This window comes from Amnibacterium sp., assembly GCF_036559085.1.
Taxonomy (GTDB): domain Bacteria; phylum Actinomycetota; class Actinomycetes; order Actinomycetales; family Microbacteriaceae; genus Amnibacterium.
The window spans coordinates 112,321-163,955 of sequence record NZ_DATBTU010000075.1; the positions used below are offsets into that span (position 1 = coordinate 112,321).

Sequence of the window (51,635 nt, forward strand, 5' to 3'; positions counted from 1 at the left end):
GCCACCGACCACCCCGCCGATCGCGCCCGCCCCGATGACGACGTACCGCATCCATCACTCCCGTCCCGGCTCGGCCGCTAGACTCGCGGGCCAAATGGACGAGCACCATACGCCGCCCGCCCTGATCCAGTCGGCCGCATGATCATCGACGTCGTCCTTCTCGCCGTCGGCCTGGTGCTCACCCTGCTCACCGGGTTCTTCGTCGCGGCCGAGTTCTCGCTCGTCAACCTCGACCGTTCGGACCTCGAGGCGCAGGCGCGCAACGGCGCCAAGGGGCTGGCGCCGATCATCGGCGCCCTCAAGATCACCTCGACGCACCTTTCGAGCGCCCAGCTCGGCATCACGATGACGACGCTGCTGGCGGGCTACACGTTCGAGCCGGCGCTGTCCGCGTTCCTCGCGGTGCCGCTCGCCGCGCTGCACGTGCCGTCGGCGGCGGTCCTGCCGATCGCGGCGGTGCTCGGCCTGCTCTGCGCGACGGTCATCAGCATGGTCGTCGGCGAGCTGCTGCCGAAGAACCTCACCCTCGCGCTGCCGCTGCGGATCGCCCGGGTGGTCGTGCCGTTCCAGGTCGGCTTCACCGCCGTCTTCCGCCCCGCCGTCACGCTGCTGAACCGCACCGCGAACGCCGTGCTGCGCCTGATCGGCATCGAGCCGAAGGAGGAGCTGTCCGGCGCCCGGAGCGCCCAGGAGCTCTCCTCGCTGGTGCGCCGCAGCGCCATGGAGGGCGTCCTCGACCGCGAGACCGCCACGCTGCTCACGCGCTCGCTCAGCTTCTCCGGCCACACCGCGGCCGATGTGATGACGCCGCGCCCTCGGCTGTCCGTCATCCCCCGGTCGGCATCCGCGGCGGATGTGCTCGAGCTCGCGCGGCGAACCGGCTTCTCGCGCTTCCCGGTCACCGGCGACGACGGCGTCGACGACGTGGTCGGCCTCGTGCACGTGAAGCAGGCCATGGCCGTGCCGCGCGACCGGCGGGCCGAGGTGCCGGTCGGCGCCATCGAGACGAAAGCGCTCCGCGTGCCGGAGACCGTCACCCTCGACTCGCTGCTCGGCGAGCTGCGCGGCCGCGGCTACCAGATGGCCGTCGTGATCGACGAGTACGGCGGCACCGCGGGCGTCGCCACCCTCGAGGACCTCGTCGAGGAGCTCGTCGGCGACCTCGTCGACGAGCACGACCGCACCCGCGCGGGCGTCGTCCGCGGACGCGACTCCCTGACGTTCCCCGGCATCATGCGGCCCGACGAGCTCGAGGACCAGGCCGGCGTGCGGGTGCCCGAGAGCGGCCTCTACGAGACGGTCGCCGGGTTCGTCGTCAGCGAGCTCGGCCGGCTGCCGAAGGTCGGCGACCGGGTCCGCACCGAGCAGGGCGAGCTCGAGGTGCTGCGGCTCGACGGCAAGCGGATCGACCGGCTGCGGTTCCGCGCGGATCCGTCGGCCCAGGTCGAGCCCTCACCCGTGAGCGCGGAGGCGCCGTGAACGACTGGGCAGGACTCTTCTGGCTCGTGCTGCTGCTCGCGGTCAACGCGTTCTTCGTGGCCGCCGAGTTCGCTGTCATCTCCGCGCGCCGCTCCCAGGTGGAGCCGCTCGCGGAGGAGGGCCGCCGCTCGGCGCGCACCGCGATCAGCGCGATGGAGCACGCCACCCTGATGCTCTCGACGACGCAGCTCGGCATCACCGCCGCCTCGCTGCTCATCCTGGAGGTGTCCGAGCCGGCCATCCACCACCTGCTGGAGGCGCCGCTCGGCCTCACCGGGCTGCCCGACGAGGTCATCGGCGGGATCGGGTTCGTGATCGCGCTGGTCGTCGTCACGTTCCTGCACGTCGTGTTCGGCGAGCTCGTCCCGAAGAACATCGCGTTCTCGGCGCCCGACCGCGCCGTGCTGCTGCTCGCGACGCCGCTCGTGTTCGTCGCCCGGGTGTTCCGGCCGATCATCTCCGTGCTGAACGGCGTGACGAACGGGCTCGTGCGCCTGTTCGGTGTGCAGCCGAGGAGCGAGGCGAACAGCACCTTCACGCTCGACGAGGTCGCAACGATCGTCGACACCTCCCGCCGCGAGGGCACGCTGCAGGACGTCTCCGGCACGCTGACGGCCACGTTCGAGTTCACGGAGAAGCTCGTCTCCGAGGTGACCGTGCCCATGGACCGGATCGTCACCCTCACCGCCGACGCGACGCCGGCCGACCTCGAACGGGCCGTGGCCCAGTCCGGCTTCTCCCGCTACGTGCTGGTGGACGAGAACGGCGAGCCGGTCGGCTACCTGCACCTGAAGGACGTGCTCGACCTCGACCCCGGCGAGGTCGACCGGCCCGTGCCGAAGAAGTTCGTACGGCAGCTCACCTCGGTGTTCGCCGAGGCCGAGCTCGAGGACGCCCTCGCCGCGATGCGCCGCGGCGGCCACCACCTCGCGCGGGTGCTCGACAAGGACGGCCTCACCCGCGGCATCCTCTTCCTCGAGGACGTCATCGAGGAGCTCGTCGGCGAGGTCCGGGACGCCACCCGCCGCTGACCGGCGACGGCCCCGACGGGCCACTTCGGGCACGGATGGGCGTCATCGGACGCCCGTTCCGCCCGAAACCGCCCGTCGCGATGCGGGAGCGGGCGGCGGGAGTCCGGGCGAGGATCAGCGCTGGCCGGCGGCCCTCGAGCGGCGGCGGGCGGCGCGCACATATTGCGGCGGCCACGGGGCGTCGGCGCCGAGGTCCTCGGCGGCCGCGAGCGGGAAGTGCGGGTTGCGCAGGGACGCGCGGGCGATCATGACCGCATCCGCACGGCCGGATGCCACGATCTCCTCGGCCTGCTCGGCCTCGGTGATCAGGCCGACGGCGCTGACGGGCACGCCCGCGAGCCGCTTGACCTCCTCCGCCAGCGGCACCTGGTAGCCGGGACCCACGGGGATCTCGGCGGGGCCGTTGCCGCCGGAGGAGATGTCGAAGAAGTCGGCGCCCGCATCCCGTGCCCAGCCGGCGACCGTCGCGGTCTCCTCGACGGTCCAGCCGTCCTCGCGCCAGTCGGTGGCGGAGAAGCGGACGTAGAGCGGCGTGCTCGGCGCGGCCGCGCGCACCGCGGCGACGACCTCGAGCAGCAGCCGGGCGCGGTTCTCGAGCGAGCCGCCGTACGCATCCGTGCGCTGGTTGCTGAGCGGCGAGAGGAACTGGTGCAGCAGGTAGCCGTGCGCGGCGTGCAGCTCGAGCACGTCGAAGCCGGCCTCGACCGCCCGGCGCGCCGCGGCGGCGAAGTCCTCGACGACCTTCGCGAGCCCGTCGGCGTCGAGCGCGTCCGGCTCGTCGTAGCCCGGGAACGCGACGGCGGACGGGGCGACGGTCCGCCATCCGCCCTCGCCGACGGGGACGGTGCCGGAGGCGCCGGCGAACGGCGAGTAGGTCGACGCCTTGCGGCCGGCGTGCGCGAGCTGCACGCCGGTGGCGGTGCCGAGGCCGTGGGCGAAGTCGATGATGCGGGACCAGGCGGCGGCCTGCTGCTCGTTCCAGATGCCGGTGTCCTGCGGGGAGATGCGCCCCTCGGGGCTCACCGCGGTGGCCTCCGTGAAGACGAGGCCGGCTCCCCCGCGGGCGAGCGAGCCGAGGTGCACGAGGTGCCACTCGGTGGGCACGCCGTCCTCGTCCTCGACGGAGTACTGGCACATGGGGGCGATCCACAGCCGGTTGGGCAGGGTCAGGCCGCCCACCTCGATCGGGGAGAACAGCGTGGATGTCATTCGGGCTCCTGGGTGTCGTCGGCGAGGGCGGTGAGGAAGGCGCGGAGCGCCGCGGCCGTCGTGAACACGTGCGCTGTCGCGCCGATCGATTCGGCGCCGCGGACGTTCTCCGCCCTGTTGTCCACGAAGACGAGCGCGGCCGGTGCTATTCCGAGCTCGCGGCAGACGTGCAGGTAGACCGCGGGATCCGGCTTCGACATCCGCAGCTCGCCTGACACGAACGCCTGCTCGAACCAGCGGCTGATCGGGGCGAACCGGAAGATCCCGCCGTACTCCTCGGCGGCGTTCGAGAGGAGCGCGAGGCGCGTGCCTCCCGCGGCGAGCTCGCCGATCAGGGCGACGACATCGGGCTCGGCGGTCAGCCAGCCGCGCATGTCCGCGTTCCAGAGCGACTGCCGGCGGGCCGCGTCCCAGTCCCCGCCGCAGTCCGCCGCGATCCGCCGCCAGTACTCGTCGGAGGTGATCGTGCCGCCGTCGAGGTCGGCGCGGTAGGCGGCGTAGCCGGCCCAGAACGCGTCGGCGGGCACATCCGCGATCGCCAGGAGCTCCTCGCGGTCGGCCTCGGTCGGGGTCAGGGAGATCACCTCGCCGTAGTCGAAGACGACGACGCGGTCCCGGATGTGCAGAGCCATCCTGGGACGGTACCGAGTCGCCGGCCGAGCGCCCGCCGTACGCTGCCCGGATGGCAGGGGAGTGGGCGCCCTTCGGCGCCGCGGAGGCGAGGCGCTGGATCGCGGTCCCGGAGTCGGGCGACGACAAGTACTCGCGGGGCGTGCTCGGGGTGCTGACGGGGTCCGACCGGTTCCCGGGCGCCGCGGTGCTCGGCGTCGAAGGCGCGAGCCGGGCCGGGCTCGGCATGATCCGCTACGTCGGTCCCGCGCGGGCGGCCGACCTCGTGCTGCAGCGGCGTCCGGAGATCGTCACGGTCGACGGCAGGGTGCAGGCGTGGCTGATCGGCTCGGGGATGCCGCCGGAGCGCGACGACGCCCTCGAGCGGCAGGTGCGCGGGATGCTCGGCCAGGGCGTGCCGGTGGTGCTCGACGCCGGCGCCCTCGACCTCGCGACGTCGGGCAGCGGGCCGGTCGTCGTCACGCCGCACTACGGCGAGCTCGTGCCCGTGCTCGCCGCCGCGGGTGTGACGACCGACCGGGCGACCGTGCAGGCGGATCCGCGCACCTGGGCCGTGCGCGCCGCGCACGAGACCGGCACGACGGTGCTGCTGAAGGGCGCCGTCACCCACCTCGCCGACGTCTCCGGGCCGCGCTTCGCCGTGCAGGCCGGGCCGCCGTGGGTCGCCACGGCCGGCGCGGGCGACGTGCTCGGCGGCGTGCTCGGTGCGCTCGTCGCCACCCACGCCGATGAGATCGCCGCGGACCCGGCCGTGCTCGCCGAGATCGCGGCGGCCGCCGCGTGGCTGCACGGGGAGGCCGGGCGGCGCGCGTCCTCCGGTGGCCCGATCGCGGCCCTGGACATCGCCGAGGCGCTGCCCGCGGTGATCGCGCAGCTGCTCGCCGCCTGAGCCCGCGATCCTGAGGCGCTTCCAAGGCCCGTGGCGCAGCGACGCCCCGAGCGCCGTCTACGGTCGGATCGTGCGAAGAATCGGAGCCGCGGCCGCACTCGGGATCACCGTGGGAGGGCTGCTCGCGGGCTGCACGGCAGCCGGGGCCGCCGTCCCGGCGCAGTCCGCGGCGCCGGCCGGGCCGGCGAAGGACGGCACCTACTCCGCGACCGGCGACTACGACACCCCGGGCGGCCCCGAGTCCGTCCACGTCACCCTGTCCGTCGCGTCCGGGATCGTGCGGTCCGTGCAGGTCACCGGGTCCGGCGGCACGCCGAACGCGCAGCACTACGAGGCGGCGTTCGAGTCCGGCATCGCGGGCGTCGTGGTCGGCAAGAAGCTCGCGGGACTGACCGTCGGCGCCGTCTCCGGCTCGTCGCTCACCGGCGCGGGCTTCGATGCGGCGCTGAACGCCATCCGCAGCGAAGCGGCCAAGTGATCGCGACGACCTCGGTCACGGCGTTCGAGGCCATCGGCACCACCTGGCGGATCACGACGGAGCGGCCTCTCGAGCCCGCGGTGCGCGCCCGGGTCGACGCGCTCGTCGCCGAGTACGACCGGACGTTCTCGCGGTTCCGCTCCGACTCGGCCGTCGCCCGGCTGGCCGCGACCGGCGGCCCCGTCGACCTCGGCCGCTGGGCGCCGCCACTGATCGACCTGCTGCTCGCCTTCGCCCGCATCACGGACGGCGGGGTGACGCCCCTGGCCGGCGGCGCCCTCGAGCACCTCGGCTACGACGCCGGCTACTCGTTCGCCGCCGGTCCCGGCTACCGGTCCGCGCCGGCGTGGACGGCCCTCCACCTCGACGGCACGGTCGCGACCCTGGACGAGCCGGCCGTGCTCGACGTCGGCGCGGCCGGCAAGGGCCAGCTCGTCGACCTCGTCACCGAGCTGCTCGTCGCCGCCGGCCATCCGGCCTGCACGGTCGACGCCGGCGGGGACATCCGCGTCGTCGGCCCCGCGGTGCGCGTCGCCCTGGAGCACCCCTTCGACCCCGAGGCCGCCGTGGCGGTGGTCACGCTGGCCGATGCGGCCATCGCGGGATCCGCGCTGGGCCGCCGAGCCTGGACCGCCCCCGACGGCCGCCGCCTGCATCACGTGCTCGACGGCCGCACCGGCCGGCCCGTCGACACGGTCGCCGCCACCTGGGCCGTCGCCGGCAGCGCCATGCTCGCCGACGCGCTCGCGACCGCGCTGTTCCTCGTGGGGCCGGAGCCGCTCGAGGCCGACTTCGCCTTCGACTGGTTCCGGATGGCGGCCGACGGCCGCGCCCACTGGTCCCCGTCGCTGCAACCGGAGGTCTTCCGGTGATCGTGGTCGACCGCATCCGCGGGCCGCTCGGGCGCATCCCGATGGCGCGGCTCGTGCTGATCTGCCTCGCGGCGATCGCCCTCGTCGCCGTGATCGCCTCGATCCCGCACTGGATCGGCTACCCGACGGCGGGCCTCGTGAGCAGCCTCGTCGTCGCGCTCGTCGCAGCCCGGCTCGCGGCAGCGCTGATGGGCGCGATCTCCCGCGCGCCGGTGCACGGCACCTCGTCCCTGATCACCGGGCTGATCCTCTTCCTGCTGCTCTACCCCTCGACCAAGCCCGTGGACCTCCTGCTGCTCGCGGCCGCCGCGATCGTCGCCGCCGCGTCGAAGTACCTCGTGACCGTCGGCGGCCGGCACGTGCTGAACCCGGCCGCGGCAGGGGCCTTCGTCGTCGGGCTGACCGGCCTGTCGGGCGGGGTCTGGTGGGTCGCGAACCCGGTGCTGCTGCCGCTCGTGGCCGTCACCGGGCTGCTCGTCGCCGTGCGGGTCGGCGCCGTGCTGCCGGCCCTCGTGCTCGTGGCCGCCGGGGCGCTGCTCGAGTCCACGGCCTCCGTCGCGCAGGGCGCGGAGCCGCTGGCGGCGGTCACGGTCGCGCTGACGAGCACCCCGCTGGTGTTCCTCGCCGGCTTCATGTTCACCGAGCCCGTCACCCTGCCGCCCCGCACCGGCCAGCGGATGCTCGAGGCCGGCCTCATCGCCGTGCTGCTCGCGGTGCCCTACGTGCTGCCGTTCCGGGTGGCCACGTTCGGCCCGAGCCCGGAGCTCACGCTGCTGCTCGGCAACGTGCTCGCCGTGCTGCTCGCCCGTCCCGTCGCGGCGCAGCTGCGCTTCGCCGGCCGCCGCCCGCTGACCGCGAGCGCCACCGAGTACGCGTTCACGCCGGACAGCCCGGTGCTGCACCGCGCCGGCCAGTACCTCGAGCTGCAGCTGCCGCACCGCGGCGCGGACCGGCGCGGCATCCGGCGCACCCTCACGATCGTGTCGCCGCCAGGCGATCCGGCGCTGCGCGTCGCGGTGCGCACCCGGGAGCCGATGTCGAGCTTCAAGCAGGCGCTCGACGTGCTGCCGCTCGGCAGCCCGGTCCGTGCCGTCACGGTGTCGGGGGCGTTCACCCTGCCGGACGACCGGTCGACGCCCCTGCTGCTCGTGGCGAGCGGGATCGGCATCACTCCGTTCGTGAGCCAGCTGGAGGCGGAGCGGGCGGCGATCGCGGCCGGCGAGGCGCCGCGCGACGTGCTCCTCGTCGACCGGGTGGCCACCGGCGAGGACCTGCCGTACCGGGACGTGCTCGTGGCGAGCGGCGTCCGCGTGCTCGTCGTCTGTCCCGACCCCGGCACGCTCGGCGGCTTGCCCGAGCACTGGCACGTGGCGCAGCGGTTCGATGCCGCGGCGCTCGCCGCGGTGCTCCCGGAGCCGCGGCGGCGGATCGCGTACGTCTCCGGATCGCCGGCGTTCATCGCCCGCGCCCGCTCCGTGCTCCGCGCCGCGGGGGTGCGCCGCATCCGGACCGACGCCTTCGCCGGGTACTGAGTACGCTCGCCCCGTGAGCGGGAGCGGCGGCCGGCGGAGTCGCCCCCTCGGGCTCGTGGTCCTCATCGCCGCATTCGTGCTGCTGCACGGGCTGCTCGGCGTCGCCGGGCTCGTGCCTGGCCTCGGGGGCCCCTGGGCCGACCCGACTCCGTTCGGCGACGTGATCAGCGTCTACCGCTTCTGGATCGACTACTGGCACCAGAACGGGCAGCTCGTCGGCATCGACACCCCGTGGGTCTACCCGCTGCTCGCGCTCGTGCCGATGCTCGCGGTGTCGGTCGCGGGCGACGCCGCCTACGGGCCCGTCTGGGTCGTGCTCGTGACGCTGCTCGACGTCGGCGCGCTGGTGCTCGTCGCCCGGCGCAGCCGCCGGCTCGCGTGGTGGTGGGTGCTGTTCACCGCCTGCCTCGGCCCGGTCGCGATCGGGCGGATCGACGCGGTCGCGCTGCCGATCGCGATCGCCGGCGTGCTCGTGATCGGATCGCGACCCCTGCTCGCCACGGTGCTGCTGTCGGTCGCCACCTGGGTGAAGGTCTGGCCGGCCGCGGTCATCGCCGCGCTGCTCGTCGCGGGCAAGCGGACCGCCGCCGTGATCACCGGCGTCGCGTTCACCTCCGCCGTCGTGATCGGCGGAGCCGTCGCGCTCGGCGCCGGGCGCAACGTGTTCTCGTTCGTGGCCGCGCAGACCGGCCGCGGGCTGCAGGTCGAGGCGCCGGTGACCGGCCTCTGGCTGATCGACGTGCTGCTGCGGGTGCCCGGCGCATCCGTCTACTACGACCGGGACATCCTCACCTTCCAGGTGGCGGGCGTCGGCGTCACGCAGACCGCGGCGGTGATGACGGCGGTGCTCGCGGTCGGGGCGCTGATCGTGCTCGGGCTGGCCCTGCTCGCCCGGCTCCGCGGCGGTCGGGACGAGGACGTCGTCGCGCTCACCGCGTTCGGCCTCGTCTCCGCGTTCCTCGCCCTGAACAAGGTCGGCTCGCCGCAGTACCTCACCTGGTTCGTCGCGCCGATCCTGCTCGGCCTCCTCACGACCCGCCGGTTCCGCTTCCCGGCGATCGTCGTGCCGATCATGGCCGTGCTCACCCAGCTGGTGTACCCGTGGGGCTACTCGCTCGTCGTGAACGCGGCGCCGATCGGCATCATCGTGCTCGAGCTGCGCAACCTGCTCGAGGTCGTGCTGCTCGCCTGGACGATCGGCGCGCTGCTGCGCACGCGCGCCGAGACGACGCCGGGCACGCGGCCGCAGCCCGAGCGCCTGCCGGACCGCGCGCTGTCCTGAACGACGGATCGCGCGGAAGCCGAGGCCTCCGCGCGATCGCGTGCTGGTTCCGGATGCGACCGGTCAGTCGGTCTGGAGCAGGATCCCGTCCTGGATCGCGCGCTTCCGCAGCGCGACCTTGGTGCCGACGTCGAAGCCCGCGACCCGGTACTTCTCGCGGATGCGCTTGAGGTAGGACTTCGCCGTCTCCTCGGAGATGCCGAGCTCGTAGGCGACGGTCTTCACCGGCTCGCCGCCGCCGTAGAGGGCCATGACGCGGCGCTCCTGCGCGGACAGCTTCGGGGATCCGCCGACGTCGCCGGAGTTGATCGCGAGGTCGAGCTCGGCGGAGATGTAGGCCTCGCCGCGGTGGGCGGCGCGGATCGCGTTGACGATCATCGACACGTCTTCGCTCTTCGGCACGTAGCCGAGCGCGCCGGAGGCGAGCGCCTCGCGCACGATGTTCGGCTCCGTGTAGCTCGACATGAGCACCGTCGAGACGCCGGTCTGCTTCAGCTGCGCGAGGCGCAGGGAGACGGGCGTGTTGTCCTTCAGGTCGACGTCGAGCAGGACCACGTCGACGGGGAAGCCGGGGTGCGCGAGCAGCTCGGGGAAGGTGGTCACGGCGGCGACCAGCTGGATGTCGGAGGCGGCCCCGCGGATCCACTCGGTGAGGGCGCCGAGGAGCATCTTGTGGTCGTCGACGAGGGCGAGGCGGATGGTGCCGGAGTCGGTCACGGGGGGTCCTTTGCTTGCGCCGTGGGGGGGCGGACGGGCGGGGTCAGCGCTCGGCGGGCTTCTCGACCACGCAGTCGATCTCCACGCAGAGGCTGCCACCGCGCTGGGAGTCGATGTGGCGTCCGACCTTGCGCATAGCGTCCCACGTGGCCGGGTCGACGCGGCTGCGCGCCACGCCGGTGGTCTGGATGACGATCGGCACCCGCATCGTCTTCGCCTTGCCCTCGACGGGCTTCGCCGGGCCGACCGTGATCTCGATCGCGACGCGGGTCGCGCTGCGGCGGGACCGCTCGGGGGTGTCGCCGAGCATGAGCCAGACCGCCTGCAGCAGGGCGTCGCGCTGCTTCGGGTCGAGCAGGCCGGCGAGCGACTCCGGGTCGGACAGCGTGACGGCGCGGCCGAGCAGCTCGGACTCGCTGATCGCGTGGTAGAGCCAGGTCTGCCTGCGCCCCTCGATGAGGTGCAGGCGCAGCTCGGTCGCGAGCTCGGCCGCCGCCTGCGCCGAGGCGGGGTTCAGGGGGAGCCGGGTGCGGCCCGTGGCGACGGAGTCGAGCAGCTGCTCGGCGGCGAGGTCGAGGCGGGCGAGCTCCTCGGAGGCGAGCATCCCGACCGCGAACCTGGGCGCGGAGACGGTGGACTGCACGAGCACGCGCTCGAGCTCGCGGCCGACGATCCGCCGGAACGAGTGCACGATCAGGGCCGCGATCACCGGCGGCAGCACCGCGCGGCCGATCATCGCGACGGCGGACTCGAGGCCGCCCTCGGGCACGGGGGAGCCGGCCCACGACGCGAGCACGAGGACGGCGAGCACGAGGCCCAGGCCGCCGGCGGCGAGGATGACGCTCCGGCTGGACCGCACGCCGACCATCGCCAGCAGCACGAGCGCCGTCGCAGGTGCAGCGGTGAGATCACGGGCGAGGTCACCGCCGCCCCAGACCGCGAGTGCGTCGAGCGCCACGACACCGCCGAGGCCGCCGACCAGGGCGCCGCCGATCCAGGGGCTGAGGGTGTCGCCGGCGGAGCGCGAGGCGAAGGCGAGGCCGACGAGCAGGCCCGCGAGCAGCAGCCAGGCCAGCGCGGCGAGCCCCGGCGCCGGATAGCTGCGCCACTCGAAGGCGAACCGCCCGATGTCGAAGCACAGCAGCAGCACCGCCATGATCGTGGCGGCGATGCCGAGGAAGCCGGTCCCGAGGCTCGTGCGCGCCGGGCGGGGGCCCGCCTCCGCCCGCGGCAGCCGGAGCGCGGGAAGGCGCCGGACGACGTCGTCGCGGTCCGCGGTGGCGGTGCGGTGGGCGCGCCGAGGGGCGAGGATCGACGCGACGGCGACGTCCTGCTCGGGGGCGACGGTCATCGGGGAACCTCCAGGACCACGGTCGTCCCGGAGCCCTGGGCCGAGAAGACGCGGGCGTTGCCGCCCATCTCGGTCAGGCGGGCGACGATCGACTCCCGGTAGCCGAGCTTGCCGGCCGGGACGGCTGCGGGTTCGAATCCGACCCCGTTGTCGGTGACCAGCGCGCGGACCGTGGTCTCGTCGTCGGTGATCGTGACGTGCGCCTCCTTGACGCCGGAGTGTCGGCGCACGTTCTCGAGGCACTCACCGAGCGCCAGCAGGAAGCGGTCGAGCTTCTGCGGCGGCAGCGACACGGACGTCGCGCCGTGCCAGCTGACCTCGAGGCCGAGGCGCTCGAACCGCTGGCGGACGCTCTCCAGCGAGTCACCCGGGTCCGCAGTCGCGCCGTCGCTGGTGCCCTCGTCGTCAGCGGAGGGGCCCGAGACGACGCTGAGCGGCGAGGCCGAGAGGCGCAGCTGGCGCAGCAGGCGCGCGTCGTCGCCGGCCTGGCGCCGCAGCGCGTCGCGGCTGACGCCGACGCCGGAGTGGGCGAGCAGGGTGAGGGTGGCGAGCACGGTGTCGTGCAGCAGGCGCGCGCCCTGGCGGCGCTGCGCCTCGGTCTCGCTCGCCTGCCGCTCGCTGCGGTGCGCGCGGCCGATCGAGGAGACGCGGCGGGCGGCTCGCAGCAGGCCGGCGGACAGCACCGCGCCGGCGGCGACGAGGCCGCTCCATCCGGCGATCGTGGAGAGGGCGGCGAGGCCGAGCAGCGTCTGGCCGGCGAAGACGACGACCACGACGATCATGGTCACCGCGAACGCGCCGACCAGCACGAGCATGCGGCCGAGGCTGATCGTGAGCAGCACCGCGGCGGCGGCGATCGCACCGGAGGTGAGCACCCGCATCGCGTCGGCGAGGGGCAGCGGCAGCTCGGCGGTGCCGGCGAGCCCCGTCCAGCCGGTGAAGGCGCCCGCGGCCTCGCAGCGCAGCAGGATGACGGCGGCGAGGCCGAGCACGATGGTGGCGATCGGCCACTCGACGGCCTTCGTCTGCCCCATCCGCACCTGCGCGCCCGCCAGCAGCGCGAAGAACGGCAGCGCGAGCAGCAGCGCCGGGAGCGTCATGCCGCCCAGCACGAGCAGCAGGAACGCGACGACGGTGGAGGTGAGCCCGATCAGCCGGGCGCTCTCGGCGAGGAGCCGGTCGCGTTGCTTGAGGATGCGTTCCATGACTTCCGCTGCGGGTGTCGACGCGCGGCCGCGGGGGTGCGGGGCGCGAGTCGTCATGGAAACACACACCGTGCCCCGGACAGGGGGTGCCGCGCCGGTTGAAGGTTTTGCGTTTCCCATCCGGTACCCGAGCGCGTCGGCGGATGCAGGCACCCATCGCGCGGATCCGGAGTTCCTGCGCGACACGCCGTCCGCGGCGCTCGAACTGCGGCGTGTCGTCCGGTTTCTCCGGAACGGCGCGATCAGCGCGGCGCGATCACTCGGGCGGGATCCAGCCCTCACGGATGGCGTGGCGGCGCAGCAGCAGCTTCGTGCCGAGGTCGACGCCGGCCGCCCGGTACTTGCGACGGCCGCGCTTGATGTAGCTCTTCGCGGTCTGGTCGGTCGTCGCCATGTGCAGGGCCACCTCGTGCACGCTGCGGCCGCCCGCGTACAGCTGCAGCGCCATGAGCTCCTGCTTGCCGAGGCTCGGATCCGCGCGGTTCGCGTACTCCTCGAGCGCCGCGGCGACCGCGGGGGAGCGGTGCTGCCGCCCGTGCGCCACGTCGTGCACCGCAGCGACCAGCTCGTCGGCCGACTCGGTCTTCGCGACGAACGCCGCCGCACCCGCGGACAGGGCCGCGTGCACGGTGGCCGGGTCGCCGGAGCGGGCGAGCACGACGACGGGGACATGCGCCTCCTCGAGCGACTTCAGCTTCTGGTCGAACGGCACGCCGTCCTCGAGGTTGTACTCGACCACGACGACGTCGACGGGGAAGGCCGGATGCGTGAGCAGGTCGTCCCAGCGGGTGAGCGCTGCCGTCACATCGATGCGGCTGCGGGCCGCGCCGAGCCGCGCGGCGAGCCCCTCGACGAGGAGGCGGTGGTCGTCGACGATCGCGATCCGCACCCGGTGGGTGCCGGCACCGTTGCCGTCGAGCGGGCGCCGATGCGCGGACAGCGGATGCGTGTCGGCCGTCATCGTGCCGATCCGCTGCTCCTCGATCGTCATGCGGTCCCTCCCGGCGCCCATCGTAGGGCGAAGGACGCCCCCGGGGGCGCGCCGTTCAGAGGCTCAGCAGGCGGGCGATCGAGCGCCCCACGGCCTCGCGCTCGATGAGGAACGCGTCGTGCCCGAAGGGGGACTCCAGCACGATCGGGCGCGGTCCGTCGACCGTCGTCGGGACCGCCCGCGCGATCCGCTCCTGGTCCGCGACGGGGTAGAGCCGGTCCGAGTCGATGCCGAGCACGAGCGTCGGGGCGCTGATCGTCGCGAGGGCGGCCTCGACGCCGCCGCGGCCCCGGCCGACGTCGTGGGAGCTCATGGCGTCGACGAGGCGGATGTAGCTGTTCGCGTCGAAGCGGCGCGGGAACCGGTTGCCGTGGAAGTCGAGGTACGACTCGACCGCGAAGCGGCCGTGCGCGCCGAGGGGGGAGACGTCGCTCTGCCACGAGCGGCCGAACCGCTCGTTCAGCTCACCCGCGCTGCGGTAGTTGAGCAGGGCCATCCGTCGGGCGAGCGCGAGGCCGCGGTGCGGCCCCTCGCCGTCGGGGGCGTCGTAGTAGTCGCCGCCCCGGAAGCGCGGGTCCGAGCGCACGGCCTCGGTCTGCACCGAGTTGAGGGCGATCTGGTCCGCGGTCGACGCGGGCGGCGCGGCGAGCACGGCGACCCGCCCCACCCGATCGGGCAGCCCGATGGCCCACTCGAGGGCGTGCATCCCGCCCATCGAGCCGCCGAGCACCGCGGCGAAACGGTCGATGCCGAGCGCGTCGGCGAACGCGGCCTGCGCGGCGACCTGGTCGCGGATGGTGAGGAAGGGGAACCGGCCGCCCCACTCGACGAGGTCGGGGCCGAGTGACGCCGGGCCGGTCGTGCCCTGGCAGCCGCCGAGGATGTTCGGGGCGACGACGAACCAGCGATCGGTGTCGATCGGGAGGCCGGGCCCCACCATCCCGGCCCACCACCCCGCCGTCGGCTGGCCGGGTGCCGCCGGGCCGACGACGTGCGCGTCGCCGGTGAGCGCGTGCAGGACGAGCACGGCGTTGTCGCGCGCCGCGTTCAGGGTGCCCCACTGCTCGTACGCGATCCGCACGTGCGGCAGCGAACCGCCGACCTCGAGGGGGAGGTCGCCGATCGGGACGAAGCGGCGGTCGGCGACCGGATCACCCTCCCGCCAGGCGCCGCTCGCGGGCGGCTTGCCGATCAGCTGGCGCGCATCCGCGTCCGTGATCGGCCGCGCCGCCTCGGAGTCCTCCGACGTCTGCCAGTCCATGTCCCGCCCAGTATGGATGCGCTGGAAGGGGCGCCCCAGCTGTGTGACAGCGAGGGCGCCCCTTCCGGATCGGATGGTCCTAGACCGTGGTCTCCTGGAAGGAGCGGGCGGCCTTCAGGCCGGCCTCGAGGTCCGCCTTCAGGTCGTCGATGTGCTCGAGCCCGATCGAGAGGCGCACGAGGCCCGGCGTGACACCGGTCGTCAGCTGCTGCTCGGGCGTGAGCTGCGAGTGCGTCGTCGAGGCGGGGTGGATGACGAGCGAGCGCACGTCGCCGATGTTCGCGAGGTGGCTGAACAGGTGCAGGCTCTCGACGAAGCGCCGGCCGGCGTCGACGCCGCCCTTCAGCTCGAACGACACGACCGCGCCGACGCCCTTCGGGGCGTAGCGGTTCGCCGCGGCGTACCAGGGGCTCGACGGCAGGCCCGCGTAGTTCACGCTGGCGACGTCCTCGTGGTTCTCGAGCCACTCGGCGATCTCCTGCGTGTTCTGCACGTGCCGCTCGATCCGCAGCGACAGCGTCTCGATGCCCTGGATGAGCGAGAAGGCGGTGTCGGGGGAGACGGCGGCGCCGATGTCCCGGAGCAGCTGGACGCGCGCCTTGATGATGTACGCGATGCCGTCGCCGACGGCGGTCGTGTACGAGGCGCCGTGGTACGAGGGGTCCGGCTCGGTGAGGCCCGGGAACTTGTCGACGTGCTCGCTCCACTTGAAGCGGCCGCCGTCGACGATCGCGCCCGCGACCACGGTGCCGTGGCCGCCGAGGAACTTCGTCGCCGAGTGCACGACGATGTCGGCCCCGTGCTCGAACGGGCGGATGAGGTACGGGGTCGCGATCGTGTTGTCGACGATCAGGGGGATGTCGTTCTCGTGCGCCACGTCGGCGACGGTGCGGATGTCGAGGACGTTGATCCTCGGGTTGCCGATCGTCTCCGCGAAGAACAGCTTCGTGTTCGGCCGCACGGCCGCGCGCCACGCCTCGGGGTCGTCCTGGTCCTCGACGAAGGTCGTCTCGATGCCGAGCTTCGCGAGCGTGTACTTGAAGAGGTTGTAGGTGCCGCCGTAGATCGAGCTCGACGAGACGATGTGGTCGCCCGCCTGCGCGATGTTCAGCACGGCGAAGGTCTCCGCCGCCTGCCCGGAGGCCAGCAGCAGGGCCGCGGTGCCGCCCTCGAGGGCCGCGATCCGCTCCTCCACGACCGCCTGGGTCGGGTTCTGGATGCGGTTGTAGATGTTGCCGAACTCGGCGAGGGCGAAGAGGTTCTTCGCGTGGTCGGCGGAGTTGAAGACGTACGACGTCGTCTTGTAGATGGGGGTCGCCCGCGCGTTGGTCACGGGGTCGGGGGCTGCACCGGCGTGGATCTGCTCGGTCTCGAAGTGCCAGGAGTGCTCGGTCATGCGGGCAACGCTAGGAAGGTGGGCCGCGGGGCGGTAGCGGCGGCGACACATGCCGTAACGAAGGCCCAGCGCGCGTGCTCTTGAATGGCCCTATGACGCGCAGAGCAGTGGTGACCGGGGCCAGCACGGGGATCGGGGCGGCCGCCGTCCGCCTTCTGCGCGAGCACGGCTGGGACGTCGTGGCCGTCGCGCGGCGCCAGGAGCGGCTCGCGGCGCTCGCCGCGGAGACCGGCTGCGACTTCGTCGTCGCGGACCTCACCGTCGCCGAGGACGTCGACCGCCTCGCCGCCGAGGTCGCCGCAGGGGGCCCGCTCACGACGCTCGTCAACAACGCCGGCGGCGCCCGCGGGCTCGCGACCGTGGAGGCCGGCAGCGTGGAGGACTGGCGGTGGATGTTCGAGGCGAACGTGATCGCCACGAAACGGGTGACGTCCGCCCTGCTGCCGCTGCTGCGGGACGGCGCCGAGGCGACCGGATCCGCCGACATCGTCACGGTCACCTCGATCGCCGGGCACATCGCCTACGAGGGCGGCAGCGGGTACAACGCGGCGAAGTTCGCCGAGCACGCCCTCGTCGCGGTGCTGCGCCTCGAGCTCGCCGGCGAGCCGATCCGCGTGATCGAGGTCGCGCCGGGACTCGTGAAGACGGAGGAGTTCTCCCTCAACCGCTTCGGCGGCGACCAGGCCAGGGCGGATGCCGTCTACGCGGACGTCCCCGAGCCGCTGACCGCCGAGGACATCGCCGAGAGCATCGTCGGCGCGGTGGAGCTGCCGGCGCACGTGAACCTCGACCTGATCACCATCAAGCCGGTCGCGCAGGCCGCCCCGTCGAAGCTCGTGAAGGGGAAGATCGCCGTCAAGCGCTGACGCCGGCGGCCCGGCACCGCACCTCGACGCAGATCGCAGGTGCGCGCCGGCGCCGGCAGGCGGAGGATTCCGGCGTGACCGGTGGGCGCAGCTCCGACACCCTCTCGCCGCGTGAGCGGGAGGTGCTCGGTGCTGTCGCCGAGCACCGTACGAACGCCGAGATCGCAGCCGAGCTGTTCATCTCGGTGCGGACGGTGGAGAGTCACGTCGCCGCGCTGCTGCGCAAGACGTCCGCCGGCGACCGGCGAGCGCTGATCGCCGCGGCACCAGGCCTGCTGCGAGCGGGATCCGGATCGGGGCGCTCCACGCGCTCCTCCGTCACGTCCTTCGTGGGCCGCGTGGCCGAGCGGGAGGCGCTCGGGGCGGCGCTGGACGAGCACCCGCTCGTCACCGCGCTCGGTCCCGGCGGGGTGGGGAAGACCCGCCTCGCGCAGGCGGTGATGGCCGAGCGGGGCGACCGGTACGCGGACGGCGCGTGGTACGTGGATCTCGTCCCGGTGACCGACCCGGAACGGGTCGCGCCCGCGATCGCCGCGGTGCTCGGCATCCCGGAGCGGCAGGACCGATCGCTCGCCGAGGGACTCGCGGCCTGGCTCGCCGGCCGCGATCTGCTGCTCGTGCTCGACAACTGCGAGCACCTGCTCGACGGCGTCGCCGCGCTCCTCGAGCACCTGCTGCTCGCGAGCGGCGGCCTCGTCGTGCTCGCGACGAGCCGCACGCGGCTCGCGGTCCCGTTCGAATCGGTCTTCCCGGTGCCCGGGCTGTCCTCGGACCGGGACGGCGCCCCCGGCGACGCCGTGCGGCTGTTCGAGGCGCGGGCGGCTGCGGCCGGCGTGGTGCTCGGCCCGGAGCTGCGGCCGCGCGTCGCCCACGTCTGCGACGCGCTCGACGGCATGGCCCTCGCGATCGAGCTCGCCGCCGCGCGCCTGCCGGCGATGGGGCTCGACGGCCTGGAGGCGGGGCTCGCCGACCGGCTCCCGATGCTCACCGGAGGCCGCCGGGCCGACGACCGCCATCGCTCGCTGCGCGCCACGCTGGACTGGAGCTACGCCCTGCTGCCGGCCGCGGACAAGGCGGTGCTGCGCGGCGTCGCCGTGTTCGCGGCGCCCTTCTCCGCCTCCGCTGCCGCGAGCGTCCTCCAGGACGACCGGAGCACCGGGGCGGAGGTCGAGGTGCTGGCGGAGCTGGCCGACAGCAGTCTCGTGATCGCCGAGCTCGGCCCACGAGGAACCCGCTACCGGCTGCTCGAGACGATCCGCCAGTACGGCGCCGAGCGGCTCGCGGAGCATGGCGAGGACCTCGCCACCCGCTCCGCGCATCTCGCCTGGTGCGCCGGGGAGGCGGAGGAGCTCCGCTCGCGGACGGATGCGGGAGGCGAGCTCTGGCGGGAGGACTTCGACGCCGTCGCCGACGACCTCCGCGCGGCGCTGGCCTGGGCGCGAGGGCGCCCCGACTGCCGCGCCGTCGCGTACCGGCTCGCGGAACGGTTCGGGTCGGCCCTGTTCACCCGCGGCCGGCCCGCGGAGTCGCAGCGACGGCTGGAGGAGGCGGCGGCGCTCGCCGCAGATCCCGCCACCGCTGCGTCCTGCCTCCGAGCCGCGGCGGGTGCGGCGGAGGCGCGACAAGCCGGCAACGAGTCGTTCCGCCTGCGGCGCGACGCTGCGGCCGCGTTCGTCCGGGCCGGCGATCCCGCCGGGGGCGCCGAGGAGCTGACCAAGGCGGCGTTGCTGGTCATCCGCTTCAACATGCTGTCCCCGCCTCCGGGACCCGAGGAGGTCCGGTCGCTGCTCACGGACGCCCGCCGCCTCGCCGGCGACGACCCGGTCGCACAGGGCCGTGTGCTCGCATCCGAGGCGTGCCTCGCGCCCCAGGACGACGCGACCAGCGCGGAGCTCGCGCGCCGGGCCATCGAGCTCACGCACCGCGCGGGCGACGCCGTCGGGGAGAGCGTGGCGCTCGACGCCCTCTGCGCGGTGCAGCTCACGCTGGGTGATCTCCAGGCCGGGGCGGCGAGCGCGTTCCGGCGCGTCGAGCTCCTCGACCCGCTGGTGATCACCCCGGAGCTCGGCTTCGAGCTCTTCGACGCGCTCGGCATGTCGACCGGCTGCGCCGTCGGTGTGGGGGACCTCACGCTCGCCGCGCGCTTCGCGGGTCGGATCCTCGCCCTGCCCTACTACGCGGAGGAGCAGCACCTCGCGACCACACGCTTGCTGATCGTCGACGCGCTCGCCGGGAACCTCGAGCGGTGCGCCCTGATGGCCGAGCGCTTCCGCGAGGACTGGGACCGTGCGGGCCGTCCCCTGGCGTCGAACCTCAGCGCCCCGGCGCTGTCCGCCTCGGTGGCCTTCGCGCTGCTCGGGGACGACGCGGCCGCTGCCGAGTGGCGAGCGGTGACGGATCTGCTGCTCACCGGCCCCGAGCGCGACGAGGAGTTCGACCTGAGCAGCCTGGAGGTCCTGGTGCTGCTCCACCGCTGCCGCTTCGACGAGGCGGTGCGGCGACTCACCCGCGATCCCCTGCGACCGGACGACTGGTACAACGCCGCCTGGCGCCCCTGGTACGCCGCGCTCTGGGCCGAGGCCGCCGTGCTCGCCGACCTCCCGGATGCGGCCGAACGGGTGGCCCGCGCGCGCCGCGTCGGGGCGCCGAACCCGATCGCGGTCGCCCTGCTCGACCGGGCGGCGGCGCTGCTCGATGGGGACGAAGCAGCGCTGCCGGCGATCGCCGAGCGCCTTCGCGCGGCAGGCTGCCCCTACCAGGCGGCGCGGACGGGCCTCCTCGCCGCACCCGGGGACCTGCGGGAGCAGGGGGCGGCCGACATGGCCCGGCTCGGCGCCACCGTCCGGAAGTAGGTCAGACCCGCCCGATCACGCCGCCGAGGATCAGGCGGGCGCCGGCCACGACCGCGAGCAGCACGGCGGCCGCCGTCGCGCCGACGAACGCCAGGCCGGCCACAGCGACGGCGAACAGCACCGCCTCCGTGAGCAGCCGGCCCCGTGGATCGAGGCGGCGGGCCGCCCGTGGTGCGAGGAAGGCGCCCCACACGACGACGACCACGACCGGCAGCAGCACGGCCGCCACGACGCGCACGGGCAGCGGGGCGGGGAGCGCGAGCCCGATGCCGACCGCGGCGACGAGCAGCGCCGCCTCGCAGGCGAGGGCGAGCACGGCGTTGAGGAGGATCGCGAAGCGCACCCGATCATGCTGCCGGTCCCGGCGGGAGCCGACGGACATCGCGGTCCGACGACAGCGGCCAGGCCCGATCCGGGAGCACCCCCGATCGCCTCCAGGACCTCGGCGAGCGCCGAGAATCCGTGATTCCCGACCGCGAGGTCGGCAGTGGGTTTCGGGAACCGGCACGGATCTCGTATCACGCGGCCCTGCCGAGCCTCCTGTCTATCGACAACCGAAGGAGTCGATCATGATCCACACCACCACCTCCCGCTCCGCCGACCTGCGGCACGTCCGTCGCGGCGTCCTGGCCGTCGCAGCGGCCGCCACCCTCCTCCTGGCCGTCGGCGCCACGCCCGCGACCGCCGCCCCCCGCATGCTCCCCGACGTCGGCGCCGGCATCGCCGTCGCACCCGCCCCCTCGACCCTCGACGCCCTCCGGTCGGCGCTGGAGGCGCTGCCGAACAGCGCCGAGGTCCACATCAGCCAGATCGACAAGAACTTCGAGGAGGGCGTCCTCGGCTGACCTGGGACGGCCGGTCACGCTGCCGCCCGCAGCGGGAGCGCCGTGACGTCATCGTCCCAGGACAGGAAGGACGCGCGAACCGGCAGGTCGGCACGGATCGCCGTGACGGTCGCGTCGACAGCCGCCGCCTCCCGGGGCGTGAGCCGCTGCGGACCGGGCCGCTCCCACAGCAGCCCGACCGAGCCGGCGTCCGCCGACCGGCAGATCTCGAGCACCGCCTCGGCCAGCCGGGGCACGACGTCGGGCGTGAACGGCACGCCCTCGATCGGGACCACGAGCTGCATCGGCACGCCGTCCTCGTCGTAGGGGAACAGCCAGAGCTGGTTCCGGATCGCGGGGCCGACGAGGCAGCGCACGGACTCGAGCAGATCGGCGTCGGTGGGGACGCCCGGTTCTTCGTTCATGGCCGGGATCGTGCTGCCGATGCGGCGCTCGGCGGGGAGCGGCGTGCATCCGGATCCGAGGAGCTCGCTCTCGGCGGCCTGTGGAGGAGCGGAGGCCGCGACGTCTTCGAAAGAATGGCGACGTGACGATCGCCGTGCGCCGGGCCGGAGCCGCCGACGCCGCAGCGCTCGTCCGCCTGCGGGCCGAGATGTACGCCGACATGGGGGACTCGTCGGATGCTCCGGATGCTCCGGATGCGCCCTGGCGGCCCGCGGCGGAGGCCTGGTTCACGGCATGGCTGCCGCGCACGGACGAGGTCGCCGCGTTCGTCGTCGACGAGCCGGGCGTCGGTCCGGTCGCCTGCGCGCTGGGCCTCGTGGAGCATCCGCCGCCCTCGCCGTCGAACCCGGTCGGCATCCGGGGGCACGTCTCGCAGGTCAGCACGCTGCCGGCGTTCCAGCGCCGCGGCTACGCGCGCGCCTGCGTCACGGCGCTGCTCGACTGGTTCGAGCGCGAGACGGACGCGCGCCGCCTCGATCTCTCCCCAAGTGCACGGACGCCACGCCGCTTCGCGTCGCGTCGTAACCGGCGCTCGGGGGCCCCCGCGACAACGAGCGGCGAACCCCGCTACCGCTCGCTCGGCTTCACCCCGTCGTCCTACCCGGCGCTCCGGCTCCGCCTCCACTGAGCTCGGCTGCGCGCCACCACGGAGCGCGCGGTTCCGTAGTGGGTTCGGTGGTGAGCACGGATGTGTGCCGGGCCGCCCCGGACAAGCCTCTCGGTCATCCAGATCCTCCCGATCATCAAGGAGCCGATCATGTTCCAGCCCACGACCCTCCACACCGACTTCGCCCTCCAGTCGCAGTACGACCGGATGGCCCGAGTCCGCATCTCGCGGCGCAGCCGCGGTGAGCGCCGGGAGCGCCGCGAAGCGCTGTTCGCCGCAACCGCCCGGCTGTTCCGCTCCGCCGAGACGACCGCGCCGGCGCTCGACGCCGAGCGTCCCGCCACCGTCTGAGCCGCTCCCACCGCCCCTCCGGACGCGGGGCCCTGTGCAACGGGCCCCGCGGGGAGGATGATCCGATCTCGTGCAGAGCCGCCCGCTCGTACCGCTTTCGGCCCGCGAGCTCGACGTCCTCCGTGCGCTGGCGGAGCACGGCACGAACGCCGAGGTCGCCGCCGAGCATCCGGCCGTCGCTCCGCTCACCTCGTTCGTGGGCCGGAAGCGCGAACGCGAGCGGCTCACCGCCGCACTCGCGGCCGACCTCTTCGTCACCACCGTCGGGCCGGGCGGGCCCGGCAAGACCCGGCTCGCCCGGGACGTGCTCGAGCGGGCCGCGACGCTGCCGGCGATCGCCTGCCGGCTGGACGGGCTCGGGGCGTCGTACCAGGCGGCGCGCACCCGGCTGCTCGCCGGCGGTGCGGAGGCGGCGCGCGGGGCGGCGGAGCGCCGGGCGTGCGGGGCGGCGCCGGTGGGGCCGCCGGCATCGGGCGTCGCGACGGAGCAGGACTCCCGCTCGTGAGCACCGGGACGGCCGACGCCCTCTCCCCGCGGGAGCGGGAGGTGCTCGCGGCGCTCGCCGGGCACGCGACGAACGCGGAGATCGCCGAGCGGCTGTTCCTGTCGGTCCGCACCGTGGAGAGCCACGTCGCGTCGCTGCTGCGGAAGACGGGTGCGCGGGACCGTCGCGCGCTCGCGGGCCTCGCGGTCGAGCCCGCCGCATCTGCGCCGCCGGTCGCCTCGACCCTCACGTCGTTCATCGGCCGCGCCCATGAGCGCGCCGCCCTCGCCGTCGCGCTCGGGGAGCACCGCCTCGTCACCGCGCTCGGACCGGGCGGCGTCGGCAAGACCCGGCTCGCCTTCAGCGTCGCGGCCGACCTCGCCGAGCGGTACCCGGAGGGGTCGTGGCTCGTCGACCTCGTGCCGATCACGGATCCGGCGCGGATCGCGCCGACCATCGCCGAGCGGATCGGCGTGCAGGAGCGGCAGGGTCGCGCCCCCGTCGACGCGCTCGAGGCGTGGCTGAGCACGAGGACCACCCTGCTCGTGCTCGACAACTGCGAGCACCTGCTCGATCCCGTCGCCGAGCTCCTCGAGCGCCTCCTCGCCGGGTGCCCCGGCCTCACCGTGCTCGCGACGAGCCGCACGCGCCTCGCGGTGCCGTTCGAGTGGGTGTTCCCGGTCCCCGGCCTCTCCGCCGGCCCCGACGGCGACGCGGCCGCGCTCTTCACCGCCCGGGCGCTCGCGGCCGGCACGCGACTGACGGATGCGGATCGCGAGCGCGTCGGGGCGATCTGCACCGGGCTCGAGGGCGTGGCGCTCGCGATCGAGCTGGCCGCCGCTCGGCTGCCCTCGCTCGGGCTCGATGGCCTCGAGGCCGGCCTCGGCGACCGCCTCGCGCTGCTCACGGGCGGCCGCCGCGCCGACGCCCGGCACCGGTCGCTCCGCGCCGCCGTCGACTGGAGCCACGACCTGCTCGCTCCCGAGGAGCGCGCGGTGCTGCGGCGGGTGTCCGTGTTCGCGACGCCGTTCCCGGCGACCGCGGCGGCCGACGTCGTCGCCGCGCTGCCCGGCGTCACCAGGGGCGCGGTGCCCGGGGCGCTCGCGGCCCTCGTCGACTGCAGCCTGCTGGACGCGGTCAGCACGAACGACGGCACGCGGTACCGGGCGCTCGAGACGATCCGCCAGTACGGCGCCGAGCTGCTCGAGGCCGAGGGGGAGACGACCGCGGTGCGGTCCGCGCACCTGCGGTGGTGCATGGTCCATGCCGAGCAGCTGCCGGTGGAGGCGCAGGACGACGAGCGGTGGACCCGCGACGTCGACGCCCTCGCCGACGAGGCGCGGACGGCGCTCGCCCGGGACGACCTCCCGGCGGCCGACCGCGAGGGAGCCTTCCGGCTCGCCGAGCGGATCGCGCGGCTGGTCTTCGCCCGCGGCATCCCGGCCGAGGCGCAGCGTCGCTTCGAGCAGGCGGCCGTGCTCGCGGCGGATCCGGCGAGCCGCGGCCGGATGCTCGTCGCGGCAGCCGGGGCCGCGGAGGCACGGCAGTTCGGCGCCCCGTCCATCCGCCTGCGCGGGGAGGCTGCACGGGCGTTCCGCGAGGCGGGCGACGACGCCCTGGCGGCGGTCCAGCTCGCCCGCGAGGCCGAGGCCATGGTCCGGTTCCGGGGCATCATCACGCCGCGGCCGGAGCCCGAGGCCGCCGAGCCGGTGCTCGACGAGGCGCGTCCGCTCGCCGGCGGCGACCCGCGCGCGCTCGCTCGCATCGCCGTCGCGGAGATCCTCGGGATGCACGACGAGGATCCGGCGAAGGAGTCGGCCGCGCTCGATCTCCTCCCCGAGCTCGAGCGGCTGGACGACCGCGTCGGGCGGAGCTCGGTGCTCGACGGGATCTGCACCATCCGCCTCGCCCGGGGCGATCTGACCGGCGCCTTCGCCGCCGCCTCCGAGCGGATCGAGCTGCTCGCACCGCTCGGCATCAGCCCGGAGATCGGCGCCGAGCTGACCGATGCGCTGCAGATGACGGCGGAGTGCGCGATCGGCGTCGGCGACATCCCCGCGGCGAGGCGCCTGAGCGGCAGGCTGCTCACCCTCCCGTCGCACGCAGGCGAGGGGTACCTGGCGGTGTCGAGAGCGATCATCGTCGCCGCGATCGCCGGCGACGTGCAGCTCGCCCGCGATCTCGGCGTGCGATTCCTCGACGGCTGGGAGCGAGCCGGCCGTCCCAGGGTGAACAGCCTGAGCCCCACCGCGATGGCCGTCGGTTGCGCGGCCGCCCTCCAGGGCGACGACGACGACGCGGCGCGATGGCTGGGGATCGCGCGGGCGCTGCTGACGCGCGACTTCCGGGAGCAGTACTTCGAGGTGCTCGTCTGCCGCCTCCTCCCGCTGCTGCACGGCGGCGACAGCACGCGAGCGCTCGACACGGCGGCGACCGCGCCCGATGGCAGGAACGGCAGGGACGACTGGTACGAGAACCTGTGGCGCCCCTGGTACGCGGCATTGCGAACGGAGGTCGCGGTCATCGCCGCGGTACCGGGCGCGGCCGGATGGATCGCCGCTGCCCGGTCCATCGTCGAGCAGAACCCGGTGACCGCCCTCCTCGTCGACCGCGCGGACGCCCTCCTGCGCGAGGACGGTGATGGCCTGCCGGCGATCGCCGACCGCCTCGAGGCGCTCGGCGCCCGCTACCAGGCGGCGCGCACGCGCATCATGGCCGGCGGCGCGCTCCGCGAGCGCGGCGAGGGCGAGATGGCCGCGTGCGGCGCCGCCCCGATGACCTGGCCGCTCGGCTGAGGGTCAGCCGCGGCCGTACGGCCACCGCCAGTCCGCGATCGACGGGTCGTCCTCGCCGTGCTCCCGCGTGTAGGTGCGCGCGGCGAGGCGGGCGTCGCTCATCCGCTGGCGCAGGGCGGCGTACCCGGTGCCGAGCGACGGCACCCGGTCGATGACGTCCGACACGAGCGAGAACCGGTCGAGCCGGTTCATCATCACCATGTCGAACGGCGTCGTGGTGGTGCCCTCCTCGATGTACCCGTGGACGTGGAACTGGTCGTGGTTCGCGCGCTTGTACGTGAGGCGGTGGATGAGCGTCGGATAGCCGTGATAGGCGAAGACCACCGGCTTGTCGGGAGTGAAGATCGCGTCGAACTCGCGGTCCGGCAGCCCGTGCGGATGCTCGCGGTCCGACTGCAGGCGCATCAGGTCGACGACGTTCACGACCCGGACCTTCAGGTCCGGCACGTGCTGCCGCAGCAGGTCGGCGGCCGCGAGCACCTCCATCGTGGGGATCTCGCCGGCGGCGGCGAGCACGACATCCGGCTCGTTCACGGTGGTCGACGCCCACTCCCAGATGCCGAGCCCCCGTGTGCAGTGCGCGATCGCCTCGTCCATCGTCAGGTAGTCGAGCTGCTCCTGCTTGCCCGCCACGATCACGTTGATGTACTGCCGGCTGCGCAGCGCGTGGTCGCCGACCGAGAGCAGGCAGTTCGCATCCGGCGGCAGGTAGACGCGGGCGATCTCCGCCTTCTTGTTCACGACGTGGTCGACGAAGCCGGGGTCCTGGTGACTGGACCCGTTGTGGTCCTGCCGCCAGACGTGCGAGGTGATCAGGTAGTTCAGGCTCGCGATCGGTCGCCGCCACTCGATCCGGTTGATGTCGTGCAGCCACTTCGCGTGCTGGTTCACCATCGAGTCGACGATGTGCGCGAAGGCCTCGTACGAGCTCATCAGCCCGTGGCGCCCGGTGAGCAGGTAGCCCTCCAGCCAGCCCTGCAGGAGGTGCTCCGACAGCACCTCCATGACCCGGCCGTTCGGCGCGAGGTGGTCGTCGGTCGGCAGGATCGGCTCCTGCCAGGCGCGGTCCGTGGTCCCGAACACGGCCTGGAGCCGGTTCGACGCGGTCTCGTCCGGGCCCATCAGCCGGAAGCGGTCGGGGTTCGCGGCCATCACGTCGCGGAGGTAGTCGCCGAGCACCGTCGTGGCCGAGTGCATCGTCGAGCCGGGCTCCTCGACCTCGACGGCGTAGTCGCGGAAGTCGGGCAGCTCGAGGTCCTTGAGGATCGCCCCGCCGTTCGTGTGCGGGTTCGCCCCCATCCGCCGCGGCCCCTCGGGCGCGAGCTCCTGCAGCTCGGGCACGAGCCGGCCGTCCTCGTCGAACAGCTCCTCCGGGCGGTAGCGGCGCATCCACGCCTCGAGCTCGCGCAGGTGTCCCTCGTTCGTGCGTACCTCGGACAGCGGCACCTGGTGGGCGCGGAAGGTGCCCTCGATCTGCTTCCCGTCGACCTCCTTCGGGCCGGTCCAGCCCTTCGGGGTGCGCATCACGATCATCGGCCAGGGCGCCGGACCCTGCGGGCGGGATCCGTTCCGCGCCGCCCCCTGGATCGCGGCGATGCGGTCGAGGCAGGTGTCGAGCGCCTCCGCCATCGCCCGGTGCACCGCCATGGGCTCCTCGCCGGCGACGACGATCGGGTCCCAGCCCCAGCCGCGGATGAGCTGCAGCAGCTGCTCCTCGGGGATGCGGGCGAGCACGGTCGGGTTCGCGATCTTGTAGCCGTTGAGGTGCAGGATCGGCAGCACCGCCCCGTCGCGGGCGGCGTCGAGGAACGCGGGCGCGTGCCAGCTCGTGGCGAGCGGGCCGGTCTCCGCCTCGCCGTCACCGATGACGGTGAAGGCGACCAGGTCGGGGTTGTCGAAGACGGCGCCGGTGGCGTGCATCAGCGAGTAGCCGAGCTCGCCGCCCTCGTTGATGGAGCCGGGCGTCTCGGGCGCCGCGTGACTCGGGATGCCGCCGGGGAACGAGAACTGCCGGAAGAGGCGCCGCATCCCGTCCTCCGACTCCGAGATGTGCGGGTAGACCTCCGAGTAGGTGCCCTCGAGGTAGGTGTTCGCCACGACGCCGGGGCCGCCGTGGCCGGGACCCGCGATGAAGATCCCGTCGAGGTCGCGCTCCTTGATCACCCGGTTGGCGTGCACGTAGACGAGGTTCAGCCCGGGCGTCGTGCCCCAGTGGCCGAGCAGGCGCGGCTTGATGTGCTCGGGCGCGAGCGGCTGCTGCAGCAGCGGGTTGTCGAGCAGGTAGATCTGCCCGACGGAGAGGTAGTTGGCGGCCGACCAGTAGCGGTGCATCCGGTCCAGCAGCTCGTCGTCGACGGTGGTGCGGGGGGCGGCGGTGTCGGTTGCGGTCACACGCCTCAGCGTCACCCGACAGCCTGGACGGCAGCCCCCCGCCCGGTCGGAGAGCCATGAACAGCGGGCGAACGGCTCGTCACGCCCGCGTCACGGCTCGGTCGTGCTCGGCGAGGAAGGCGGCGAGCACCTCGAGGATCGCCTGCGGGTGCTCGAGGTGCGAGCAGTGGCTCGCATCCGGCTCGACGTGCGTGCGCACGTCCGGGATCAGGTCGACGAACGGCTGCCAGACCTCGGGCGTCGCCTCGTCGAACTCGCCGGCGAGCACGAGCGTCGGCACGGCGATCTGCGGCAGCCGGTCGATGATGCTCCAGCCGGCCATCGTGCCGGTGACGAAGAACTCGTTCACGCCGTTCATCGTGTGGTACACGGTCGGCTCGGCCTCCATCTGCGCGGTGGAGGCGACGAGGTCCGCGGGGTACGGATCCATCCGGCAGACGTGCCGCCGGTAGTAGACGTCGACGGCGGCGAGGTACTCCGGGTCCTCGATCGAACCGTCCGCCTCGTGCCGCTCGAGCGCCTCGCGCGTCTCGGGCGGCAGGTCCTCGCGGAGCCGGTTCGCGCCGGCGACCCAGAGCTCCATCGAGGCGGGGGAGTTGAGGATGCCGAGCGAGGCGAGCCCGGCGGGCCGCCGCACCGCGATCTCCGAGCCGAGCATCCCGCCCCAGGACTGGCCGGCCACGTGGTACCGCTCGAGCCCGAGGTGCGCGACGAGGTTGTCGAACTCCTCGACGAACAGCTCCGGCGTCCAGAACTCCTTCGGTGCGTCGGGCAGGTGGGTGCTGCGGCCGCAGCCGAGCTGGTCGTAGTGGATGACCCGGCGGCCCGTCTTCGACAGCGCGGCGAGGTTCCGGATGTAGTCGTGCGCCATGCCGGGGCCGCCGTGCAGCAGCACGACCGGCAGCGCACCGGGCACGGGCTCCTGGGGCTCGGTGATCCTGACCCACGTGGTCCAGTCCCGGAAGGGCACCTCGATCTCCGTCACATCCACGCTCTGGCTCCTTCCGCCGTCGTCGCTCATTCTGGTCCTCCCGCACCCGGCGATACGCTTCCGGGGATGAGCACCGATCAGGCCGCCCCGCCCCGCGAGATCCTGCGGTGGGAGGACGTGGGCGGCGCCGCCCGCGAGCTCGCCACCCGCATCCACGACGACGGCTTCGAGCCCGAGATCGTCGTCGCGATCGCCCGCGGCGGCCTCCTCGTCGGCGGGGCGCTCGCCTACGCGCTCGGCGTGAAGAGCTGCGGATCGATCAACGTCGAGCTCTACACCGGGGTCGATGAGACCTTGCCCGAGCCGCTGCTGCTGCCGCCGCACCTCGACGGGGACTCGCTGGCGGGCCGCCGCGTGCTGCTCGCCGACGACGTCTCGCAGTCGGGCCTGACCCTGAAGCTCGCCGTCGAGATCATCGAGCGGATGGGCGCTGAGGTGCGCACCGCCTGCTTCTACACGAAGCCGCAGACCGTCTTCGTGCCCGACTGGTCCTGGAAGGACACCGACCGCTGGATCGTCTTCCCGTGGTCGGCCGAGCCGCCCGTCACCGGCGGCGCGGCCGGATGACCGGACGCCTCCACCTCGTCGGGGGCGGCTGGGGCGGGCGGGCGGAGCCCTGGCGCGGCTTCGTCGAGGACGCGCGGGCCGCGGGCGGCCGCGAGGTCCCGCGCATCGCGGTGCTCTCGGTGCGCGACGGCGACGAGGACGACCACGCCGCGAAGCTGATCGAGGCCGTGACGCTCGCCGGCCCGATCGAGGCCCGCGTCGCGACCGCCCGGCACGGCGGCAGCCTCGATCCCGCCGTGCTCGACGAGGCCGACGGCGTGCTCGTCGGCGGCGGCCTCACCCCGGCCTACCTCGACGCGGTGCTGCCGCTCGCGGACCGCATCCGCGCGCTCGTCGCGGCCGGCCGGCCGTACGCGGGCTTCTCCGCGGGTTCCGCGATCGCGGCCCGGCACGCCCTGCTCGGCGGCTGGCGGCACCACGGCGTCCCGGTCCTCGATCCGGACTTCGGCGAGGACCGCGACGAGCTGCTCGTGCGGGACGGGCTCGGCCTCGCCGCCCTCACGATCGACGTGCACGCCGCGCAGTGGGGCACGCTCGCGCGCCTGATCACCGCGGTCGGCGGCGGCGTCGTGCCCGAGGGCGCGGCGATCGACGAGGACACCGCCCTCGTGCTCGGCGACGCGGCGACGATCGCGGGCGCCGGCAACGTCTGGTGGGTGTCCTCGGGCGACGGCGCGGTCGCGGTGCGGCGGGAGCCGGCCGGATGAGCCGACTCGCAGACCTCGCCGCCGCTGGCACGATCGATGCCGGCTGGGCGGCGGCCCTCGAGCCGGCCGAGCCGGCGCTGCTGGCCGCGGAGGCCTTCGCTGCCGCGGACGTCGCGGCGGGGCACGACGTGCTGCCCGCCCCCGGGCTCGTGCTGCGCGCGTTCACGCTGCCGCTCGACGCCGTGCGGGTCGTCGTGGTCGGGCAGGACCCGTATCCGACCCCCGGGCATCCGATCGGCCTCGCGTTCGCCGTCGAGCGGCACGTGCGGCCGCTGCCGCGCAGCCTCGTGAACATCTACCGGGAGCGCCAGGACGACCTCGGGCTGCCGCCCGCGGCCCACGGCGACCTCACCGCGTGGGCGGACCGCGGGGTGCTGCTGCTGAACCGCGACCTCACCGTGCGCGCCGGCGCCGCCGGATCACACCACGGCCGGGGCTGGGAGGCGGTGACCGGCCGGGCGCTCGCGGCGCTCGCCGAGCGCGGCGGGCCGCTCGTCGCGATCCTCTGGGGCAAGCGGGCGCAGGCGCTCGGGGCGGACCTGCTCCCGCACGTCGCGCGGGTCGAGTCCGCGCATCCGAGCCCGCTGTCGGCGCGCACGGGCTTCTTCGGGTCGCGGCCCTTCAGCCGCACGAACGCGCTGCTGGAGCAGCAGGGCGCGCGCGGCATCGACTGGCGCCTCCCGGATTAGGCTCGCGCCGTGCTGGAGGAGGAGTACGAGGCGCGGCGGGTCAAGCCGTTCCACCTCCGACGCCTGCCGCCGCCGGAGCCCGAGTTCGCGTACTCGATCCGGCCGGCGACCGCGCGCGACCTCCCCGACGTTCGGCAGCTCTACAACCACTACGTCACGAACAGCATGGTCACCTTCGACGAGGACACCATGTCGCTGCGTGAGTGGCGCTCGAAGTTCGCCTACCTCACCCGGCTGAAGCTGCCGTTCCTCGTCGCCGTCTCGCCGTCCGGGCAGGTGATCGGCTACGCGCTCTGCACGCCGTGGCGGCAGAAGCGCGCGTACCGGCACACGGCCGAGAGCTCCATCTACCTGTCGCCGGCGGCGACCGGCAAGGGCCTCGGCAAGGCGCTGCTCACCGCGCTCATCGACGCGGGCCGCGAGGCGGGCCTCAAGGAGCTGCTCGCCGTCATCGCCGACAAGGGCGCCGAGTCGTCGCTGCGGCTGCACGAGTCGCTCGGCTTCAAGGAGGTCGGGCGGATGGGGCGGGTCGGCTTCAAGTTCGACCGGTGGATCGGCACCGTGCTGCTGCAGCGGTCGATCAAGTAGTGGCCTTCGAGCTCCACCACCTCTCCGCGCAGGAGCAGTGGGACTGGATCCAGCGCCGCGACGCGACGGTGCTCGAGGTCGTCGAGCACGCGCTCGCGCGCATCGCACGGCTGGACGGCGACCTCGGCGCCTTCGCCCGGGTGGATGCGGAGCGGGCGCGGTCCACGGCGGCGCGGCTCGATGCCGAAGGGCCGGGGCCCGCGCCGCTCTGGGGCGTGCCGGTCGCCGAGAAGGAGCTCGCGCGCCGAGCGGGCACCGTCTCGGGGAGCGGATCGCGGCTGTTCGCGGACCGGCCGGCGGCCGCATCCGACCGCATCATCACGGCGATCGACGCCGCCGGCGCCGTCTCGGTCGGCGCGACGACGGCGCCCGAGTTCGGCCTGACCGGGTACACCGAGCCGGCCGGACGCCCGCCGGCGCGGAACCCCTGGGGCCCGTCGACGGGCGCCGGCGGGTCGAGCGGCGGCGCGGCCGCGGCGGTCGCGGCCGGGCTGGTGCCGGTCGCGGTCGGCTCCGACGGCGGCGGCTCCGTGCGGATCCCGGCCGCCACCTGCGGCGTGGTCGGGCTGAAGCCCTCGCGGGGGCGCGTGCCCGCGCAGGGCGGCCGGGAGTCGCTCGCCGGCATGGTGACCGCCGGGCCGATCGGCCGGAGCGTCGCGGACGTCGCGATGGTGCTGGACGCGCTCGGCGCGCCCGACGGGGTGCCGCGCCGGCCGCCGTTCGCGCTCGTGCCGCCGGGGGAGGGGCCGTTCCTCGGCGCCGCGGTGCGCGGCGAGGGCCGCTTCCAGGTCGGCGTGCTCGAGGGTTCGGTCTGGGACGAGGCGGTCGACATCGCCGTGGACCCCGCATCCGTCGCCGCGGTGGGCCGCACCATCGCGGCGCTCGACGAGCTCGGCCACGGCCTCGAGCCGGTGCGGCTGCCGGGGGAGCGGTACCCCGAGTTCTTCGGCGTGCTGTGGGCGGCGTCCGCCGCCGGCATCCCGGCGCACGGCGAGGCGGAGCTCGCGCTGCTCGAGTCCTACACCGCCGCGATGGTCGAGCGCGGGCGGGCGCTGCCGGCCGAGCGGCTGCTGTGGGCCTTGTCCGCCGCCGCCGCGTTCGAGCGGCGTGCCGTCGCCGCGTTCGACGGCTTCGACGCGGTGCTCACGCCCGCGCTCGCCCTCCCGCCGATGCCGCTCGGCTGGTTCACCGAGGATCCCGACCCCGACGTCGTCTTCGCTCGCCAGGTGCAGGCGGCGCCGTACTCGTCGTTCGTCAACATCGCCGGCCTGCCCGCGATCGTGCTGCCCGTCGGCGCCGCCGACACCGGATGGCCGGCGGGCGTGCAGCTGATCGGCCGCCCGGGCGGGGAGGCGACGATCCTCGCGCTCGCCCGGCAGCTCGAGCGGCGCTTCGGCTGGCCGCGCCGCCATCCGCCGGTCTGGTGACCGGCGCCTGATCCCTTGGTGGGTTGCCACTTCTGGCCCTTGAAACGCCCGTTCGAGGGCGAGAAGTGGCAACCCACCGGGTGCGCACGCCCCTCAGGACGTGAGGGAGATCGCCAGCGTCGCGAGGGTCACGGTGATCGGCGCGGCGATCAGGCCGAGACCCGCGAACCGCAGCCAGGACACCCGCATGTCCATCGAGGTCAGGCCTCGATGCCAGAGCAGCGTCGCGAGCGACGCCCACGGCGTGATCAGCGGCCCCGCGTTCACGGCGACGAGCAGCGCGAGCAGTCGTTCCGGGGACTTCGCCACCGGCTCGAGCGCGAGGTAGGCGGGCAGGTTGTCGGCGACGTTCGCGGCGACCGTGCCCGTGCCGGCGAGCCGGAGGAGGTCGAGCGGGCCGTTCCCCGTGCCCGCCACCGCGGCGAGCAGCTCGGTGAGCCCCAGCCGCCCTGCGGCGGTGACGACGAGGAAGAGGCCGCAGACGAACACGACGAGCGACACCGGCAGCAGCGTGAGCGTGAAGCCCTTCGTGCGCCGGACGGCGAACGCGACGGCGAGCACCACGGCCGCGACGGTGGCCGGCATCCAGACCGCGATGCCGAGCAGCGGATCGCCGAGGGCGAGCGAGGGGACGAGCAGCACGAGCACGATCGCGGCGATGCGGAACAGCACCGGATCCCCGACCGGTGCGGGCTCGGGCACCACGTAGGAGCGGCGGAGGTCGCGCCGGTACACGATCGCGAGGATCACGACGGGCACCACGATCGCGACGAGCGCCGGCAGGGCCGCCCGCACGACGTAGCCGCCGGCGCCGAGACCCGGACCGGCCGCGGCGAGCAGGTTGGTGAGGTTCGACACCGGCAGCAGCAGAGAGCCGGTGTTCGCGAGCCACACGGTCGCCATCGCGAACGGCAGCGCAGGCAGGCCCACGCGGCGGGCGAGCGTCACGACGATCGGGGTCAGCAGCACCGCTGTGGTGTCGAGCGACAGGAAGATCGTGGCGACCACCGCCACCACGACGACGAGCAGCCAGAGCAGGATGCCGCGTCCCCGCCCGGCGCGCGCCGCCCCGTCGGCGATGCGGTCGAACACCCCGGCGCGCGTCGCGAGCGCGGCGACGACGGTGATCGCGACGACGAAGCCGAGTACGGGCGCGATCCGCTCGCCGAGCGCGAGCGCATCCGCCGGGGGCAGCACGCCGACGACGACCGCCACCGCGCCGACCAGGAGCAGGCCGCCTCCGAGCACGGCCAGCACCACGGGCCGAATCTATCGGTCGCCGCCCGTGGGAACCGAGCGCCGGCGGCCTGCCGAGGTGCTCGCGCTAGCGCAGTCCCGCGCGGACCTCGCTCACGGACCACAGCGCCTTCGCGACGCCCGCGTCGTCCGCCTGCTTCGGCAGCCGGCCGGGCGCCTTCAAGCGGTCGAAGTAGTTGCCCGACGGTGCCGGCACGTCGGGGGCGGCGGCGAGCCGCACGAGCGGCTCTGCGCCCTGCTCGGACGAGAGCGCGAACCGCTGCCCGAAGCTCACGAGCGCGCCGCGGTTGCCGAAGCCGCTCGCCACGAAGCCCGGATGGAAGGCGTACGCGGTCACGCCGGTGCCGGCGAGGCGCCGCGCGAGCTCGCGCGTGAAGACGACGTTCTCGAGCTTGCTCGCTCCGTAGGCGCGCCAGCCGGCGAGCCAGGGGCCCTTCTTCGTGTCGAGGTCGTCGAAGCGGATGCGGCCGGAGGCCGCCGCTGCACTCGCCGTCTGGATGATCCGCACGCTCGCCGGCGGCGCATCCGCCGCGGTCGCGACGATCCTCGGCAGCAGCAGGTTCGTCAGCAGGAAGCCGGCGAGGTGGTTCCGCTGGAACATCGAGCCGAAGCCGTCGACCGTCTCGGTCTTCGGGCCGATGCCGCCGGCGTTGTTCGCGAGCACGTGGATGGCGGGCAGGTCGCGGTTGAGCTCGTCGGCGAGTCGGCGCACGTCGTCGAGCCGCTCGAAGTCCGCGAGGTAGGCGCGGCCGCCGATCTGCTCCGCGACGGCGCGGGTGCGCTCCGGGTTGCGGCCCACCACGACGACGTCGGCGCCGAGCGCGGCGAGCTCGATCGCCGCCGCGCGGCCGATGCCCGAGCTCGCGCCCGTGATCACGACCGTGCGGCCCTCCATGCGGCCCGGGGCCGGCAGCGTGACGCTCATGCGCGGCCGTCCGTCTCGAGCAGGCGCAGCCAGATCTCGCTGAGCGTCGGATAGGACGGCACCGCGTGCCAGAGCCGCTGGATCGGTACCTCACCCACGACCGCCACCGTCGCCGACTGCAGCAGCTCGCCCACATCCGCTCCCACGAAGGTCGCTCCGATCACCACGTCGCGGTCGTCGTCGAGCACCAGCTTCGCTCGCCCGACGTAGTCGTCCGAGAAGACGGTAGCCCCCGAGACGCCTGCGAGGTCGTACTCCACTGTGCGGATGGACCGTCCGGCCTTCCGCGCGGCCGCCTCGGTGAGTCCCACGGATGCGACCTCCGGATCCGTGAACGTCACCTGCGGCACCGCGCCGTGGTCCGCCGTCGCCACATGGCGCCCCCACGGGTCCGTGAGCAGCGGGTCGCCGCTGGCCCGAGCCGCGATGACCCGACCCGCCGCACGTGCCTGGTACTTGCCCTGGTGCGTGAGCAGGGCGCGGTGGTTGACGTCGCCGACGGCGTACAGCCATGGCACCGCGGCGTTGGTCTCGGCGGTGACGATCAGGGTGTCGTCGGTGGGCAGCCAGTCGCCGTCGGTCAGCCCGACGGAGGCGAGGCCGAAGTCCTTCGTGCGCGGGGCGCGGCCGGTGGCCGCGAGGATCTCCGCGGCGGCCACGACGGCGCCGTCGCCGAGGGTCACCTCGACGCCGCCGTCGCCGGTGCGATGCACGGCCGTCGTCAGGGCGCCGAGCCGGACGTCGACGCCGAGGCCCTGCAGCGCATCCGCGACGAGCTCACCCGCGAACGGCTCCTGCCCGGCGAGCAGCCCGCTGCCGCGCACGAGCATCGTCACGGCCGTGCCGAGGCTCGCGTAGACCGTCGCCATCTCGCAGGCGACCACGCCACCGCCGACCACCACGAGCGATTCCGGCGCCTCGGTCGCGCCGGTCGCGTCACGCGAGGTCCAGGGCTTCGCGTCGGCCAGCCCGTCGATCGGCGGGATCAGCGGGTCCGAGCCGGTGCAGACGGCGACCGCGTGGGTCGCCTCGACCTCGACGACGGTGCCGTCGAGCGCCGTGATCCGCACCTGCTTCACGCCGCTGAGCTGCGCGCGCCCGCGGATGAGGTCGATGCCGGCCGAGCGCAGCCACTCGACCTGGCCGCCGTCGTCGTAGTCGCCGACGACCGAGTCGCGCCGGCCGAAGACGTCGGCGGGGGAGAGGGTGCCGGTGACGGTCTCGGCCGCGCCGCGCACGTGCTGGGCGGCGCGGAGCGCGGCGCCGGGCCGGAGCAGGGCCTTCGACGGGATGCAGGCCCAGTAGGAGCACTCGCCGCCGACGAGCTCGTTCTCGACGATCACCACCGAGAGCCCGCCGCGGTGGGCGTAGTCCGCGACGTTCTCGCCGACCGGCCCCGCGCCGATCACGACGAGGTCGTAGGTGTGATCCGCCATGCCCGCTCCTTCATGCGACCCCGACGGGGGTCGCGCATCTCGAAGGCTAGCCCGGGCCTCCGTCCCTCCGGCGCGGTGGTCAGCGCGCGGGGGCGCGCACCGATCAGCGCGTGCGGGTGGCGGCCGTGAGCGCGGAGAGGATGCGCAGGATCGGCGCGAGGCCGCCCGTCGCGGCGTCGGGCGAGGCGGGGGCGAACATGGTGATCGCGGCGCCCGCGAGCCTGCGCCCGGTCAGCGCGGCGCCGATCGCGGCGGTGAGGTCCGCCGTCGCGACGCCGAACGGCTGCGGGTCTGGCACGCCGTCGAACTCGGCGGGGTCGAGCACGTCGAGGTCGACGTGCAGGTAGACCTCGTCGAAGCCGAGCGGGTCGAGCACCGACGCGAGCCCCGCGCCGACCGCATCCGCGTCGATCCGCACGATCGGCGACTCCTCCAGGTACTCCGCCTCGCCGTCGTCGAGGGCACGGGTGCCGGCGAGCACGACGGATGCGGGATCGAGCGGCGGGGCGGCGACGAGGCCGGGCGCGCCGTCGCCGAGCAGGGCGCGCAGCACCATGCCGGAGAACGCGGCGGACGGGCTCGTGGCCGGGGTGTTGAGATCCGGGTGCGCGTCGAACCAGAGCACGCCGAGGCGCGCCTTCCGGCTCGCGGCGGACGCCATCGCGTGCTCGACGGCGGCGAGCTCCACGCCGCAGTCGCCGCCGATCACGATCGGCACGTCGGACACGGGGACCTGCCCCAGCGCCTCGGCGAGCCGCTCGCGCACGACGGCGAGGCTCGAGTACCGGTGCACGCCGCTGCCGACCGCGTCGCCGGCGCCGAGCGGGATCTCGACGACGCGGGTCGCGGATGAGGGCAGGTCGCCGCGGATCGCCTCGGCCCCGTCGATCAGCCGCATGGACCGGCTGGACGCCGACCCCTGCCATTCGGGCACGACGAGGAAGGTGGCGGCCATCGCCGCAGCGTATCCCGGTGGGGCGGTGCGGCCGGACCGCCCCGCGTCAGCCGGCGACGGGCCGGGTGTCGCAGTCGCGGCAGACGGTCCGCGTCGTGTGCGGGGTCACACCGGCGTCGGTGACCGCGTAGAACGGCACCTCGTACACCTGGTCCCCCTCGCAGCGGTCGCAGGTCGCACCGGTGTGCCGGGGCTCGCCGGTCGTGATGGTGGGGCGCTTCGGCTGCCGGGTCTCGCAGACGCAGAAGGTCGTCTCGCCGACGCGACGCGGTCCGGTGTCGTGCATCCGGAACAGCACCACGTGGAAGAGGCCCTCCGTGCGGCAGCGGAGGCAGGTGGCGTCGACCGGCGTGGGACTGCCGGCCGTGACGGCGGAAGCGGAGGAGGCGGCCATGGCGCATGCTGGCATCCCGCTGGGACCGCGGCGTGGCTCCCACTCGCGGTTCGCCGACGGCGGACAACGCGTGCTCGAGGAGCGCTGCGCCGCTCGAGGTCGCAGCTCGTGCCGCTTCGGGCGTGGCAGAGCGGCCCGAACTGCGACCTCTGCAGCGCTGCTCCTCATCCGGCGCTCCTCCACACCTGGTCGCAGCTCGCGCCGGGCCTGGCGTCGCGTGGTCCGAGTCGCGCGATGACCCGGATGCGGGACCCGCCGGGCGCGCCCCATGGCGGGCATGGCACGATGCCGGGGGCGGCGTGTGCCTCTCGCCGACCGGAAGGGGACCGATATGGGACCGCTCGTGCTCACCAGCCTCCTGACCGCTGCCTGGCTGCTCGTGGTCGCCGTCGTGCTGATCGCGCTCATCGCGATCGCGGTCGTGCTCGTGCGCTTCCTGCTCGTCGCCACCGTCGCTGTGTCCACCTGGGCCGAGCAGAACGGGGCGGATCCGCGCACCTACTGGTGGCCGTTCCGGCCGATCGAGCGGCGCACGCGCCCCGAGCCGCGCCCGGCGCCCGAGCGGACGGGCTCGTCGAGGCCGCAGGATCGCCCCCAGGATCGTCCCGCCTACCAGCCCGCGGCCCAGGAGCGTCCGGCCCAGCAGGCCGCCGCGCCGCAGCCTCCCGTGGCTGCTTCCAGCGTGCCCGGACCCGTCGTCGAGGAGCGCCCGCCCGCCCGGTCGACCGCGCCCGGTCCGCAGCCCCGCGATGCCCGGTCGGAGGCGCACGCCAACAGCTCGGTGCTCGCCGGAATCCGTTCGCGCTTCCACTCGGAGCCCACCCGCCCCGAGCCGATCCTGCCGGATCCGCCGCGCGCCGAGCCGCCGCGCGCCGAGCCGCCGCGGGCCGAGCCGCCGCGGGCCGAGTCGCCGTGGATCGATCCGGTCCCGCCGCGCGCCGCAGCTCCCGCCGAGCCCGCCGCGCGGACGGTGCAGGCGCCTGCGCAGCCCGCGCCCGAGCAGGCACCGCCCGCCCGCACGCCGGCCGGTCGCACGCGGCCCGCGCCGGAGCCGCAGGTGGATGAGGACGACGACCGCGAGTCCGCGATCGACCGGCTCTTCGCCCCGCTCGCCGAGTCGGACCACACGGAGCCGATCCCGGCGGTCCGGCCCCGCACGCCGCGCACCCCGCGGCAGCCCCGACCCTGAGCGCCACGCGCTGCCTCGTCACCGGAGGCAGCCGGGGCATCGGCGCCGCGATCGCCGGCGCGCTGGCCGAGCGCGGCGCGGTGGTGGCCGTGCACGCGGGCCGCGACCGGGCCGCAGCGGAGGCGGTCGCCGCGGCCCTCCCGGGCACCGGACATGTGGCCGTCGTCGGCGACCTCACCGACCCGGCCGCCGCGGAGCACGTCGTCGCGGCCGCGATCGAGGGGCTCAGCGGACTCGACGTGCTCGTCAACAACGCGGGCGTCTTCGAGGCGCATCCGATCGACGGGGTCGACCTCGCCACCTGGCGGGCCGCGTGGCGCCGCCACGTCGACGTCAACCTGCTCGGGCCCGCCGACCTCGCCTGGTTGCACCTCGACCACCTGCTGGAACGACCCGAGGGTCCGGCCGGCGGGCGGATGGTCGCCGTCGGCTCCCGGGGCGCCTACCGCGGCGAGCCCGTCACCGCCGCCTACGCCGCGACGAAGGCGGCCCTGCACGCGATGACCCAGTCGCTCGCGCTCGCGCTGGCGCCGCACGGCGTCGTGGCGACCGCGATCGCACCCGGCTTCGTCGAGACCGACATGGCCCGGGAGGTGCTCGACGGCCCCGCCGGGGACGCGGTCCGGGCGCAGAGCCCGTTCGGCCGCGTCGCGACGCCCGACGAGGTGGCGGCGACCGTCGCCTGGCTCGCGCTCGAGGCCCCGTCCTGGGTCAGCGGCGCCGTGCTCGACGTGAACGGCGCCTCCTACCTCCGCTGACCCGCGCCGCCCCTCCGGCCACCCCGCGAGCACGCCCAGCAGGACGAGATCGCCCGTTTCGGGCCGCCCGAGCGAGTTCGTACGGCGGTAGGGCTGAGGAGGAGGGAGGGACGGGGCGGATGAGGCGGGTCCGGGCACTCGCCGCGGTCCGCCGCTCCGAACACCAGGGCATGGACGGTCATCCGATGGACGCATGGTGGGCGGCGCACGCAGCGGCCCAGCACGTGCCGTTGCTGCCCGCGTCCGGCCACTGGTCCGAGGAGCGCCCCGCGGCCTGACGGGTCGGCCGGCGGAGAGGGTTCAGCTCGCGGCGGCGAGCACCTGCCGCGCCTGCCGCAGCAGCGGCTCGTCCACCATCCGCCCGTCGACCGCGACCACGCCGCCCGCTGCTGCGGCTTCCACGATGCGCCGCGCCCAGGCGACCTCCTCGTCGGCCGGCCGGAACGCGGCGCGCACGATCGGCACCTGCCGCGGATGGATGCACACGGTCCCGGCGAACCCGCTCGCCGCGGCGTCCTCCGCCTCGGCCGCGAGGCCGGTGTCGTCCCGGAAGTCGAGGTGCACCGCGTCGAACGCGGCCTTACCCGCCGCCCCGGCGGCGAGCAGCACCGCGGCCCGGGCGGCCCGGCCGACGTCGCGGTAGCGGCCGCCCGCCCCGCGGCTCGATCGGCCGCCGAGCGCCGCGACGAGGTCCTCGGCGCCCCACATCAGCCCGATCACGTTCGGCGCCGCGGCGAGCTGCGGCGCCGCGAGCACCCCGGCGGGCGTCTCGCAGAGCGCGATGACGTCGTAGCCGGCGAGCGCGGCGAGGTCCGTCGCCGAGTCCGCCTTGGCGAGCATCAGGAGGCGGTACCCGGCGGCCTCGACCGCCGCGAGGTCCGCCTCCAGCATCCCGGCCGCCACGGGGTTCACGCGCACGACCGTGCGCTCCGGCGGCAGCGCGGATGCGGCGAGCGCGGCCCGCGCCTCGTCCTTGCGGTCGGGCGCGACGGCGTCCTCGAGGTCGAGGATCACCGTGTCGGCCGCCGCGAGCGCCTTCTCGTACCGGTCGGGCCGGTCGGCGGGGCAGAACAGCAGCGCGGGCCCCAGCGCGGCGTTCATGCCGTCTCCGGCATGCGCTGCATCAGCGCGGTGCGGACCGCGACGGCCACGGTCTCGCCCCGCTGGTTCACGGCCGTGTGCTCGAACACGACGAGCCCCTGCGTCGGCCGCGACTGCGACAGCCGCTTCTCGACGACACGCGTGGACGCCGTGAGCGTGTCGCCGGCGCGGACCGGCGCCGGGAAGCGGATGTCGCGGAACCCCAGGTTCGCCACGATCGTGCCCTGCGTGAGCTGCGCGACCGACAGCCCGACCAGGGTCGAGAGCGTGAACATGCTGTTCACGAGCCGCTCGCCGAACTCCGTGCCGGCGGCCCACTCCGCGTCGAGGTGCAGCGACTGGGTGTTGCCGGTCAGCGTGGTGAAGAGCACGTTGTCGGCCTCGGTCACGGTGCGCGACGGGGCATGCACGTAGCGCACACCCTCCTCGAGCTCCTCGTAGTAGAGGCCCCGCTGCTGCACGATCCGCTCGGTCATCCCGCCGCCTCCTGCTCGTCGCCGGTCTCGTCCTCCGGCGCCTCGATCACCGCGAGCACCTGGCCCCGGGCCACCTTGTCGCCGACGCGCGCGGCGAGCGACACGCGCCCGGCGGTCGTCGCCCGCAGCGCGTACTCCATCTTCATCGCCTCGACCACGATCACCGGATCGCCCTCGGCGACCGTCGCCCCGTCCTCCGCCGGCACCGCGACGACGGTCCCCGGCATCGGCGACCGCAGCTCGGGATCCAGGGCGCCCGCCGCGCGGCCGGCCCCGGCCGCCACCCGCTCGGTGAGCACCGCCGTGCGTCCGTCGGCGGCGAGGTGCAGCGCGTCCCCGTCGCGCAGCCACGCCACGCTCCGCTGCACGCCGTCGAGCCGGATGCGGGCGGTCCCGTCGCCGAGGACCACGCTCGCCGCGCGCTCGGCCCCGTCCGCGCTCCGCACGACTGCCGCATCCGGCGACCCCGTCACGAGCACCACCTCGGCCGCACCGCCGTCGACCGGCCGGAACGCGTAGCGCGCGGGCGCCGGCGCCCCGATGCGCCACCCCGCGAGCCGGCCCCACGGCCCGTCGGATGCGTTCGCGGCCCGCTCGGCCGCGAAGGTCGTCAGCGCGGCGAGCACCGCGGCGTCGGGCAGCGCGCCCGTGCCGACGAGCGCGTCGAGGCGCCGCTCGATCAGGCCCGTGTCGAGGCGCCCGGCGCGGACGTCCGGGTCGTCGAGCAGCGCGGTGAGGAACGCGACGTTCGTGCCGACGCCCTGCACCACGGTCTCGCCGAGCGCGCGGCGCAGCCGGGCGATCGCCTCTGTCCGATCGGGCGCCCAGGCGATCACCTTCGCCAGCATCGGGTCGTAATCCGAGGTGACCTCGAGGCCGGCGACGAGCGCCCCGTCCACCCGCACGCCCTCGCCCTCCGGCAGCGTCACGCCGAGCACGCGGCCGCCCGTCGGCAGGAACCCCGCGGCGGGGTCCTCGGCGTAGAGGCGCGCCTCCACCGCGTGACCGGTCAGCCGGATCTCGCCGAGCTCGAGCCGCTCGCCGGCCGCGACCCGCAGCTGCTGCTCCACGAGGTCGACGCCGGTGACGAGCTCGGTGACCGGATGCTCGACCTGCAGGCGCGTGTTCATCTCGAGGAAGAAGAACTCGTCCGGCGCATCCGCCGACACGATGAACTCGACCGTCCCGGCGCCCGTGTAGCCCACGCTCCGCGCGGTCTCGCAGGCGGAGGCGCAGATCCGCTCCCGGGTCGCCGCGTCGAGCAGCGCCGACGGGGCCTCCTCGACGACCTTCTGGTGGCGGCGCTGCAGGCTGCACTCCCGCTCGCCCAGCGCGACGACGGCCCCGTGCTCGTCGGCGAGCACCTGCACCTCGATGTGCCGCGGCGTGGCCACGTACCGCTCGACGAAGAGGGTGTCGTCGCCGAACGCCCCCGCCGCCTCGCGCCGTGCCGCGGCGATCGCGGCCGGCGCGTCCGACAGGTCGGTCACGACGTGCATGCCCTTGCCGCCGCCGCCGGCGGACGGCTTCAGCAGCGCGGGCAGCCCGATCTCCGGGATCGCCGCGAGCAGGTCCTCGTCCGTGAGGCCCGGCCGCGCGAGCCCCGGCACCACGGGCACGCCGCGCGCGGTCACCTGGTCGCGAGCGCGGATCTTGTCGCCCATCACCGCGATCGCCTCGACCGGCGGCCCGACGAACACGATGCCGGCGTCCGCGCAGGCCGCCGCGAACGCGGCGTTCTCCGACAGGAATCCGTACCCCGGATGCACGGCCTCGGCCCCGGTGGCCTTCGCGGCCGCCACGACGGCCGCGATGTTCAGGTAGCTGTCCGCCGCGGCCGCCGGCCCGATCCGCACGGCGACGTCGGCCATCGCGACGTGCGGGGCACCCGCATCCGCGTCGCTGTAGACGGCGACCGAGCGGATGCCGAGCCGCTGCAGCGTGCGGATCACCCGGCAGGCGATCTCGCCCCGGTTCGCGACGAGCACGGTGGAGAACATGGCGCTCACATCCGGAAGACGGGCGAGGCCCGGTCGGGCAGGGGGACGGTGGCGCAGGTGTCGAGCGCGAGCCCGACCACGTCGCGCGTGTCGACCGGGTCGATCACGCCGTCGTCCCAGAGCCGGGCGGTCGAGTAGTAGGGCGAGCCCTGGCTGTCGTAGCGCTCGAGGATCGGCGCCGTGAACGCGGCCTCCTCCTCCGGCCCGAAGGTGCCGCCCGCCGCCTCGACCTGGTCGCGGCGCAGGGTGGCGAGCACGGATGCGGCCTGCGGGCCGCCCATCACCGAGATCCGGGCGCCCGGCCACATCCAGAGGAAGCGCGGCGAGTAGGCGCGGCCGCTCATCGAGTAGTTGCCGGCGCCGAACGAGCCGCCGATCACGACGGTGAGCTTCGGCACCCGCGCGGTCGCGACGGCAGTCACCATCTTCGCGCCGTGCTTCGCGATCCCGCCCGCCTCGTACTCGCGGCCGACCATGAAGCCGGTGATGTTCTGCAGGAACAGCAGCGGGATGCCGCGCTGGTCGCAGAGCTCCACGAAGTGCGCGCCCTTCAGCGCCGACTCGCTGAACAGCACGCCGTGGTTCGCGACGATGCCGACCGGATGCCCGTGGATGTGGGCGAACCCCGTGACGAGCGTCGTGCCGTACTCGGCCTTGAACTCGGTGAACCGGCTGCCGTCCACGAGGCGCGCGATCACCTCGCGCGGATCGAGCGGCGTGCCGGCGTCCGCGGGCAGTGCGGCGTAGAGGTCGTCGGGGGAGACGGCGGGCGCCTCTGATTCGCGGCGCTCCCAGGCGACCGGGGGAGCAGGCGGCAGTGTCGCGACGAGGTCGCGGATCCGCTCGAGCGCTGCCGCGTCATCGGCGACGAGGTGGTCGACGACCCCGGAGACGCGGGCGTGCACCGCACCGCCGCCGAGGTCCTCGGAGGAGACGACCTCGCCGGTCGCGGCCTTCACGAGCGGCGGCCCGCCGAGGAAGATCGTGCCCTGGTCGGCGACGATCACCGTCTCGTCGCTCATCGCCGGCACGTAGGCGCCGCCCGCCGTGCTCGACCCGAGCACGGCCGCGAGCTGCGGCACGCCGGCGGCCGAGAGGTTCGCCTGGTTGTAGAAGATCCGCCCGAAGTGGTCCCGATCGGGGAACACCTCGTCCTGCATCGGCAGGAACGCGCCGCCGGAGTCGACGAGCGCGATGCAGGGCAGCCGGTTCTCGGCGGCGATCTCCTGTGCGCGCAGGTGCTTCTTCACCGTCATCGGGAAGTAGGAGCCGCCCTTCACGGTCGCGTCGTTCGCGATCACCATGCAGAGCCGCCCGGCCACGCGGCCGATGCCGGTGACGATGCCGGCGGACGGGCACTCGTCGTCGTACATGCCGGTGGCCGCGAGCGCCCCGACCTCGAGGAACGGGCTGCCGCGGTCGAGCAGCCGATCGATGCGGTCGCGGACGAGCAGCTTGCCGCGGGCCGTGTGGCGCTCGCGGGAGGATGCGGGTCCGCCGAGGGCGGCGACGGCGAGCCGTTCGCGCAGCTCGACGACGAGCGCGCGCTGGCGCGCGGCGTTCGTCTCCGCGGCGGCGTCGCCCGTCGTGACGGCCGTTCCGAGTGGCTGCATCGGCACTCCTGTGTGCGATCGAATCGAGTTAGTGACCGCTAACTGAGAGTAGCATCCCGGAGCATGGCGAGCACCTGGCGCGCGACGGCGAAGGCGGACCGCCGCCAGCGCTACCTCGACGCGGCCGCGGAGCTCTTCGCGGCGCGCGGCTACGCGGGCGTCTCCATCGAGGACCTCGGGGCGGCGGCCGGCGTGTCCGGGCCCGCCCTCTACCGACACTTCCGCGGCAAGGAGGACGTGCTCGCCGAGCTGCTCGTCTCCGCCAGCGAGCGGCTGCTCCGCGGCGCGACCGCCACGATCGAAGCCGGCCGGGATCCGGCCTCGACGCTCGCCGACCTCGTCGCCTTCCACGCCGACTTCGCGATCGCGGAGCGGGACGTCATCCGCGTGCAGGACCGCGAGCTCGTGCACCTCGGCGAGGAGCCGAGCCGGCGGGTCCGCTCGCTGCAGCGCCGCTACGTCGAGGCCTGGGCGGACGTGCTCGTCGCCGCGCAGCCGGGCCTCGCCCGGGACGAGGCGGTGGTGCGGCTGCACGCGGTCTTCGGGCTGCTGAACGCGACTCCGACGACGCCGGGCCTCGAGGCGATGGGCGACCCGGTCGGGCTGCTCGGCGGGATGGCGCTCGCAGCGCTCAGCGGGCGGCCTCGTCCTCCAGCCGGGACTCCAGCAGCGGCGTGATCCGGTACGGGATCACCTCGCTGATCCCCATCGCCGTCTCCGCGCGCTCGACCCCGGGCACGGCGAGCATCGCCGCGTTGACCCGGAACAGGTCCTCGGCCGAGGTGCAGACGATCCGAACGAGCAGATCCGCGGATCCGGAGAGGCCGTGCGCCTGCACGATCTCGGGGATGCGGGTGAGCGCCTCGACGATCGGCTTCAGCATCTGCTGCTTCACATGCAGGGTCGTGAATGCGACGAGCGGGTACCCGGCGGCGCCCGGATCGATGCACCGGTCGTAGTCGAGGAAGGTGCCGGCGCGGGTCAGCGCGGTCATCCGCGCCTGCACCGTGTTGCGACTCAGGCCCAGCGAATCGGCGAGCGCGACGGTCGTCGCCCTGGGGTTGCCGGCGAGGGCGAGCAGGAGCTTCAGGTCGACGGTGTCGAGGTCGCGCACAGTGCGGAACCGTAGCAGCGCCGAGTGCCACTCGTCGAGGCTCCGATTGAGCAGAGTGCGCGACACGATTGGAACTCATTGCAACTCTTGAGCAATGAGGCGTACCGTCCGCAGGCATTCGGCACTGTCGCCGAGCAGCAAAGCACCAAAGGCGGTGGCTCTTGTCCAACACGGTCGCGGCTCCGCGTGCCTCAGGCACGCCCGACTCGGATCCGGCCCTTCGCGGCGCCGTCCGCATCCTCACCCCGTCCGGCGAGCGGACCGACGAGCCGGAGTACGGCTGCCAGGTCGCCGACGTCGACGACGAGGCACTGCTCGCCCTCCACGACGACATGGTCGTCGTGCGGCGCATCGACACCGAGGCCACCAACCTGCAGCGGCAGGGCGAGCTGGCGCTCTGGCCGCCGCTGCTCGGCCAGGAGGCCGCGCAGATCGGTTCCGCCCGCGCGCTCCGGTCCGACGACTTCGCGTTCACCAGCTACCGCGAGAACGGCGTCGCCTACTGCCGCGGCGTGACGCCCGCGCAGCTGATGCCCGTCTGGCGCGGCGTGACCGCGTCCGGCTGGGACCCGTACTCGGTCGGGATGGCGACGCCCCAGGTGATCATCGCCGCGCAGACCCTGCACGCCACCGGCTACGCGCTCGGGCTGCAGTACGACGGCTCCGACGCCGCCGCGATCGCCTACTTCGGCGACGGGGCGACGAGCGAGGGCGACGCGAGCGAGGCCCTCGTCTTCGCCGCCACCTACAAGGCGCCCGTCGTCTTCTTCTGCCAGAACAACCACTGGGCCATCTCCGAGCCCGTCACGCTGCAGAGCGGATCGAGCCTCGCCGGCCGCGCCGCCGGCTTCGGCGTGCCCTCGGTCGCCGTCGACGGCAACGATGTGCTCGCCGTCATGGCGGTCACCCGGGCAGCGCTCGCCCGCGCTCGTGCCGGTGGCGGTCCCTCGTTCATCGAGGCCGTCACCTACCGGATGGGGCCGCACACCACGGCGGACGACCCCACGCGCTACCGCGAGCCCGCCGAGCTCGAGGCCTGGCGCCGCATGGACCCGATCGACCGGGTCGAGAAGCACCTCGTCTCCCGCGGCGTGCTCACCGACGAGCGCCGCGCCGAGACCCAGGCGCACGCCGACCAGGTGGCCAAGGCGATGCGGGACGCCTGCATCGGCATGCCCGACCCGGACCCGATGTCGCTCTTCGAGCACGTCTACGCCGAGCCGCACAGCGACATCGACCGTCAGCGGACCCGCTTCGCGGCCTACCTCGACTCCTTCGAGGACGCCCGATGAGCGCGATGACGATGGGCGGCGCCCTGAACGCCGGGCTGCGCGCCGCCCTCACCGCCGACCCGAAGGTGCTCGTCATGGGCGAGGACATCGGCGCCCTCGGTGGGGTCTACCGGATCACCGACGGCCTGCAGCGCGAGTTCGGCCCGCGCCGCGTGATGGACACGCCGCTCGCGGAGTCCGGCATCCTCGGCACCGCGGTCGGCCTCGCCTACCGCGGCTACCGGCCGGTCTGCGAGATCCAGTTCGACGGCTTCATCTACCCCGCGTTCGACCAGATCGTCAGCCAGGTGGCGCGGATGCACTCGCGCACGAACGGCGCCGTGAAGATGCCCATCACCATCCGCGTGCCCGTCGGCGGCGGCATCGGCTCGGCGGAGCACCACTCCGACTCGCCCGAGGCCTACTTCGCGCACACCCCGGGCCTCCGCGTCGTGAGCGTCTCGAACCCGCAGGACGCCTACGACCTGCTCCAGGACGCGATCGCGTGCGACGACCCGGTGCTGTTCTTCGAGCCGAAGCGCCGATACCACATGAAGGCCGAGGTGGACACGGCGCGCAGCCGCCCCGCGGCGATGGGCACCGCCCGGGTGCTCCGCGAGGGCACCGACGCGACGCTCGTGACGTTCGGCGGCCTCGTGCAGGTGGCGCTCGCGGCGGCCGACGCCGCCGCGGACGAGGGCGTCTCGCTCGAGGTGATCGACCTGCGCTCGCTCTCGCCGATCGACTGGGTCGCCCTCGCGACCTCCGTGCGGCGCACCGGCCGAGTCGTCATCGCGCACGAGGCCCCGGAGTCGGTCGGCCTCGGCGCGGAGCTCGCCGCCGGCATCACCGAGCGCTGCTTCTACTTCCTCGAGCACGCGCCGGTGCGGGTGACCGGGTTCGACATCCCGTTCCCGCCCTCGAAGCTCGAGCGGCACCATCTTCCCGACCTCGACCGGATGCTGGACGGCGTCGACGCCGCGCTCGGCCGCCCGTCGAGCCTGGCCGAGGAGGACTGAGCCGTGATCCGGGAGTTCCGGCTGCCCGATCTCGGTGAGGGCCTCACCGAGTCCGAGCTCGTGCAGTGGCGGGTCGCCGAGGGCGAGGAGGTCACTCTGCACCAGGTGATCGCGGAGGTCGAGACCGCGAAGGCCATGGTCGAGCTGCCGTCGCCGCACGCCGGCGTCGTCGAGCGGCTCTACGTCGGCAACGGCACGACCGTGAACGTCGGCGAGCCGATCATCGCGTTCCGCGTCGAAGGCACGGATGACGAGTCGGATGCGCCGCAGCCGAACCTCGTCGGCTACGGCGCGGCGCCGGATGCGAGCGGCCGGCCGGCGCGCCGGGCCCGCCGTGGCGCCGCGGCCGTCGCCACCGCGCCCACGCCGATGCAGGCTCCGCCCGCCCGGACCGCGCCTGCGCCCGTCCCCGAGCCGCCGGTCGCTCCGGTGGTCGCGGAACGACCCCGCGAGGAGCGCGTCCGCGCCACCCCGCCGGTCCGGCGCCTCGCCGAGCAGCTCGGCGTGCACCTCGCCGAGGTCGTCGGCACCGGTGAGCGCGGTCTCGTGACCCGTCACGACGTCGAGCTCGCCGCTGCTGCGTCCGCGACGGCACCCGCCGCGCCTGTCCAACGGACCGCGGATGCATCCGACGTCGAGCGGATCCCGGTCACCGGCGTGCGCCGCCGCACGGCCGAGGCGATGGTCGCGAGCGCGTTCACCGCGCCGCACGTGACGATGTTCCTCACCGTCGACGTCACCGCGACGATGGAGCTGCTCGAGCGACTGAGGGCCACGCGCGAGTTCCGCGAGACGCGGCTCACCTTCCTCACCGCGGTGGCGAAGGCGCTCTGCCTGGCCGTGGCGGACTTCCCGGAGGTGAACGCGCGCTGGGCCGGCGAGGAGATCGTCCGCTCCCGCTCCGTGCACCTCGGCATCGCGGCGGCGACGCCCCGTGGCCTCGTCGTGCCGGTGCTCCGCGACGCGCAGGCGTCGAGCCTCGCCGAGCTCGCCCGCCGCATCGCGGAGCTCGCAGAGACCGCCCGCGCGGGCCGCACCGCGCCGGCCGATCTCAGCGGCAGCACGATCACGATCTCGAACGTCGGCGTCTTCGGCGTCGACGCCGGCACCCCGCTCCTGAACCCGGGGGAGGCGGCGATCCTCGCCGTCGGCCAGGTGGCGAAGCGGCCGTGGGAGCTCGAGGGCGGCATCGCCCTGCGCTCCGTCACGACCCTGTCGCTCTCGATCGACCACCGCGTGCTCGACGGCGAGCAGGGTTCCCGCTTCCTCGCCGCCATCGGCCGGACCCTGTCCGACCCCGCCACCGTCTTCACCCGGTGAGGCGCGCCATGACCGGCCGCCCCGCCATCCGCCCTACGAGGAGTTGCTGATGACCCTGCTCACGCCGACCGACGAGACGCCCGCGGGCTTCGAGCTGCCCGCGTTCCATGCGCGCCTCCGCGACGAGGTGCGCGACTTCGCCGACGCCGTCGTCGCGCCTGCCGCCTACGAGTACGACACGAAGCGGGAGCTGCCGTACGACATCATCCGCACGATGGGCGACATGGGCCTCTTCGGCCTGCCCGTCCCCGAGGAGTACGGCGGCGGCGGCCGCGACTACCTCGCTCTCTGCCTCGCGGTCGAGCAGCTCGCCCGCGCCGACCAGAGCATCGCCGTCACCCTCGAGGCCGGCGTCGGGCTCGGCATGATGCCGATCCTGCGCAGCGGCACCGAGGCGCAGAAGCGCGAGTGGCTGCCGCTGCTCGCCTCCGGGCACGCGCTCGGCGCGTTCGGCCTGACGGAGGCGGAGGCCGGTTCGGATGCGGCCGGCACGCAGACGACCGCCGTGCTCGAGGACGGGCAGTGGGTGATCAACGGCTCGAAGCAGTTCATCACCAACTCCGGCTCGGAGATCACGCGGCTCATCACCGTCACCGCGGTCACCGGCGAGAGCATCCGGCCGGACGGCTCGGTGAAGAAGGAGCTCACCGCGATCCTCGTGCCGGTGCCGACCGAGGGCTTCGTCGCGCACCCCGCCTACGACAAGGTCGGCTGGCACACGTCGGACACGCATCCGCTCACGTTCACCGACGTGCGGGTGCCGGAGGAGAACATCCTCGGTGCGCGCGGACGCGGCTTCGTGAACTTCCTGCAGACGCTCGACGAGGGCCGCGTCGCGTTCGCCGCGCTCTGCACGGGCGCCGCGCAGGGCTGCCTCGAGGAGGCGGTGCGCTACGCGGGGGAGCGGCGGGTGTTCGGCCGAGTGATCGGCGACAACCAGCACATCGCGTTCAAGCTCGCCCGGATGCAGGCCCGCGTGCACACCGCGCGCCTCGCGTACTACGACGCGGCGATCAAGATCGTGCGTGGGCAGCCGTTCAAGACGGAGGCCTCCATCGCGAAGCTCGTCAGCAGCGAGGCGGCGATGGAGAACGCCCGCGACGCGACGCAGATCTTCGGCGGCTACGGGTTCCTCAACAAGAGCCCCGTGGCGCGCCACTACCGCGACTCGAAGATCCTCGAGATCGGTGAGGGCACCTCCGAGGTGCAGCTCGGGGTCATCGCGCGCGGTCTCGGATTCGCGGCGCTCTGAACGGAGCGACCGTGCAGCAGCCTCGGCCCGGACCCCCAGCAGGGTCGCACCGCAGTCATCGCCTCCTCATCGGATCGAGGTGCACGCTGCGGTTGTGACCGGGTCGGGGAGTGCGACGAAGGAGCGAGCGACCGTGGTCCTCACCCTTCTCGCGCTGGTCGGTTCCGCTTGCACCCTCGCCTGGGTGGTGGTGACAGGAGTCCTGCCGCTCGGCTGACGAGGGTGCAGCGGACCGGCGTCCCCGGTTCGCGCACCGCCTTGCGGTCGGTTCGCTGTGTTCGATCCGGTCTGTTTCGATCCTGATAATTCTTGGGCGCGCCGCGTGTCGGCGTGCGCTTCTTGCGCGCAACACTCGCTCATGGACGAGACGCGCAGCCTTTCCCCCACAGCGTTGCTCCTCGACGCATCCCTCCCGATCACCGTCGAGCTCACCCCCACCACCCGCCGGCTGGAGCTGGTCGCCGCGACCGGCGCCGTTCGAGTCGTGCTCCCCGAGAGTGTTCTCGTGTGCCCGCCGGACCGGATGATCAGCGGCAGCACCGCGGACGGCCAGCACTTCAGCGAGGTGGCGGGAGTCCTCTACCTCGACGCCGCCGAGCGGCAGGGGATCCCCATCTCGGTCATCTGA

Annotated in this window: 50 protein-coding genes (1 of these 50 running past the window's edge); 27 read left to right on the plus strand and 23 right to left on the minus strand. The window is 74.3% G+C overall.

Annotated features, from left to right (window positions below; all coding sequences use genetic code 11):
* Positions 1–51 carry the beginning of a ketopantoate reductase family protein gene (locus VIG76_RS14185; RefSeq protein ID WP_331955281.1) on the minus strand. Its footprint begins 954 nt before the window's first position, so only the first 51 of its 1,005 coding nucleotides appear in the window; the start codon lies at positions 49–51; its stop codon lies beyond the left edge, outside the window.
* A gap of 87 nt (positions 52–138) precedes the next feature.
* Here VIG76_RS14185 and VIG76_RS14190 point away from each other — a divergent pair, with 87 nt between their 5' ends.
* On the plus strand, positions 139–1,479 hold the full coding sequence (locus tag VIG76_RS14190) for a hemolysin family protein (protein WP_331955283.1): 1,341 nt from the start codon (positions 139–141) through the stop codon (positions 1,477–1,479).
* Complete coding sequence (locus VIG76_RS14195; protein WP_331955285.1) at positions 1,476–2,510, plus strand: hemolysin family protein; 1,035 nt, start codon at positions 1,476–1,478, stop codon at positions 2,508–2,510. Before VIG76_RS14190 ends, VIG76_RS14195 begins: the two co-directional genes overlap by 4 nt.
* A 114-nt stretch (positions 2,511–2,624) precedes the next feature.
* Here VIG76_RS14195 and VIG76_RS14200 read toward each other — a convergent pair whose 3' ends face one another.
* Positions 2,625–3,719 (minus strand): NADH:flavin oxidoreductase/NADH oxidase, encoded by a 1,095-nt coding sequence (locus VIG76_RS14200; RefSeq protein ID WP_331955287.1) that lies wholly within the window; start codon positions 3,717–3,719, stop codon positions 2,625–2,627.
* On the minus strand, positions 3,716–4,351 hold the full coding sequence (locus VIG76_RS14205) for an HAD family hydrolase (protein WP_331955289.1): 636 nt from the start codon (positions 4,349–4,351) through the stop codon (positions 3,716–3,718). Before VIG76_RS14205 ends, VIG76_RS14200 begins: the two co-directional genes overlap by 4 nt.
* Positions 4,352–4,401: 50 nt before the next feature.
* Between VIG76_RS14205 and VIG76_RS14210 the strand changes: the two genes are divergently transcribed.
* The 5 genes from VIG76_RS14210 (at position 4,402) to VIG76_RS14230 (ending at position 9,402) form a co-directional block, all read left to right on the plus strand.
* Positions 4,402–5,238, plus strand: a complete 837-nt coding sequence (locus VIG76_RS14210; RefSeq protein ID WP_331955291.1) for an ADP-dependent NAD(P)H-hydrate dehydratase — start codon at positions 4,402–4,404, stop codon at positions 5,236–5,238.
* Positions 5,239–5,308: 70 nt separating this feature from the next.
* Positions 5,309–5,716 (plus strand): hypothetical protein, encoded by a 408-nt coding sequence (locus VIG76_RS14215; RefSeq protein WP_331955293.1) that lies wholly within the window; start codon positions 5,309–5,311, stop codon positions 5,714–5,716.
* Positions 5,713–6,588, plus strand: a complete 876-nt coding sequence (locus VIG76_RS14220; protein ID WP_331955295.1) for an FAD:protein FMN transferase — start codon at positions 5,713–5,715, stop codon at positions 6,586–6,588. The genes VIG76_RS14215 and VIG76_RS14220 overlap by 4 nt, the downstream gene beginning before the upstream one ends.
* On the plus strand, positions 6,585–8,120 hold the full coding sequence (locus VIG76_RS14225) for a ferredoxin--NADP reductase (protein ID WP_331955297.1): 1,536 nt from the start codon (positions 6,585–6,587) through the stop codon (positions 8,118–8,120). The genes VIG76_RS14220 and VIG76_RS14225 overlap by 4 nt, the downstream gene beginning before the upstream one ends.
* Positions 8,121–8,133: 13 nt before the next feature.
* Complete coding sequence (locus VIG76_RS14230) at positions 8,134–9,402, plus strand: glycosyltransferase 87 family protein (protein ID WP_331955299.1); 1,269 nt, start codon at positions 8,134–8,136, stop codon at positions 9,400–9,402.
* A gap of 63 nt (positions 9,403–9,465) precedes the next feature.
* On the opposite strand, the gene VIG76_RS14235 is transcribed toward VIG76_RS14230, so the two are convergent.
* From VIG76_RS14235 to VIG76_RS14260, 6 genes are all read right to left on the minus strand, one after another.
* Positions 9,466–10,119 (minus strand): response regulator transcription factor, encoded by a 654-nt coding sequence (locus VIG76_RS14235; protein ID WP_331955301.1) that lies wholly within the window; start codon positions 10,117–10,119, stop codon positions 9,466–9,468.
* Between the two features lie 43 nt (positions 10,120–10,162).
* Entirely contained in the window at positions 10,163–11,470 is a 1,308-nt protein-coding gene (locus VIG76_RS14240) for a hypothetical protein (RefSeq protein ID WP_331955303.1), read from the minus strand.
* Positions 11,467–12,675, minus strand: a complete 1,209-nt coding sequence (locus VIG76_RS14245) for a sensor histidine kinase (RefSeq protein ID WP_331955305.1) — start codon at positions 12,673–12,675, stop codon at positions 11,467–11,469. The genes VIG76_RS14240 and VIG76_RS14245 overlap by 4 nt, the downstream gene beginning before the upstream one ends.
* A 256-nt stretch (positions 12,676–12,931) precedes the next feature.
* A complete protein-coding gene (locus tag VIG76_RS14250) occupies positions 12,932–13,666 on the minus strand; it encodes a response regulator (protein WP_331955307.1) in 735 nt (244 codons plus the stop codon).
* Positions 13,667–13,721: 55 nt separating this feature from the next.
* Positions 13,722–14,927, minus strand: a complete 1,206-nt coding sequence (gene metX / locus VIG76_RS14255) for a homoserine O-acetyltransferase MetX (protein WP_331955309.1) — start codon at positions 14,925–14,927, stop codon at positions 13,722–13,724.
* A gap of 79 nt (positions 14,928–15,006) precedes the next feature.
* Positions 15,007–16,323, minus strand: a complete 1,317-nt coding sequence (locus VIG76_RS14260; protein WP_331955311.1) for a bifunctional o-acetylhomoserine/o-acetylserine sulfhydrylase — start codon at positions 16,321–16,323, stop codon at positions 15,007–15,009.
* 92 nt (positions 16,324–16,415) lie between these two features.
* Between VIG76_RS14260 and VIG76_RS14265 the strand changes: the two genes are divergently transcribed.
* A complete protein-coding gene (locus VIG76_RS14265; RefSeq protein ID WP_331955313.1) occupies positions 16,416–17,189 on the plus strand; it encodes an SDR family oxidoreductase in 774 nt (257 codons plus the stop codon).
* A gap of 74 nt (positions 17,190–17,263) precedes the next feature.
* Positions 17,264–20,041, plus strand: coding sequence for an ATP-binding protein (locus VIG76_RS14270; RefSeq protein WP_331955315.1), 2,778 nt, complete (start codon positions 17,264–17,266; stop codon positions 20,039–20,041).
* Between the two features lies 1 nt (position 20,042).
* Here VIG76_RS14270 and VIG76_RS14275 read toward each other — a convergent pair whose 3' ends face one another.
* Positions 20,043–20,384, minus strand: a complete 342-nt coding sequence (locus VIG76_RS14275; RefSeq protein WP_331955317.1) for a DUF2568 domain-containing protein — start codon at positions 20,382–20,384, stop codon at positions 20,043–20,045.
* A 226-nt stretch (positions 20,385–20,610) separates the two neighbouring features.
* Between VIG76_RS14275 and VIG76_RS14280 the strand changes: the two genes are divergently transcribed.
* Positions 20,611–20,886 carry a hypothetical protein gene (locus VIG76_RS14280; RefSeq protein ID WP_331955319.1) on the plus strand — a complete coding sequence of 92 codons (276 nt, stop codon included), beginning with the start codon at positions 20,611–20,613 and terminating at the stop codon, positions 20,884–20,886.
* A gap of 14 nt (positions 20,887–20,900) precedes the next feature.
* On the opposite strand, the gene VIG76_RS14285 is transcribed toward VIG76_RS14280, so the two are convergent.
* Positions 20,901–21,290: a hypothetical protein gene (locus VIG76_RS14285; RefSeq protein ID WP_331955321.1), complete on the minus strand. Its 390-nt coding sequence runs from the start codon at positions 21,288–21,290 to the stop codon at positions 20,901–20,903.
* 122 nt (positions 21,291–21,412) lie between these two features.
* On the opposite strand from VIG76_RS14285, the gene VIG76_RS14290 reads away from it, so the two are divergent.
* The 4 genes from VIG76_RS14290 to VIG76_RS14305 all read left to right on the plus strand — a co-directional run bounded on the left by VIG76_RS14290 (position 21,413) and on the right by VIG76_RS14305 (position 25,567).
* Positions 21,413–21,958 carry a GNAT family N-acetyltransferase gene (locus VIG76_RS14290; RefSeq protein ID WP_331955323.1) on the plus strand — a complete coding sequence of 182 codons (546 nt, stop codon included), beginning with the start codon at positions 21,413–21,415 and terminating at the stop codon, positions 21,956–21,958.
* A 129-nt stretch (positions 21,959–22,087) separates the two neighbouring features.
* A complete protein-coding gene (locus tag VIG76_RS14295; protein ID WP_331955325.1) occupies positions 22,088–22,288 on the plus strand; it encodes a hypothetical protein in 201 nt (66 codons plus the stop codon).
* Positions 22,289–22,358: 70 nt separating this feature from the next.
* Positions 22,359–22,793, plus strand: a complete 435-nt coding sequence (locus VIG76_RS14300) for a hypothetical protein (protein ID WP_331955327.1) — start codon at positions 22,359–22,361, stop codon at positions 22,791–22,793.
* Positions 22,790–25,567 (plus strand): ATP-binding protein, encoded by a 2,778-nt coding sequence (locus tag VIG76_RS14305; protein WP_331955329.1) that lies wholly within the window; start codon positions 22,790–22,792, stop codon positions 25,565–25,567. Before VIG76_RS14300 ends, VIG76_RS14305 begins: the two co-directional genes overlap by 4 nt.
* 3 nt (positions 25,568–25,570) lie before the next feature.
* Here the strand turns inward: VIG76_RS14305 and VIG76_RS14310 are convergent, their stop codons facing one another.
* Together VIG76_RS14310 and VIG76_RS14315 are read right to left on the minus strand one after the other, a co-directional pair.
* Positions 25,571–27,958, minus strand: a complete 2,388-nt coding sequence (locus VIG76_RS14310; protein ID WP_331955331.1) for a phosphoketolase family protein — start codon at positions 27,956–27,958, stop codon at positions 25,571–25,573.
* Between the two features lie 79 nt (positions 27,959–28,037).
* Positions 28,038–28,949 carry a proline iminopeptidase-family hydrolase gene (locus VIG76_RS14315; RefSeq protein WP_331955333.1) on the minus strand — a complete coding sequence of 304 codons (912 nt, stop codon included), beginning with the start codon at positions 28,947–28,949 and terminating at the stop codon, positions 28,038–28,040.
* Positions 28,950–29,015: 66 nt separating this feature from the next.
* Here VIG76_RS14315 and VIG76_RS14320 point away from each other — a divergent pair, with 66 nt between their 5' ends.
* From VIG76_RS14320 to VIG76_RS14340, 5 genes are read left to right on the plus strand one after another with little or no spacing between them, the layout of a single operon-like run.
* Positions 29,016–29,516 (plus strand): phosphoribosyltransferase, encoded by a 501-nt coding sequence (locus tag VIG76_RS14320; RefSeq protein ID WP_331955335.1) that lies wholly within the window; start codon positions 29,016–29,018, stop codon positions 29,514–29,516.
* The gene (locus VIG76_RS14325; protein ID WP_331955338.1) at positions 29,513–30,223 is read left to right on the plus strand and encodes a Type 1 glutamine amidotransferase-like domain-containing protein; all 711 of its coding nucleotides are present in this window, start codon (positions 29,513–29,515) and stop codon (positions 30,221–30,223) included. Before VIG76_RS14320 ends, VIG76_RS14325 begins: the two co-directional genes overlap by 4 nt.
* Positions 30,220–30,912 (plus strand): uracil-DNA glycosylase, encoded by a 693-nt coding sequence (locus VIG76_RS14330; protein ID WP_331955340.1) that lies wholly within the window; start codon positions 30,220–30,222, stop codon positions 30,910–30,912. The genes VIG76_RS14325 and VIG76_RS14330 overlap by 4 nt, the downstream gene beginning before the upstream one ends.
* Before the next feature lie 9 nt (positions 30,913–30,921).
* Positions 30,922–31,500, plus strand: a complete 579-nt coding sequence (locus VIG76_RS14335; protein ID WP_331955342.1) for a GNAT family N-acetyltransferase — start codon at positions 30,922–30,924, stop codon at positions 31,498–31,500.
* Positions 31,500–32,927 carry an amidase gene (locus VIG76_RS14340; protein WP_331955344.1) on the plus strand — a complete coding sequence of 476 codons (1,428 nt, stop codon included), beginning with the start codon at positions 31,500–31,502 and terminating at the stop codon, positions 32,925–32,927. Before VIG76_RS14335 ends, VIG76_RS14340 begins: the two co-directional genes overlap by 1 nt.
* Before the next feature lie 93 nt (positions 32,928–33,020).
* Here VIG76_RS14340 and VIG76_RS14345 read toward each other — a convergent pair whose 3' ends face one another.
* From VIG76_RS14345 to VIG76_RS14365, 5 genes are all read right to left on the minus strand, one after another.
* A complete protein-coding gene (locus tag VIG76_RS14345) occupies positions 33,021–34,196 on the minus strand; it encodes an SLC13 family permease (protein WP_473964783.1) in 1,176 nt (391 codons plus the stop codon).
* Positions 34,197–34,251: 55 nt separating this feature from the next.
* Entirely contained in the window at positions 34,252–35,109 is an 858-nt protein-coding gene (locus tag VIG76_RS14350) for an SDR family NAD(P)-dependent oxidoreductase (protein WP_331955348.1), read from the minus strand.
* A complete protein-coding gene (locus VIG76_RS14355) occupies positions 35,106–36,545 on the minus strand; it encodes a dihydrolipoyl dehydrogenase family protein (RefSeq protein WP_331955350.1) in 1,440 nt (479 codons plus the stop codon). The genes VIG76_RS14350 and VIG76_RS14355 overlap by 4 nt, the downstream gene beginning before the upstream one ends.
* A 103-nt stretch (positions 36,546–36,648) precedes the next feature.
* Complete coding sequence (locus tag VIG76_RS14360) at positions 36,649–37,500, minus strand: arginase family protein (protein WP_331955352.1); 852 nt, start codon at positions 37,498–37,500, stop codon at positions 36,649–36,651.
* Between the two features lie 46 nt (positions 37,501–37,546).
* Positions 37,547–37,894 (minus strand): hypothetical protein, encoded by a 348-nt coding sequence (locus VIG76_RS14365; RefSeq protein WP_331955354.1) that lies wholly within the window; start codon positions 37,892–37,894, stop codon positions 37,547–37,549.
* A gap of 331 nt (positions 37,895–38,225) precedes the next feature.
* Here VIG76_RS14365 and VIG76_RS14370 point away from each other — a divergent pair, with 331 nt between their 5' ends.
* Together VIG76_RS14370 and VIG76_RS14375 are read left to right on the plus strand one after the other, a co-directional pair.
* On the plus strand, positions 38,226–39,083 hold the full coding sequence (locus VIG76_RS14370) for a hypothetical protein (RefSeq protein ID WP_331955356.1): 858 nt from the start codon (positions 38,226–38,228) through the stop codon (positions 39,081–39,083).
* The gene (locus VIG76_RS14375) at positions 39,080–39,841 is read left to right on the plus strand and encodes an SDR family NAD(P)-dependent oxidoreductase (protein WP_331955384.1); all 762 of its coding nucleotides are present in this window, start codon (positions 39,080–39,082) and stop codon (positions 39,839–39,841) included. Before VIG76_RS14370 ends, VIG76_RS14375 begins: the two co-directional genes overlap by 4 nt.
* A gap of 300 nt (positions 39,842–40,141) precedes the next feature.
* On the opposite strand, the gene VIG76_RS14380 is transcribed toward VIG76_RS14375, so the two are convergent.
* Genes VIG76_RS14380 through VIG76_RS14395 form a run of 4 tightly spaced genes read right to left on the minus strand, consistent with a single transcriptional unit; the run spans position 40,142 to position 45,031 of the window.
* Entirely contained in the window at positions 40,142–40,942 is an 801-nt protein-coding gene (locus VIG76_RS14380; protein WP_331955358.1) for an HpcH/HpaI aldolase/citrate lyase family protein, read from the minus strand.
* Complete coding sequence (locus VIG76_RS14385; RefSeq protein ID WP_331955360.1) at positions 40,939–41,418, minus strand: MaoC family dehydratase; 480 nt, start codon at positions 41,416–41,418, stop codon at positions 40,939–40,941. The genes VIG76_RS14380 and VIG76_RS14385 overlap by 4 nt, the downstream gene beginning before the upstream one ends.
* Positions 41,415–43,418 (minus strand): ATP-binding protein, encoded by a 2,004-nt coding sequence (locus tag VIG76_RS14390; RefSeq protein WP_331955362.1) that lies wholly within the window; start codon positions 43,416–43,418, stop codon positions 41,415–41,417. The genes VIG76_RS14385 and VIG76_RS14390 overlap by 4 nt, the downstream gene beginning before the upstream one ends.
* A gap of 5 nt (positions 43,419–43,423) precedes the next feature.
* Positions 43,424–45,031 (minus strand): carboxyl transferase domain-containing protein, encoded by a 1,608-nt coding sequence (locus VIG76_RS14395; RefSeq protein WP_331955364.1) that lies wholly within the window; start codon positions 45,029–45,031, stop codon positions 43,424–43,426.
* A gap of 63 nt (positions 45,032–45,094) precedes the next feature.
* On the opposite strand from VIG76_RS14395, the gene VIG76_RS14400 reads away from it, so the two are divergent.
* A complete protein-coding gene (locus VIG76_RS14400; RefSeq protein ID WP_331955366.1) occupies positions 45,095–45,709 on the plus strand; it encodes a TetR/AcrR family transcriptional regulator in 615 nt (204 codons plus the stop codon).
* Here VIG76_RS14400 and VIG76_RS14405 read toward each other — a convergent pair.
* Entirely contained in the window at positions 45,663–46,211 is a 549-nt protein-coding gene (locus VIG76_RS14405; protein ID WP_331955368.1) for an Lrp/AsnC family transcriptional regulator, read from the minus strand. The two genes, VIG76_RS14400 and VIG76_RS14405, sit on opposite strands and share 47 nt — an antisense overlap.
* A gap of 95 nt (positions 46,212–46,306) precedes the next feature.
* Here VIG76_RS14405 and pdhA point away from each other — a divergent pair, with 95 nt between their 5' ends.
* The 5 genes from pdhA (at position 46,307) to VIG76_RS14430 (ending at position 51,635) form a co-directional block, all read left to right on the plus strand.
* Positions 46,307–47,437 carry a pyruvate dehydrogenase (acetyl-transferring) E1 component subunit alpha gene (pdhA, locus tag VIG76_RS14410; protein WP_414640650.1) on the plus strand — a complete coding sequence of 377 codons (1,131 nt, stop codon included), beginning with the start codon at positions 46,307–46,309 and terminating at the stop codon, positions 47,435–47,437.
* The gene (locus VIG76_RS14415) at positions 47,434–48,435 is read left to right on the plus strand and encodes an alpha-ketoacid dehydrogenase subunit beta (protein ID WP_331955370.1); all 1,002 of its coding nucleotides are present in this window, start codon (positions 47,434–47,436) and stop codon (positions 48,433–48,435) included. Before pdhA ends, VIG76_RS14415 begins: the two co-directional genes overlap by 4 nt.
* 3 nt (positions 48,436–48,438) lie before the next feature.
* Positions 48,439–49,755: a dihydrolipoamide acetyltransferase family protein gene (locus VIG76_RS14420; protein ID WP_331955372.1), complete on the plus strand. Its 1,317-nt coding sequence runs from the start codon at positions 48,439–48,441 to the stop codon at positions 49,753–49,755.
* Between the two features lie 49 nt (positions 49,756–49,804).
* Positions 49,805–51,007, plus strand: coding sequence for an acyl-CoA dehydrogenase family protein (locus VIG76_RS14425; RefSeq protein ID WP_331955374.1), 1,203 nt, complete (start codon positions 49,805–49,807; stop codon positions 51,005–51,007).
* A gap of 358 nt (positions 51,008–51,365) precedes the next feature.
* Complete coding sequence (locus tag VIG76_RS14430) at positions 51,366–51,635, plus strand: hypothetical protein (protein WP_331955376.1); 270 nt, start codon at positions 51,366–51,368, stop codon at positions 51,633–51,635.

Bases quoted from the DNA above. Each gene is read 5' to 3' on its own strand.
- VIG76_RS14190 (WP_331955283.1), top strand. From the start codon at position 139: ATGATCATCGACGTCGTCCTTCTCGCCGTCGGCCTGGTGCTCACCCTG.
- VIG76_RS14200 (WP_331955287.1), bottom strand. From the start codon at position 3,719: ATGACATCCACGCTGTTCTCCCCGATCGAGGTGGGCGGCCTGACCCTG.
- VIG76_RS14205 (WP_331955289.1), bottom strand. From the start codon at position 4,351: ATGGCTCTGCACATCCGGGACCGCGTCGTCGTCTTCGACTACGGCGAG.
- VIG76_RS14210 (WP_331955291.1), top strand. From the start codon at position 4,402: ATGGCAGGGGAGTGGGCGCCCTTCGGCGCCGCGGAGGCGAGGCGCTGG.
- VIG76_RS14240 (WP_331955303.1), bottom strand. From the start codon at position 11,470: ATGACCGTCGCCCCCGAGCAGGACGTCGCCGTCGCGTCGATCCTCGCC.
- VIG76_RS14245 (WP_331955305.1), bottom strand. From the start codon at position 12,675: ATGGAACGCATCCTCAAGCAACGCGACCGGCTCCTCGCCGAGAGCGCC.
- VIG76_RS14250 (WP_331955307.1), bottom strand. From the start codon at position 13,666: ATGACGATCGAGGAGCAGCGGATCGGCACGATGACGGCCGACACGCAT.
- metX (WP_331955309.1), bottom strand. From the start codon at position 14,927: ATGGACTGGCAGACGTCGGAGGACTCCGAGGCGGCGCGGCCGATCACG.
- VIG76_RS14260 (WP_331955311.1), bottom strand. From the start codon at position 16,323: ATGACCGAGCACTCCTGGCACTTCGAGACCGAGCAGATCCACGCCGGT.
- VIG76_RS14265 (WP_331955313.1), top strand. From the start codon at position 16,416: ATGACGCGCAGAGCAGTGGTGACCGGGGCCAGCACGGGGATCGGGGCG.
- VIG76_RS14280 (WP_331955319.1), top strand. From the start codon at position 20,611: ATGATCCACACCACCACCTCCCGCTCCGCCGACCTGCGGCACGTCCGT.
- VIG76_RS14285 (WP_331955321.1), bottom strand. From the start codon at position 21,290: ATGAACGAAGAACCGGGCGTCCCCACCGACGCCGATCTGCTCGAGTCC.
- VIG76_RS14295 (WP_331955325.1), top strand. From the start codon at position 22,088: ATGTTCCAGCCCACGACCCTCCACACCGACTTCGCCCTCCAGTCGCAG.
- VIG76_RS14320 (WP_331955335.1), top strand. From the start codon at position 29,016: ATGAGCACCGATCAGGCCGCCCCGCCCCGCGAGATCCTGCGGTGGGAG.
- VIG76_RS14325 (WP_331955338.1), top strand. From the start codon at position 29,513: ATGACCGGACGCCTCCACCTCGTCGGGGGCGGCTGGGGCGGGCGGGCG.
- VIG76_RS14330 (WP_331955340.1), top strand. From the start codon at position 30,220: ATGAGCCGACTCGCAGACCTCGCCGCCGCTGGCACGATCGATGCCGGC.
- VIG76_RS14350 (WP_331955348.1), bottom strand. From the start codon at position 35,109: ATGAGCGTCACGCTGCCGGCCCCGGGCCGCATGGAGGGCCGCACGGTC.
- VIG76_RS14355 (WP_331955350.1), bottom strand. From the start codon at position 36,545: ATGGCGGATCACACCTACGACCTCGTCGTGATCGGCGCGGGGCCGGTC.
- VIG76_RS14360 (WP_331955352.1), bottom strand. From the start codon at position 37,500: ATGGCCGCCACCTTCCTCGTCGTGCCCGAATGGCAGGGGTCGGCGTCC.
- VIG76_RS14365 (WP_331955354.1), bottom strand. From the start codon at position 37,894: ATGGCCGCCTCCTCCGCTTCCGCCGTCACGGCCGGCAGTCCCACGCCG.
- VIG76_RS14370 (WP_331955356.1), top strand. From the start codon at position 38,226: ATGGGACCGCTCGTGCTCACCAGCCTCCTGACCGCTGCCTGGCTGCTC.
- VIG76_RS14380 (WP_331955358.1), bottom strand. From the start codon at position 40,942: ATGAACGCCGCGCTGGGGCCCGCGCTGCTGTTCTGCCCCGCCGACCGG.
- VIG76_RS14385 (WP_331955360.1), bottom strand. From the start codon at position 41,418: ATGACCGAGCGGATCGTGCAGCAGCGGGGCCTCTACTACGAGGAGCTC.
- VIG76_RS14390 (WP_331955362.1), bottom strand. From the start codon at position 43,418: ATGTTCTCCACCGTGCTCGTCGCGAACCGGGGCGAGATCGCCTGCCGG.
- VIG76_RS14395 (WP_331955364.1), bottom strand. From the start codon at position 45,031: ATGCAGCCACTCGGAACGGCCGTCACGACGGGCGACGCCGCCGCGGAG.
- VIG76_RS14400 (WP_331955366.1), top strand. From the start codon at position 45,095: ATGGCGAGCACCTGGCGCGCGACGGCGAAGGCGGACCGCCGCCAGCGC.
- VIG76_RS14415 (WP_331955370.1), top strand. From the start codon at position 47,434: ATGAGCGCGATGACGATGGGCGGCGCCCTGAACGCCGGGCTGCGCGCC.
- VIG76_RS14425 (WP_331955374.1), top strand. From the start codon at position 49,805: ATGACCCTGCTCACGCCGACCGACGAGACGCCCGCGGGCTTCGAGCTG.
- VIG76_RS14430 (WP_331955376.1), top strand. From the start codon at position 51,366: ATGGACGAGACGCGCAGCCTTTCCCCCACAGCGTTGCTCCTCGACGCA.